Source organism: Erythrobacter sp. WG (assembly GCF_026586795.1).
Taxonomy (GTDB): domain Bacteria; phylum Pseudomonadota; class Alphaproteobacteria; order Sphingomonadales; family Sphingomonadaceae; genus Erythrobacter.
Map to the genome: position 1 here is coordinate 1 of NZ_JAPFGY010000014.1, position 57,671 is coordinate 57,671.

Genomic DNA, 57,671 nt, shown 5'->3' on the forward strand with positions numbered 1-57,671 from the left:
CTTCGCGGCCGGGAGCGCTGCGGCCGGGGCGGCGAAGCCCGCCAAGCTCGCGCCGCCGCTCACCCGGAAGCGCGCCACCAGCTCGCCGAGCCGCTGCGCCTCGGTCGACAGGCTGCGGGTCGCCGCCGTCGCCTCTTCGACCATCGCCGCGTTCTGCTGGGTCATCCGGTCGATCGTCCCGACCGCGACATTGACCTGCTCGAGATTGCTCGCCTGCGCTGCGGTGGTCTCGGCGATCGCCCCGACCTGCGCGGTCACCGACCCGACCTGGGCGACGATTTCCGCAAGCAACGTGCCGGTCTCCCCGACCAGGCTCACCCCGTCGCCGACGTGCGCTGTCGACTTGCCGATCAGCGCCTTGATGTCGCGCGCCGCATCGGCCGAGCGCTGGGCGAGCGCGCGGACCTCGTTGGCGACCACCGCAAAGCCCTTGCCCGCCTCGCCGGCGCGCGCCGCCTCGACCCCGGCGTTCAAGGCCAGGAGGTTGGTCTGGAAGGCGATCCCGTCGATCACGTCGATGATCTGGGTGATCTCGCGCGCCGATTGCTCGATCGCGCCCATCGCCTCGACCGCCTTGCCGACCACCGCCCCGCCTTCGGTGGCACGGGCATGGGTCTGGGCGATCGCGGCGCGCGCGGCGAGCGCGTTGTCGGCCGATTGCCGCGTGAGGTGGACCACCTCGCCGACCGAGGCGGCGGTCTCCTCGAGGCTCGCGGCCTGCTGTTCGTTGCGCAGCGCGAGGTCTTCCGAAGCCGCGCGGATCTCGTCCGAGCTGGTCTGCACTCCGCCCGCGGTCGCGCGGACCGCCTCGAGCATGGCCTCGAGCTTGGCGGTCGACTGGTTGAAGGCCTCCTGAAGCCGCAGGTGCTCGCCCGCGGGCATCCCGCTGATCCGATAGGTGAGATCGCCCTCGGCGAGCCGATCGAGCGCGCCGGCGAGCACTTCGACGACCCGGCCCGACTGATCGGCCTCGGCGTCCTTCACGCGCAGCGCATTGGTGCGGAAGGCGTCCATCGCCTTGGTCATGCGGCCCACGCAATCGGTGTGGTCGATGCGGCGGATCGGCGAGGTGAGGTCGCCCGCCGCAAGCCCTTCCATGCGCACGACAGTCTCGACGTAGGACCGGCAGACCAGTTCCTTGGCAAGGACCATCATCGCCGTCGCCGCTCCCAGCGTCATGACGGCGGCGATCATCGCGGTCGCCGGGCCGATCACCCCCCACAGCACCAGCGCGTTGCCGAGCAGGTTGACGAGGCCGAACAGCACGGTTGCCGCAATCAGAACGGTGAACTTGGTGCGGATCGGGGCGTGCTTGGTGAACCAGGTTAACATCGCAAAAATCCTCGGGAGACATGACCGACGGCGAAAGGGTAGAGGCGAGGGCTGAAGGCTGTTTTGCGCGGGCGTCTCGCAAATTCCCCTAGCCGCGCCGCGAGGCGATCAGGCCGCGCGCCGCTCTTGCGGGTGGGGGGCGGGAAGGGCGGGCGCGGCGTGCCACGCGCCGGGGGCAGGGCCGCCGCCGCCTGTCGCATCGCCGATGCGGAAGCCCGCAAAGGTCTGGGCGAGCTGGCGCGCCTCGTGGTTCAGGTTCTTGGTCGCCGCGTTGGTCTCCTCGACCATCGCGGCGTTCTGCTGGGTCATCCGGTCCATCGCCCCGATGGTTTCCGACACGCGGCGCAGCTGCACGCTCTGGTCGCTGACCGCCTCGGCGATGCGCGAGACCGCCTCGGTCACCTCGGCGACCCGGGCGTTGATCGTGGTCAGCGCGGTCCCGGTCTCGTTGACGAGGCCCACCCCGGTGGTGACGTGGATGCCGACCGCCTCGATCCGTTTCTTGATCTCGCTCGCCGCTTCGGTGGCGCGCATCGACAGGGCGCGCACCTCGGATGCGACCACCGAGAAGCCCTTGCCCGCCTCCCCGGCACGCGCGGCCTCGACCCCGGCGTTCAAGGCGAGGAGGTTGGTCTGGAAGGCGATGGTGTCGATCATCGCGGTGATCTCGGAAATCTCGACCGTCGCGGTCTCGATCTTGCCCATCGCCTGGATCGCGCGGGCGACCACCTCGCCGCCGCTCTCGGCCTCCTCGCGCGCGGTGCGCATCGCGCCGCTGACGCCGACCGCGAGGTTGGCATTCTCCTCGATGTTGGCCGACAGGCTCGCCATGGTGGTGGAGGAGAGCTGGAGCCGGCTCGCCTGCTCCTCGGACCGGCTGGCGAGATCGGTCATGGCGTGCTCGATCTCGCTCGAGGTCAGGTTGATCGCGCCGATGCTCTCGTTGACCGCGCCCATCGCCCCCGCGAGGCGTCCCAGCGCCTCGTTGAAGTTGGCGGCCAGCGTCTGGAAGGCGGGCGGCATGTCGGTGAGGCGCACGGTGAGGTCGGCATTGGCGAGCGCGGCGAGGTTGGCGCCGAGCCGGGCGACCGCCTCCTCGCGCTCGGCGACCGATTGCTGGCGCTCGCGCGCGGCGTCGCGGAAGACGAGCATCGCCTGCGCCATGTCGCCCAGTTCGTCGCTGCGGCCGGCGCCCGGGATGGGGGTCTCGTTGGCGCCGCGCGACAGCTCGGTCATGGCGCGGGTGAGCGCGACGATCGGCCCGGCGATCGAGCGGGTCAGCGCGCGGGCCAGCACCAGCGCGAGGCCGATGAGGAGCACCGCGCCGAGACCCAGGGCGATCCACGCCCACATGATCACTGCCGCCTGCCGCGCGCTCTGCTCGGCGATGGCGGCGTGCTGCGCATCGCGGATTTCGCGCAAGGGATTGACCGCGGCGCTGACCAGCACCTTCTTGCCTGCCGCGCGGATCGCCTCCTGCGCCGCGTCGCGCTGCCCCGCCTTGACGCGGGCGACATACTTGTCGCCCCAGTCGCGCCGCCACTTCAGGGTTTCTGCGCGGCTGGCGCGGACCTTCTCCGCAAGCGGCGAGCCGGCGAGCGCGCTTTCCAGTTCCGCCGAGGCCTTGTCGTAATCGTCACGGCCCTCATAGTAGGACTTGAGGTAGCTCGGATCGGCGGTGACCAGGAATCCGCGCAGCTGGCTGTTCTGGCGCAGCAGCGCCGTCTCCAAGGCGAGCACGTCGGCGAGGATTTCCTGGCTGGCGGTGTTCTTCGTGGTCACCGAGGAGATCATCGCAAGGCTTACCCCGCAGGCGATCATGACGGCGGCGGCGACGATGTTGAGTGTCATGAAGCCCAGAGCAAGGCGGCGGGGTATCTTCAGACGGTCAAGCACGGGTCGGTCCTCTCCTGGACAGGTCGGGCAAGCGGCTGGTCGAGCCGTTCGGAGCCTGCCGGATAGGCCCCGCGCTTTAACCCGGCGCGTTCCCGGCGCTCGGTAGTGCTACTATGGCGCGATCACCCGGGAACCGGCGCGGCCCTGCGCGGACGGCCTGCGCGCTTTCCCCTAGCTGCGGGTGGCAAGCTGTTGGGCCGCGCTGCCTATGGCCGCCGGCATGGCAGTTCCCGTTCCTTCCCGCACCGCCTGCGCGCCGCGATCCGTTCCGGCGGGCGGATTGCGTATCCAGCGCCAGCTCGGTCTCGAGGCCGTCAAGGCCGAGGCGCTCGGCAATCGCTTGGCCGCGCTGCTGATGCGCGTGCTGGCGCGGACCGTGCCGCGCGCCCCGGAGCTGGCGCGGCTGCTCGAGGCCTGGCCCGGCGATCTTGCCGCCGATGCGATGACCTTCCGCCTGTGCTCGGGGCTGCACGCACTCGCCCGCGGCGGGGGTGCGGCGGGGCTCGAGGTTCTCTACCGCGAGCGGGGCGAGGGCGCGGCGCTGCCCGATCCGGCCGCGCTCGAGAACGCGGTGCTCGCCGCGCTGTCGGATCACGCCGCGATGCTGGGCGCATGGATCGCGCATCCCACCCAGACCAACGAGGTCGCCCGCGTGGCCGGGCTGGTGGCGGTGCTGATGGCGCTCGATGCGCGCGCGGCGATGCCCTGCGAGGTGCTGGAGCTGGGCGCGAGCGCCGGGCTCAACCTCAACTTCCCGCACTACGCCTGCCGCATCGGGGCGCGCACCGTGCTGGCCGCGGACAGCCCGGTCATGCTCGCACCCGAGTGGCGCGGCGGCCTGCCGCCGGCCCACGAGGTGGCGGTGCGGCGCGCGATCGGGGTCGATCTCAACCCGCTCGACCCGGCGCGGCCCGGCGATTGCGCGCAGCTCGAGGCCTATGTCTGGCCGGGCGAGCCGGCGCGCAGCGCGCGGCTTGCCGCAGCCCTCGCGCTCGCCCGCCGGCATCCGCCCCGGGTCTGCGTCGGACAGGCGGGCGACTGGCTGACCCGCAGGCTCGCCGAGCCGCAGCCGGCCGGGGTGCGGCGGGTCGTGTTCCACTCGATGGTGCTGCAATATCTCGACCCCCTCGAACGGGCCGGGATCGCGGCGACGCTCGCCGCCGCCGGCAGCCGCGCGCGGCCCGAATGCCCGCTCGTCCACGTCGGCATGGAATGGCGCGCCGACCGGCAGGCGGTGGAGCTGATCGTCACGGTCTGGGACGGTGGCCCCGGCTCGGGCGAGGCGCGGCTCGCGGCGCATTGCCACCCCTATGGCGAATGGATCGACTGGCACGGCCTTGGCTGAGCCCTGCGGGTTCGCCCCTAGCGCTCAATCCCTAGGCCCCCCTTTCGCCTCCGCCAACCGGCCGGCCCCTATCCGGCAGGCCGCACACCAAGAAGCCGGACCGGACCGATGCCCCGGCGATGCGGGAGGAGCCAAGCCATGAAATTCAAGACCACGCTGCTGTTCTTTGCCGCCAGCGGCGCGATCGCCGCGCCTGCGCTCGCGGAGGACCGTGCGGCCGAGGACGCCGTGACCGAGGCGCCCGGCAAGACCGACGCCAAGCCTCCGGTCGAGATCTTCTCCACCGGCATGGCCAAGGGCCGCGACCGGCTCGACAGCGCCACCTCCACCAGCGCGCTGAAAGGCGACGACATCCAGCGCTTCGGCCCGCGCCCCCTGTCCGAGGTGCTGCGCACCATGGCCGGGATGCGCGTGGCGAGCGGCATCGGGGAAGGCAACAACAACTACACCGTGCGCGGCCTGCCGCTCGCCGCAGGGGGATCGAAATATATGCAGTTCCAAGAGGACGGCCTGCCGGTCCTCGAATTCGGCGACATCTTCAACGTCGCCACCGACGTCTATCTCAGAAACGATTTCACGGTAAGCGCGATCGAGACGATCCGCGGCGGATCGGCCTCGACCTTCGCCTCTAATTCGCCGGGGGGGATCGTCAACGTGATCTCGCGCACCGGCACCGAACAGGGCGGGCGCGCGCAGGTCACCCTCGGGCTCGGCTTCGACAGCAAGCGCCTCGATTTCGACTACGGGGCGAAGCTCGGCGAGAACACCCGCTTCTACATCGGCGGCTTCTACCGCGCGGGCGAAGGACCGCGGCGGATCGGCCTGACCGGCTGGCAGGGCGGGCAGATCAAGGCCAACATCACCCGCGAATTCGCCGGGGGCTACGTGCGTGCCTATCTCAAGTATCTCGACGACCGCTCGCCGACCTACGCGCCCTATTTCGTCAACATCACCGGCACCGACGCAAACCCGCGCTATCGCAGCTTCCCGGGCTTCGACCTGCGCTCGGACGCGGTGCTCTCGCCCAATCTCGGCCCGATCATCACGCTTGACGGCAACAACAACCCGGCCGCCTATTCGATCAACACCGGGCAGAGCGCGACCTCCAAATCCATCGGCATCGAAGCGCAGTTCGAGATCGGCGGCTGGACCGTCACCGAAAGGGCGCGCTACGCCAAGAACGGCGGCGATTTCAGCCGCACCTTCCCCAACCGCGCCGATACCGTGGCCGCCTTCGCCGCCTCGATCGGCGGGCCGGGCGCGACGGCGCGCTACGCCAGCGGTCCGAACACCGGCCAGCTGGTCCCCGCCGATGCCAACGGCAACGGCCTCCTCGCGCTTTACTTCACGTCCTACAATCAGGCCGCCGCGCTCGACAATTTCACCAACGACCTGCGCGCCAGCCGGGTGTGGGACGTGGGCGGGGGCAAGCTCACCACCACGGCGGGGCTCTACTACGCGGCGCAGGCCCTGTCATCGACCTGGCTGCACACATCGCAGGTCATCGATGCCGCCGGCGGGGGCCGGACCGCGATGGTCGACATCTTCAACGCCGCCGGCGTCGCCCAGACCCAGAACGGCTACTTCGCCTACGGACGCGGGGCGAGCAGCCTGTTCCGCCGCATCTTCGATGTCGATTACGATGTGCTCGCGCCCTACGGATCGATCAACTGGCACGTCGGCAAGCTCGCGATCGGCGGCAGCCTGCGCTACGACCGGGGCAGCGTCAGCGGCCAGCTGTTCGGTGCGGACCTCGGCGGCGGGCGCGTGGGCCTGGGCAGCTTCGACGTCAACCGCGACGGGGTGCTGGGCCCCGCGGAACGGCGGGTCGCCTCGATCCCGCTCGATCGCCCGGCGCCGGTCGACTACAAATATGGCTATCTCAACTATTCGGTCGGGGTGAACTACCGCGTCGCCGAGCCCTTTTCGGTCTTCGCCCGCTACAGCCTCGGCCACCGCGCGGCCGCCGATAAGGTGCTGTTCACCCCGGCGGTGAGCAGCGTCACCGGCCGGGTCCTCGATGCCGAGGACAAGGACGATACCGTTATCCAGGTCGAGGGCGGCTTCAAGTTCCGCAAGGACGGCATCACCATCAACGGCACGGTCTTTCATGTCGAGGCCGAGGATCAGAACGTGCTGAACGGCGCGGCGTCCTCGACCGACCGGACCTACAAGGCGGACGGGGTGGAGCTGGAAGGCACGATCACCCGCGGCGTCTTCAGCCTGATGGCGGCAGCGACCTGGACGAAGGCCGAAATCAGCGAGGACCGGGTCGGCGGGGTCTTCACCGGCAGCAACCCGCGCCACCAGCCCGATTGGGTGCTGGTCGCGGTGCCGCAGCTCGATTTCGGCAGCCTCGCGATGGGCGCGAACATCGTCACCATCACCGGCAGCTTCGCGCAGGATTCGAACCTGCTGCGGATGCCCGGCTTCACCCAGGTCGGCGCCTTCCTCGAATATGATCCCGCCAGCAACCTGCGGCTGACGGTGAGCGCGCAGAACCTGTTCGACACGCTCGGCATCTACGAGGTCAACCAGGCGAGCGTTCCGGCCAATGGCATCGGCTTTGCGCGCGCCGCCAACGGCCGGACGGTGCAGGCTTCGCTCGCGCTGTCGTTTTGATCTCCGGCGACAGGGCATGGGCAAGGGGACCGGCGCGCGCGCGCCGGTCCCTCTTTTCATGCGGCGGTGATCGCCCCGCCTGCCGGGGTCAGGCGGGTTGCGCGGTGCGGCAGGCGCTCAGGAACACGAGTTCGCGCAGCTGCGCATCCTCCGGCAGTTCGAGCCCGGAAAGATCGGCGATCCCGACGATCCGCTCGCGCGCGCCCGGCTCGGCCAGCGCGATGCGTTGGGTAAGGATGCGTTCGCGGGCGGCGAGCGAATAGAACGCCAGCACCACCGGCCGCATCGGGTCCTTGCGGTCCTCGTCGATGACCATCGCGATCCTGCCGCTTTCGAGCGTGACGAAGGAGCCGACCGGATAAAGGCCGATCGTCTCGATGAACATCCGTAGGATATCCTCGTCGAAGGCGCCCTTCTGGTCGCGCAGCGCCTCGACCGCGTGCGCCGGGTCGAGCGGCGCGCGGCCGGGCGTTCCCGCCAGCAGGAATTCGAAACTGTCGCAGATCGCCGCCATGCGTGCGATCATCGGGATGTCGTCCCCGGCGCGGCGCTGGGGGTAGCCCAGGCCGTCGATGCGCTCGTGATGGAACAGGCACGCATCGAGCACCGCACGCGGCAGGGTGTCGTCGTTCTGGAGCGCGCGGTAGCCGAGCAGCACGTGGCTTTGCCAGATCCGTTCATCGCGGGCGCGGTTCTCGCCGGCAAGGACCGGGTCGGCCTGCGGCAGGTAGTTGACCCCGATATCGAGCAGCAGCCCGGCGAGCCCGCATTCGCGCATCTCCTGCCCGGTGAGCTTCATGCGTCCCGCAAGCGCGATCATCAGCGCGCTGACCGACAGGGCGCGGCGGAACACCGCCTCGTTCTTGAGCTTGCAGCGCATCAGCCCGCTGAAGGCCTGCGGGTTGCGGCGCACCGAGGCGAGGATGTCGCCGACCACCGGTTCCACCTTGCGAATGTCGAGCGCCTTGCCGAGCCGCGCGTCGAGCTGGAGCCGGCCGAGCCGTTCGCGCCCCTGTTCGGCGATGCCGGCGGCGCGTTCGACCTCCTCGGCGAAGCTTGCCGGACGCGGCTCGGCAAGCTGGGCGACAGTGCGCCGCTTGATCGCGCCGATCCGCGCGGCTGCGGTGGAGGCGGGTGGCGCCGTGATGGCGGGCATGGGCGCGGGCGCGGTGCGCGCTGCGGCGAGATCGCGTCCCTTGCTGGTGTCGATCACCACGCCGCGCACCCGGCTGGCCCTGATCGCGGCCAGGCGGCTTTCGTCGGCGACCAGGAACTTCGCCTTCCAGAAGGGATGGTCGAACCAGTTGCCCTCGAAGCGGTGGACGAACATCCCGACCTCAAGGTCTTCGACGGGGATCTGTTTCAACATGATCTGGCCAGCTCCCGTTGTCCCCGCACGATGCTAGGCCTTCATCCCTAGTATCGGGCGCGCGGTCGGCTCCGGAACATCACGTAGGTGGGCGGCGCGAGGGCCTCACGGCGGCAGCGGCGCGACTATGCGCAAGCCCCTAGCGCCCACGCGCCGATTTGTTCGCCGCTGGCGCGCTACCCCGCTCGCCAGGCGCGCCGGTTCCCGGGTGCCCGTCCAATCGATGAGGCTGAGTGACGATGGCGAACGTACGAGTGCTGGTGGTCGACGATTCCGCGGCGATGCGCGCGCTGTTCTGCGACATTCTCGACAACGCCAAGGGTGTCGCGGTGTGCGGCACGGCCAAGAACGCCGAGGAGGCGCGTGCGCAGCTTGAGACGCTCAAGCCCGATGTGCTCACCCTCGATGTCGAGATGCCCGGCATGAGCGGGATGGAGTTTCTCGAGGAGATCATGGCGACCCGGCCCATGCCGGTCATCATGCTGTCCTCGATAACCCAGGCCGGCACCGGCACCGCGCGGCGCGCGCTTGAGCTGGGCGCGGTGCACTGCTTCCCCAAGCCGCTCCACACCTCGCGCGAGGAATTCGACGCGACGGTGCGCACGCTGGGCGACATCGTGCTGAAGGCGGCGGCGGGCGAATTGCAGCCCGGCGGGGTCGGGGCGGAGGCGGACGCGGCGGGCGGCGCGAAGTATCGCAGCGACGGGCGGATCGTCGCGCTCGCCTGCGGGGCGGCGGGGATCGAGACCGCGCGCCAGGTGCTCGCCGCCTATGACGCCGCCTGCCCGCCGACGGTGGTGCTGTTCGATGCCGATCAGGCCACGGTCGAGAACGCGATGCGGGCGATGCGCCATTCGCTGCCCTGCCAGCTCGAGGATGCGGTGGACGGCGTCAGCCTCGAGATCGGCAAGGTGTGGCTGGCGCACAACCCCACCCGCCACGTCATCGTCGAGGCCGGCGAGCCGCCGCGCCTGCGGCTTGTCGAGCGCGATCCCGTCAACGGCTGCCGCCCGTCCGCGGACCTGCTGTTCGGCAGCCTCGCGCGCACCGGCCTGCCGGCGCTCGGCGGGCTGCTGACGGGCGGCGGGACCGACGGGGTGCGCGGGCTCGGCATCCTTGCCGAGACCAAGGGCAAGGTGTTCGTCCAGCGTCCCGCCGACTACGCCCCGCGCGACCGCTACGATGCGGTGCGCGGGCAGGGGCTGGAGCTTGCCGATCTGCGGCAGGAGGCGATCCCCGACTGGATCCTGGAACAGACCAACGCGGAAGGCTGAACCCCCAGCGTCCGGCCGATCCGCCGGGCGAGCCTGCAAGATCGTGAAGATGTGTCCCGATGGCGACAGTGCGGGCAAAGTCGCGTCATCATCGAACTGCAATATTCGGGTCAACAAGCCGTAACAGATCGCCCCTAGCCGCCGGCCACACACAAAAGCCAATAAGGGGGCTACCTTGTCTTACTCGGAAACCGCTGGCTTGCGCCTGTCGCGCAAGGCCTTGATGCTTGCTGCCGTCGCCGCGATCCCGCACGCCGCCTTCGCAGCGGAAACCGCCGCCCCGCTCGCCGAGGCCGCCGCGACGGCGGATGCGGAGGCCGACGCGGACGCGGATGCAGCGCTCGAGGCGGAGCAGGGGCCCGAAATCGTCGTCGACGGCAAGCGCCCGATCGCCGAATCCGAAGCCGAGGCGCTGCGCGTCCAGCGCCTGTCCGACAACCTCGTGACCGTCGCCTCGGCGGACTCGGTGGGCCGCCTGCCCGACCAGAACATCGCCCAGGCCACCAGCCGCCTGCCCGGTCTCGCGGTCGAGCGCGACCAGGGCCAGGCGCGCTACATCTCGGTGCGCGGCGCGCCCAATTACTGGACCACGCTCTCCTTCGACGGGATCAACGTCGTCAGCCCCGAAGGCCGCGACGCGCGCTTCGATTCGGTGCCCTCGGCGATTGCCAAGATGATCGTCGTCTCCAAGGCGATCACCCCCGACATGCCGGGCGAGACCGTGGCCGGCAACGTCAACATCGTCACCCGCTCGGCCTTCGACTATCCGGGGCTGAAGGTGCTCGGCAAGGCGGGCTTCGGCAAGGCCGAACTCGGCAACCGCAACGAATATGAAGGCAGCCTCGTCCTCGCCGACCGTTTCGATGCGGGCAGCGCGGGCGAGATCGGCGTGCTGCTGTCGGGCAGCTATTTCGAACGCAACATGATCACCGACAATTTCGAGACCGACTTCCGCGTTCCCGTGCGGGGCGACGGCACGCGCATCGACCAGCGCCCCGGTTTCCAGAGCCGCTTCTGGCCGCGCGAGACCGAGAACAAGCTCTACCGCCTGACCCGCAAGAACTGGTCGGTCTCGGGCCGTCTCGACTGGCGACCCAACCCCGACAACGAGATCTCGCTGCGTTCGGTCTACACGATCTTCACTGACGACGAGGCGCGCGACAACTACATCTTCGACCTCGACGACCGGCAGGGCGACCTTGTCACCAGCACGGCGGCCTGCCCCACGCTCACCAACCCGACGCCGACCACCTCCGGCTATGCCGACACTTGCACCGGCAGCACCCCGCTGACCGGCACCGTCTACGGCATCGACATCAACCAGCGCTCGACGCTGCGTGCCTTCCGCCAGTCGATCTTCACCAACACCATCGAAGGCAAGCACACCTTCGGCGACAGCGGCGTGCGGTTCGAATGGCTGGGCAACTACACCCGCTCCAAGGACGACCGCTCGGTGGTCGGCGAGGCGCGCTGGGACAGCCCGGGCACGCGCACCCTGCGCCCGACGGTCGCCTACGACTTCACCGATCCGCAACTCGCCCGCGTCCGGCTGTTCACCACCACCCAGCTGGCGAGCCCGACCCGCTTCCAGGCCGGCACCCCGGTGACCGCGATCGACACCTTCACCAAGCCGCTCTCCTCGCTGCGCGTGGGCGATCTCGTCGACACCACCGAGGCCTACACCGCCCGCGCGATCCTCGCCTATGACACCGCGTTCCTCGGCGGCGATGCGACCTTCAAGGCGGGCTTCCAGTTCGACCAGCGCACCAAGGAATCGATCAACAACGAGATCGTGCTGAACACGCCGGCGCAATTCGCGGCGGTCAACCTGTCGACCGACTACAACCAGTTCGCGATCGACCTGCCGTTCCAGGGCAAGATCCCGCTCGGCTACACCTTCCGCTACTTCGACACCGCCCGGATGCGCGCGGCCACCGATGCCGCGCGCGCCAATTTCCCCTTCGTGCGTGTCAACGGCGGGCGCGACGACTTCGAAGTGCGCGAGACCATCTACGCGGGCTTCGTGATGGGCACGCTGCGCTGGGACTGGGGCAGCATCCTCGGCGGCGTGCGCGTCGAGCGGGTCGAGAATACCGGCACCGCGCTCGGCACGGTGGGAACCACCTTGCGGCCGATCGAGGCGGAAAACGCCAAGACGCTGTTCTTCCCGAGCCTCCACGTCAACTACAACGTCTCGGACAACGGCAAGCTGCGCCTCGGCTACACCACCGGCGCGGCGCGCGCGGATTATGACCAGCTGCGCCCCAACGTCACGATCGACGATTCCAACCGCACCATTTCGGGCGGCAACCCGGGCGTGCGGCCGGAGCGTTCGTGGGGCCTCGATGCCTATCTCGAATGGTACGTGGTGCCGCAGGGCTACCTGATGATCGGCGCCTACTACCGCAAGGTCCGCGACGTGCTCTACACCGAGCGGCGCAGCTTCAACTCCGATGCGCTGAACTTCGGCGGGGTCGACCGTTCGGACTACCAGTTCAGCGGCATCGCCAATGCCGGGCGTGGCCGCATCGTCGGGCTCGAGATGGCTGCCCAGCTCCAGCTCGAGCCGTGGACCGAGGATCTCGGCCTGCCCGCGTGGATGGGCGGCTTCGGGATCAGCGCTAACCTGACGCTGAACGAAAGCGAGGCGACCAAGCCGGCCGTGCTCAGCACCATCGCCACCGCGCCGAACGTTTTCCCGACGGTGCCCGCGCGCCAGGTCCGCCTGCCGGGCACCTCGGACTATGTCTACAACATCGGCGCCTATTACGAGAAATACGGCTTCTCGGCCCGCCTCCAGTACCAGAAGCGCAGCCTCTGGCTCGATGGCATCGCCAACGACGAGTTCGACGCGGGCGACACCTACTGGGCGGCCGACGACGAGCTCGATTTCTCGATGCGCTATGCGATCACGCCCAATGTCGAGGTCTATTTCGACGCCTCGAACCTGCTCGACCAGCCGGGCCGCCGCTTCTCCGAGCCCGGGAACCTCTTGAGCGCGCAGGGCGTGGCGACGCCGTTCCAGGACAACCTGACGATCGAGTGGGAGCGGTTCGGCCGCCGTTACACCGGGGGCGTGCGCGTCAGCTTCTGATTGCGGTGCGGTTCCGAGATCTGACGCAAGAACCGGCGGGGGCAGCGGTGCGCCCGCCGGTTTTGTGCCGCTGCTATTCGATCCGCGCGCGGAAGCGGATCGTGAAGCTGGGCTGCGCGGTCCCGCTGGTCGCTGCGGCCATCGTGCCGGTGGGTGCGATGCGGATGCCCGTGACCTGCCCGTCGAAGGTGCCGGTCGGGGTGTAGGTGAAATTGGTGGTGCCGCCGGGGGCTTGCGAGAAGGTCACGTTCGAACTGGCGAAGCTCAGCCCGCTTGCCGTGGCGCCGTTGGTGAAGGTCACCGGCGTGGTCACCGCATAGGCCATCTCCGCCGGCATGATGTCGACCACCACGACCGAGCTCGCATCGACGGCGCCTGCACCGACGTTGCGCACGGTGATGGCGTATTCCACCACTGCGCCGGGGATCAGCTTGGGATTGACCGTGCCGTTGACCGGGTCCGAGATCACCGCGCTGGTCTTCTCGATCTCCAGCAGCGCCATTGATCGGCGGGTGTTGGTGATGGTGCAGGTGATCTGATCGCCCGGGCGCAGGGTGATCGCGCCGCCGACCGTCGTCGGCAGGGGGGTGGTCGATCCCACCGTGGCATTGCTGCACGAAAGCGCAGCGGTGTAGTTGCCGAGCACAGTGGTGCCGGCTGCGACCTCGTCGACGGTGTAGCCCTGCGATGCGTTGACCAGCGTCAAGGTGGTGTCGCCGGTGCCGGAATTGATCGTTCCGCCCGAGCCGATGGTGGTCGAGGAGGCGATCACCGAGGCGCCGCTCATGATCCGCACCGTGAACTGGTCGGTGCCGAACCGCCGCCCGCCCGAGCCCAGGAGCTTCCTCACTCTGAGGCGCGGCGGCGCGCCGAGCGAGAAGGTGCATACGAGGCTCTCGCCGAACTCAAGCTGGCCGATGTTGAGGTTGGTGGTGGCGGTGTTGGTGGGCAGGGCAGGGCGCGTGGTGCCCGAGGTGTTGGTGCAGCCCAGGATCGAGGCATAGGCCGTCAGCGGATTGGCGCTCCCTCCCGTCATTGCGACCCGGAGCGTGATCGGGATCCCGGCAGCCATGTTGAGCGGGGCGGTGGAAAACGGCCCGGTGCCGGTGCCGCTGGTCGTCCCGCTGCTGACGGTCGCGCCAGTTCCGGTCGAGGCGATCTGGAAGGTGAACTGGTCGGCGGTGCTGAGCCGCGTGCCGAGGATCTGGGTCTGCAGCCGGATCGTCGCGAAGCGGATCGCGAACATCACCCCCTGAAGCCCGCCCGACTGGGTTTGCACCGTCACGCTGGTCGGGCTGTTGCTGCCGACGATATAGGCGCCGACCGTGCCGGGCGCGCCGGTGATGGTGACATTGCTGGTGCCCACGCCGCTGATCGGCGGCATGGTCGAACCCGAAATCGGCGGCACCGAATCGAGCAGCTGCCACGCGCCGCCATTGGTGGTGAAGCGCAGCGCCTCGCCATCGTTCGAGCTTTCGGCATCGGCGACCACGAAGGAATAGACCGTGACGCCGCCGCCCGCAGGCGGGGTGACGGCGATGTTGGTGATCGCGATCGTGCTGGTGCCGGACTGCGCGGAATAGAGCACCGGGCGGCCGGGAATGTTGAGGAAGGCCGAATTGCCCACCGCCGCGCCGACCCATGAAGGCGCGTCATCGGCAACATAGGCAGGATTGGTTCCCGTGACCCGCGCATTGAAGGTCAGGGTCGAACCGTCGGGGAGGGTGAAACTGAGGTTCTGCCCCGAAGCGCTGCGCGCGGTGGCATCGTTGTAATTGGCAAGGTTGAGCCAGCAATAGGTCTGCCAGCTTGCGGGCGCGGTGCCCTGATTGCCGGCGGGCGCGCAGTTCTGCGCCTGTGCCCCGGCACTCCACATCATCCCGCAGATCATCAGCAGCATCGCCATCAGGCGACGCAAGGAGGATCCTGTCCCGAACATTCCGGCGGGATAGCCGATCATGGTAAACAGCCGGTTAGCCAACCCCTTGCACGCTGCCTGGGCCATCGTCACCGCCCCAGCCCGAGGAAGCCGAAGGTGTCGGCATCGATCTTCACCCTGACCGCGGCGAAGACGCCCTTGTCGGTGTTGCGCGCGGCGCCGAAATCGCGGTCGCGGAAGCCTTCGATGTTGTAGCCGACGGTGAGCAGCACGCCCTTGGCCGCGACCACGCCGAGCGTCGGGCCATAGGCGAAGCGGGTCTCGCCGTCGGTGACGTTGGCGCGCACCGTTGCGCTCGCGCCCAGTTCGAACCGCTCGCCGATCCCGATCCGCCCGTCGGCGCCGACCAGCACCGAGCTTGCCTCGAAGTCCTCGCCCTCGAAGCGGTCGAGGCTGTAGCGCCCGCCGACGAACAGGGCGAGCTCATGGCGGCGCACTTCGGCACCGTCATCGTCAGCCCCGCGCGGGGAGAAATTGGCCGAGAGGCTGGCGACGAGCCGGCGCGAGGAGGCGTTGCCGTCGACGATCAGCGCGGTGCGCCCGGCGCCCTCGGCCTCGCCCGCCACCGCGCCGGTGACGCGGTCGCTGCGGAATTCGAGCCGGCCAAGCATCGCGAGCGGGCTGGCGTCGGGACGGTGCGCGAAGGCGAGGCTCGCGTCCATGATCTCGGTCGTCGCGCCGCCGGCGCTCGTCGCGCGGGTCCAGGTCGCGCCCGAGCCGACCAGGCTGCCTTCGCCAAGCTGGCGGATCGCGCCGAAGGTGACGCCCGTCCGGTCCGCGCTCTCGCCGTCGCGCAGCTCGCCGCGCAGGGCGAGGCTCCAGCGATCACGGCGCCAGGCCGCGCCGAGCGTTGCGGCGGTGAAATCCTCGAATTGCAGGCCGCCGGTCAGCTGCCCGCCGCTCGCCGGGGGCTGGGCGGGGTTGACGATGCCGCCCGCGCCCGGATTGCCGCCGATGGTGCGGTTGCCGTCGAGCGTCGCATCAATGGTCAGCGCCTTGGTCACCTGCAGCGTCTGGGCGATGCCGAAGGCGGCGAAGGTGCGGGTGCCGCTCTCTCCGATCCCGTCCTGGCCGAGGCTGGTGGCAAGCTTGCCCCCCTGCCACGGCACGACCTCGATCCCGCCGCGCAGCTGGCGCGCCTTGATCGTCTCGCCCTCGGACACCTCGTAGGTCGCGGCGAGCCGGACATCCTGGGTCAGCGCGTAGCGCACGCCCACCCGGTGGCGTGCCGGCAGGTCGAGGCTCTCCGCCTTGCCGAGCGCAACGGACGTGCCAGCCGACACCTCGAGCCGGTTGTCGAACAGCCGCTGGGTCGCCCCGGCCTCGAGCACGGTCGAGGAGGCGCTGCCGCCGTTCGCCAGCCGGTCGTCGAAATGCACGAGGCCGAGGCGCAGGTCGGTGTTCTTGCGGGTCAGCACGAACTGGCCCTGCGCCGCGCGGCGGCGCGCGGTGTCGGTGAGGCTCTCGTCCTGCCAGAGGCTGCCGACGAAGCTCAGCTGCTCGCTGAACAGGATGCGCCCGTCGGCGCCGATCTTGCGGCGGCCCTGCTCGGCGGCGTTCTGCTGGCCGATGCCGTAAGCGGCATCGACCTGGCGGGCATAGGCGATGAGATCGAGCTTGCCGGTCTGGTGCTGGGCTTCGACCAGCCAGCCCGTCGATTGTTCGCCCTCGCGGCGGCTCATGCCGAACTCGGCGCGGATTTCGGTGTTGTCGCCGATCCTGGCGAGCAGGTCGACCGCGCCCAGGTCGGTGCGCAGCGCCTCGCCCCGCTGATCCTCGAGCCCGGCGTCGGAGATCGCGGTCGCGCCGATCCGCAGGCGCCCGTCGGCGGTGGTCCAGTCGGCGCGCACCCCGGCGTTCAGCTCGGGCTCGCCGTTGTCGTCGGCCTCGAACTCGATGACGATGACCTGCGGGTTCAGGTTCTCGTCGCGGCTCAGCACGGGCGCGGCGAAGCGGATCGTGCCCGACAGCAGGTCGATGTCGTAATCGGTGAAGCGCACCAGTTCGCGCACCGAGACGATCAGTTCCGAACGGAAGCGGTCGCGCACCTCGATCGTCACGCGCTCGGAATTGGGCAGGATGCGGCGGCTGGCGAGGGTGTAGGGGCCGGTGATGCCCTGGCCCTGGATCTCCTGCCGGCGGAAGCGGCTGGAAATCCGCGCGGCAAAGCCCTGCGCCCGCAAGCCGCCCAGCCGTGCCTCGCCCTTCACCCCGGTCGCGGTGCGGTTGTAATTGGCGAGCCGGGTCTGATTGAAGGCGGTCTGGAAGTCGCCGTAGAGCGCGTAGAAGGTCGCCGTCTCGATCCGCACGTAGAGCTTGTCGCGGCTGGCGGCGTCGAACTGGCGGGCCGAGGCGTCGCCGAACACGGTGTAATAGGCCTGCGGATCGATCGCGCCGAGCACGTTGGTGTCGCTGCGCTGCTTCGCGCTGTCATAGGCGAGGGTGAGCAGGTATTTGCCGAGCACGCGGCCCTTGGCATAGAGCGCGACGCGCGCGTCGTCGCCCAGATCGCTGTCGAACTGGCCGGCGCGTTCCATGTTCTTCGCCACCGAACGCGCCCCGATGGTGCCTTCGCCGAGGCCGATGATGGTCCATTCCACCGCGCCCGGCTCGATCCACGCCTCGAGCTCCTGGCGGCGGGTGATCTCGCCGTCGTCGAAGGTGAAGCCCAGACGCAGCGCGCCGCTGACGAAGGTCGGGGCGAGCTCGATGCGGGCGATCCCCTCGCTGCCCTCGACGGTCCAGCGCGCGGCCATGGGCGCCATGCCGGTCAATTGATTGAGCTGCTGGCGGTCGATCTGCTCGGCGCTCTGGTAGGGCGCGTTGAGGGTGAAGCTGCCCGAGATGCCTTCGCGCAAGGGGCGGCCGTTGCGGTCGAGCACGCGGATCGCCAGCACCGGGCGGGTGCGGCCGTCGGCAACGAGGGTGGACTGAGCGGGCAGGAACTCGACCTTGGCGGGCGCGCGGGTGAAGAACACCTCGCGGGTGAAGGTCTTGGAGACCTCGCCGAAGGAGTTAAGGATCCGCGCCTCGAGCACGGTCTTGTCGGTGAGCAGCGGCACGGCGCGCCAGGTGCTGACGGAGAACACCCCGTCGGGGTTCTGAATTCCGTCGAAGGCGTTCGGGTTCACCGGCTTGCCGTCGACGAACAGCTGCACGCTCTGCCCGCCGCGATGGCGCACGGCGACCCGGATCGCGGGCGCGCGCGGGTTGGCATCGACGGCGGGGGCGATGAAGCCGTCCTCGCCATCGCCGAGCGCGACGAAATCGGTCACGGCAGGGGCGGGGGTGTTGGTGGGCGCCTTGGGCGCCTGCGCTGCGGGCGCAGCCTGCTCCCCGGCCGGCGCCTGAGCGGACGCGGGGGCGGACTTGGCCGGCGCGGGTTTGGCGGGCACGGCGCCCTGCGGCAGGACCGCGTGGAAATCGGCCACCACCAGGCTTCCGCCCTGGCCGATCGCGAAGCGCGAAGAGCTGCTTCCGGCGTTGCGGGTCGAACGCGAGCAGTCGACCAACCGCGCGCCGTCGGGCAGGGTCATGCGGGCGACCTGCACCACGTGGGTGCCGGGCACCACCCCCTCGAAGTGGTAGCGTCCGTCGGCATCAGTGACCGCGAAGCTGCCGTCCTCGAGCATCACCCGGACATTGCCGAGGCCGACGCGCTCCTTCTCGGGCAGGCGGCAGTCGCCCACCGTGACCCGGCCGATGATGGTCATCCGGTCGCCAATCCCGTCGCGTTCGATGTCGAGCGGAACGCTGGTGCGGGAGGTGCGGCCGAATGCGTCGCGGGCGAGGGCCTCGTTGAGGACGCGGCCCGAGGGGGCATCCGGGCGCACGCTCATCGCATAGGTGACGCGCACGCTGGCGGCGGCGGGGATATCGCCGAGCTTAAGGCTGAATTGGCGACCATCTGGTACAAAAGTAACCGCATCGGTTACTCTGCGGCCGTCGACGCGGATCGAATCCGGACGCACCCGGAGCCAGCGCGACGGGGTGTCCACCAGCGTCACCGCGCGGCGCAACCGCGCCGGATCGTCGTTGCGCACGATAATCGTGTAGAAAACGAGATCGCCCGGGCCAGCCCGGGTGCGCGAGGCGCTCTTGCTGATCGCGAGGTTCTGGCCGGGGTAATCCACCGGAATATCGACCTCGAAAGGTGTGGGATCGTCGAGCACGAAGACGTCGCCGAAGGATCCTTCGCGGATCACGTATTCCCTGCCGTCGGGCCTTCGCGCCTGCGCGATCACTGCGCGCGGCGCCTGGGAAGGGGCGGTGAAGGGCGCGGGCGGTTCGACCTGCAACCGGAAGCGGCCCTGGGTGGTGAGCGGGAACCAGAATTCGCCCGGTCCCATCGGCATCGTGCGCCCTGCCGCGTCGGTGATTGCCTGGCCGGTGACGACGCTCGACGGCCAGCGGGTCACGCCGTCCTCGGCAAAGACGGTCGCGGGCGCGCCGGTGTCGGCGCTGACCAGCGAAACGCGCGCTCCGTCCACGGGCGCGCCGGTTTCGCTGTCGAATACGACGCCGAACGGGTCGACGAGCACGGTGACGTCGGCGGTGACCATCACATCTTCGCTGCCCGGCCGCATGGCGGCGACGGTGATGCGCGAATCCGGGCCGACGCTGAGCCGGCAGTCCTCCTGCACGAGGGCCGGCGGAATGCGCATGGTGTCGATCACGCCGGCAAAGACGCCGCTGTCGGCCGCGGTCTCGAACACGGTGAGGGTTTCGCGGTCGCCTTCCTCGCTGGTCAGCACGACGGTGAGCGTTTCGATGGCCGCCGGATCGCGGTTCGCGCTGGCGGCGGACACCTCGAAGAACAGCGGTTCGCCCCCCCGCAGCTGCTCGGCCGGGGTGACGTTGACGGTGGAGACCGCAGCGACCGCCTGTCCGCGCGGGGCGAGGCTGGCGATGGCAGTGCTGCGCAGAAGCTGGATCGGTCCGGGCGCCACACCGCATTGCGGGGCGCGATAGACGATCTGCGAGCCGGACCCGTTGCCCCGGCGGTAAACCTTGATCGCGGGGGGGGCGACCGGGAGGGCGAGGACGTCGAAGATGACGGGGTTGCTCGAAACCCGCCGCGGCCCTCCGTCGGCATCCCAGCTGGCCTCGGCGATGTTGGTGACGGTGCGTATCGCAGGCCCGTCACCGGCCTGTGCGAAAGCCCCCTCCGCGGGCGCGCTGACACACAGCACTGCTGCGAGCAGTGCCGTGGCAAGGCGCCTCATGGAGGGGGCTACACGCAAGACCCTGTTTTCCAGATCAGTGCCTTAGCGGATCACGACCCGGAAGTAGGCGGAACGGGTCTGGCCCGCCGCCACGTCGGAGAGCGAGCCGGTGATGCGGTCGCGCCCGCCGGTGCCGCCGCCGGCCGCGAAGGTGCCGCCGGCGGTGCCGTTGGTGCAGGCCGCGTCCCCGTTCAGCAGGATCCCGAAGGCCGAAAGGTAGGTGACATCCGCCGGCAGGTCGTCGAGGATGGCGACGTTGGTGGCGGTGGCGGCGCCGGCGGCGTTGGCGACGGTGATGCAGTATTCGATCGTCGCGCCCGGGATCGCCTTGCGCCCGGCGCCCGTGCCGTTGACGGGATCGCTGATGATGCGGCTGGTCTTGGTGACGGTCAGGCTCGCGCCCGAGACCGTGTAGCGCCCCTGCGCCGAGAAGGCGCCGTCGTTCGCCGCATCGCTCACGCCCGCGCCGTCGAACAGCACGGTGTCGACCCCGGCGGTGTTGGCCCCGGCGGTTGCCTGGAGCCGAGCGCCGAGCGTGCCGGCGGTGCCCGCAGCGTGGGCCGCAGCGGTCAGCGCGACATCGAAGGTGTCGGCGTTGCGCGCGTTGATGCCGATGTCGGAGACGACCAGCACCGCCACCGTCGCGTCCTCGGCGACTTCGTCGAGGAAGGTGATCGGCCCGGCGGTCAGTTCGGCTGCATCGAGCTGGCGGTTGCCGTTGGTGTCGCGGAACACGCGGAAGTTGCCGATGTTGGCGGCGTTGCCGGTGCGCAGCGCGACCGTCAGGTTGAGGTCGGCGATGCTGTTCGAGGTGTTGGTCACGTCGAAGGCGAGCACGCGGTTGGTCTGGTTGGGCGCGACGGTGGTGTTGCCGACGCTGGTGACCGTAAGGTTGACGCGCTGGTCGACAGTGAAGGTGTCGCTCGCGGTCGCTGCGGACTGCGCCACACCGCTGACGTTGTAGTTGACGGTGACGGTGTTCTGGATGGTGTTGCCTGCCCTGGTCCCTGCGGCCATGGCAGGCGTGCTGGACATCGCGACGAGCGCAAGCGCGCTCACCGCCCCCAGCAGCTGCTTGGAGGTTCTCATTGGTCTGGTCCTGAGTGTGTGTCCCGCGTCAGGACTGCCGCCCGCGGGACGTGGCGGTTATCTTCCGCTTTCGATCAGCGGATGATGGCTGGATAGGTGACCCTGCCCGAGGCGCCCGGCGCGATCGTCGCGATCGTCCAGCGCACGTGGGTGACGTCGTCGTGGGTTGCGGGACGCATCGTGCCGTCCGGATTGGCGACGCTGAGCTTGGCGAGCACGCCCCAGGTCTTGCCGGCATCGACCGACACCTCGAGCGCGGGATCGGCATCGGGAGCGAGCCGCACGGCGCTGGGCAGCGGATTGGTGACCACGAAGTTCTTGACCGGCTGGGTGCCGTTGTTGGCATAGTCGGTGCCGAACATCAGCCGGTCGCCCGGCACGATGGTGTCCGGATCGGCGAGTTCGGTGCGCTGCTTGCCGTCCTTGTCGGTGACGGTCTTCACCACCTTGACGTCGCCCTTGAGGACGATCGGGCTGGGCGCGCCTTGCGCGGCAAGCGGCAGGACAGGTCCGGCGAGCGCCATGGCAGCAGCCAGGGCGAACATCATTTTGGGAAGCGATTTCATGATCTTTGCCCCTGTTTATCTGGTCTGTTCTGGTTCGATCAGTCGATGACGACGTTGAAGGAGACCGACCGGCGCGCACCTGCGGGCGCCGTGCCGAGATTTACAGTGACGCCGGACCCGCCCGAGACGGCGCCAGCATCGGCATCGGCCGCATCGCTGAGGGGATTGCCGTCGAGCCGGAGGCTGCCGGGGGCGTAGGTGGTGCCGGTCGGGATCGGGTCGGTGACGGTGAGGTTGCGGACCTCGCCGCTGCCGTCGACGCGGGCTTCGATGGTGAAGGTCGCGACCGTGCCCTTGACCGCGGAGGTGCCGCCGAAGGGATCGCGCAGGGTCACCGACTTGACGAGCTGCACCGTGGCCACGGCCGTGGTGAGCGCGCCGCGCGCCGTCGCCAGCGCGCTGGTCATCCCCGCGATCGCGTCGCCGCCGCCGGCACCGGCCTGGGCGAAGACCGTGCCCGGGGCGCCGCTGCCGGTGACGGCCTCGGCGGCAAGCGCGACGTCGCTGCGCTGCCCGTTGGCGACGGTCTGCGGCACGGTGACGAGCACGAAGACGGTGAGGCGCGCGTCGGGATCGAGCACCGGGGTGGTCTGCGGCGCGGTCAGGATCTGGTCGACGCCCTCGTCATAGACGCCGTTGTTGTTGCTATCGATGGCGATGCCGCGCACCGTGGTGTCGAAATTGTTGCCCGAGACCGAAGGATTGGCGGTCAGGCGGAAGGCTTCGGGGCCGTTGCCCTGGTTGGTGACCTCGAAGGTCAGCACCGCATTGCCCGGCGGCGCTGTCACCGGGCCGGAATCGCGCGAGGTCACGGTCACGTCGAGCAGCTCGTCGACGCGCACCGTCACCGTGTTCGAGGTGACGTTGCGGGAGCCGCCGGCCTCGTCGAAGCTGGCGTTGGCGGTGTTCTGGATCAGGGTCCCCGCGGTGACGCCGCCTGCCGCAGCCGGAGCCGATGCAAGGGCAAGGCCGCCGACGAAGGCGGGAGCGAGGATCGTGCTGAACGATGCGTAAAGGCGTGCGTGTGTTTTCATGCTCAGGAGATATACGCAGGAATGGTTAGCATTCGGTTAGCCACATCCTTTGACCGTATGTCTGCCTCGCTTCAGGGACGGACCGAGTGCCACCGGACCGTTGCCAGCGCGCGGGGTTGGCGGCAGGAGAGCGGGCGATGAACCCGATCTACCGCGACATGGGCACCACCATCTTCGAGGCAACCTCGGCCCGTGCGCGGGCGCGGGGAGCGATCAACCTGGGGCAGGGCTTTCCCGACGGACCGCGCGCCGAGGCGGTGATCGCGGCGGCGGCGGCGGCCTTGCAGGAACGCTCCAACCAGTATCCGCCGATGGCCGGCCTGCCCGAACTGCGCGCGGCGGTGGCCGCGTGGTATGGGCGGCATCAGGGCCTTGCGCTCGCGCCGGAGGAGGTGACGGTCACATCGGGCGCGACCGAGGCGCTGGCGGCGGCCCTGCTGGCGCTGGTCTGCCCCGGCGACGAGGTCATCATCTTCGAGCCCGCCTATGACGCCTACCGGCCGCTGATCGAACGCACTGGCGGAGTGGTGAAGCCCGTTGCCCTGACGCTGCCCGAGGGGAGGATCGATCGCACCGCGCTGGCAGCGGCGCTCGGCCCGCGCACCCGGCTGCTGCTGCTCAACGATCCGCTCAATCCGCTCGGCACGCGGCTGCCCGAAAGCGATCTTGCGCATCTCGCCGAAGCCTGCACCGCGCACGATCTCACCGCGATCTGCGACGAGGTGTGGGAGGCGCTGGTCTATGACGGCGCGCGACACCGCTCGCTGATGGACTTCCCCGGGATGCGCGAGCGGACCGTGAAGATCGGGTCTGCGGGCAAGATCTTCGGCCTCACCGGCTGGAAGGTCGGCTGGATGTGCGCGGCCGCCCCGCTTGCGCAAGGGCTGGCGCGCGCGCACCAGTTCCTGACCTTCACCACCCCGCCGAACCTGCAATGGGCGGTCGCCGAGGGGCTCGTGCGCGAGGACGGCTTCGTCGCCGAGGCGCGCGCCCAGCACCAGGCGGCACGCGATCACCTGCGGGCGGGCCTTGCGGCGCTCGGCTTGGTGACCCTGCCGGCGGCGGCCACCTATTTCGTCACGCTCGACCTTGCGGCCTCCGGCGTGGCCCTGTCGGATCGGGAGTTCTGCGCGACGCTGATCGACGAGGCGGGGGTGGCGGCGATCCCGGTGTCGGCCTTCTGCGCCGCGCCGGGGCCTGGCCACCTCGTGCGCTTCTGCTTCGCCAAGGAGCGCGCGGTGCTCGACGAGGCGCTCGCGCGGCTTGCGGCGTGGCGCGCTGCGTTCGGCAGGTCGGAGCCCTGATCGCGCGCGGCATAGCTTTTTGTTGGGACGCCGATGGCGCTTTGCATGGCGACGAGAGCGAAGCCGTCCTTAGCCTGCGCACCCTATGGGGTATAGTCTGGCGACATCCGGAAACACCCGCGGCATCGTGCTGCGTGAGACCTTGATTTCGACGCTGCCGAATGCCGTCGTCTCGGCGGGCTTCGTGTGGCTGCTGTTCGGCGGCCAGTCCCGCATCCCACTATGGGGGATGGATGGGCTGGCCTTCGATCTGGTGCCGACGACCTTCATGCTCACGCTGATGACGACGATCGCGCTCACCTTGCTGCTGCGCAAGCGCCGCCGTGAGGGCGCGCTTGCGGATGGCGGGCCGCTGGTCGCACCGCTTCCGGTGCCGCGTCACCCTGTGCTGCGCGGGATCGTGTTCGGTGCGGCGCTGCTGATCCTGTTCGTGCCTGTCAGCGTCCTCGTCCTCGCCGCCGTCTGGCAAGGCGACTGGCCGTTTGCGCAGGTCCTGGCATTCAAGATCGCCTACGGGGTCGTGGTGGGCTGGGTGGCGACGCCGCTGGTCGTGCTCGCTGTGCTGCGAGAGCGGGCGCGGTAGCGACCGCGCGCCGCCCTGCCGCACGCTTCAGAAAACCCGGACCTCGCCGGCGGCGTTGTCGACGAGAATGTTGCAGGCGAGATATTCGACATCGGGCGCGTGCCCGGTCTTGGCTTTGATCATCGCGCTCGCGCGCGCGAAGAAGGCTTCGGCCGCTTCCCGGTCGGTCCACAGGTAGATGCTGGTGCCGGTGCCCGCATCGGCATCGATGTGGATCGCCTTGCGGATCAGCGCCGGGGCGGCGGCCTGGTAGATCGGCAGCGTCTTCTCAATCTCGGCCATTGCCTCGGCTTGCGTTTCTCCGGGCGGAAGGCGGAAGCGCACTATCGTCGAGATCATCTTGCATCCTCGCTGTTCATGACGTCGCGCGATCCTGCGCCCGGACGCTTCGGCCGGGGAAGGGCAATTCTCCTGCGTGCCCCATAACTCCGGTGACGGGCCGCCGCCTTGCCGCGGAAGGGCAAGGGCAAGCGACCATGAAGCCTATTCATGGCTCTTGCGGCATTATTGATTGGCGGTGGGCTTCAAGCTTGGGGGAACCTTGGTGTCCGGTCACCCGACCGCCGCCTCGCCGGCGCGCGTCGGGATCGCGACCGGCAAGGCAACTTCGGGGGATACACGGATGCTGCGCACCTCACTTTTCGTCACCAGCCTGATGGTCGGCACCTCCGCCTTCGCCCAGCAGGCGCCCGACCAGGCGCCGGAGGCCGACACGGCCAGTGCGCAGGGCAACGAGATCATCGTCACCGCCCAGAAGCGCGACCAGCGCCTGATCGACGTCCCGATCTCGATCATCGCCAAGAAAGGCGCCGAGCTTCAGAATGCCGGCCTCAACGACTTCAACGATATCGCAGCGCGCGTCCCCAACCTGTTCATCAACGACACGCCCGCCAACAAGCAGATCGTCATCCGCGGCATCGGCACCACCGGCAACAGCTTCTCCTTCGAGCAATCGGTCGCGCTTTTCGTCGACGGCATCTACGGCGGGCGCAACCGCCAGTACAACCAGCCCTTCCTCGATATCGAGCGGCTCGAGGTGCTGCGCGGGCCGCAGGGCGCGCTGTTCGGCCGCAACACCGGGGCAGGCGCGATCGCGATCACCACCGCGCGCCCCTCGCAGGAGGTGCTGGTCGATGCCTTCGCCGAATACGAGTTCCGCACCAACAGCGCCAATGCGACGGCGGTCGTCAACGGACCGATCACCGACACCCTGTCGATCCGCATCGCCGCCCGTTACGCCGAGGACAATGGCTGGCTGCGCAACACCAGGCTGAACCGGGTCGAGCCGCAGACCGACCAGTTCGTCGGGCGCGTGTCGCTGCTGTGGCAGCCGCGCGACAATGTCGATATCTTCGGCAAGCTTGAATATTCGCGGGTCGACCTTACCGGCTCGCCCTTCGAGTTTGTCGCCGGCGGCCAGCGTCCCGACTACCGCAAGGACACCGACGACGCCTTCATCCCCGAGGGCGACAACGCCGAGGCGCTGAACGGCGTCCTGCAAATCGACGTCGGGCTCGGCAATCACACGCTGACCGCGATCACCGGCTATTCGGGCTACGACTTCGCGCAGGCCTTCAACATTCAGGGGCGCACGCCGACCCGGCTGGTGTCGGACAATGCCGAGACGTTCAACCAGTGGTCGCAGGAGATCAGGCTGCTGTCGCCCACCACGGGCGCCTTCGACTACGTGGTCGGCGCCTATTTCGAATGGAGCGAATCTCTCGTCAGGCGCGGCCAGACGTTCGATCTACCCGCCCCGCGCGTGCCCGACCGGATCATCCGCCGCCGCTTCGACCAGGAAACCACCGTGCTGTCCGCCTTCGCGCAGGCCAATTGGCGCTTCGCGGAGCAGTTCTCGCTCGGCGCCGGGCTGCGCTGGACGCGGATCGACAAGACCGGCGAGGTCGAGGGGACCACCACCAACTTCCTCCCCGGACCGCCCACCACCCCCAACCAGGTGATTCCGCTCAACCTGCTGAGGGGCGAAATCGACGAGAGCACCTTCGCGCCCTCGGCAGTGCTCAACTGGACGCCGAGCCGCGACGTGACCGCCTATGTCCGCTATGCGCGCGGCGAGAAAGGCGGGGCCTTCTCCGAATTCCAGAACGTGACGCCGCGCACCTTCTTCCTGCGGCCGGAAACCTCGGACCTGTTCGAAGTCGGCCTCAAGACGCAGTTCCCCGAGATCAGGGGCTTCTTCAACGTCATCGCCTACACCACCGATTACAAGGACCTGCAACGCTCCGCGCTCGACATCAACACCGCCGAGTTCATCACCTCCAATGCCGCGGGCGCCCGCACGCGGGGGGTCGAGATCGAAGGCGGCTTCTCTCCCGCCGAGGGCCTCACCCTGTCGGCAGCGGTCGCCTATCTCGATGCGAAGTACACCAGCTTCCGCAACGGGCCCTGCGCGGCCAGCAATCCGGCCTTCAACGCGCCCGGCTGCGTCGAGGATCGCAGCGGCTCGCGGCTCGAGAACGCGCCCGAGTGGAGCGGCAACATCGCCGTCGATTTCGACCGGCCGGTGACCGAGCGGCTGCGGGCCTTCGCCAATGCCACGCTGAACTTCCAGTCGGACGTCAACTACCGCGAGTTCGCCAATCCGCTCGAGGTGCAGCCGGCCTTCTCCAAGACCGACATCCGCGCCGGCCTCGGCAGCGTGGGACGGGGATGGGAGGTGGCGCTGCTGGTGCGCAATCTCTTCGAGGAACGCACCTCCGCGCTGATCTTCCCGACCTTCCCGGTGGGCCTCGGACCCAACGACCGCGTCCACGTCCCCGATCCGCTGCGCAGCTTCACCCTTCAGGCAAGGGTTGCCTTCTAGGCGCTGCGCAGCCGCGCCGTATGCGCGGCGGGCCTTTCGTCCGACGCCCGATAAGGGCTCTTGAAGTTGACCCTGCGTCAACCGCTACACCGGGGGCATGAATGATTCGTTCCCCATCGATGAAGTCGTCCGCCGGACGGGCCTGACCTCGCGCGCCTTGCGGTTCTACGAGGCGCGCGGGCTCATCACGCCGCTGCGCACAGGGGCGGGGCGGCGCTGGTTCGGGCCCGAGGAGCTCGAACGGATCCAGCGCATCGTCGCCCTGAAGAAGGCAGGGCTGAGCCTCGGCGACATCAAGCGCCTTTTCGATCGCAAGCCGATCGACCTGGCCGCCCTGCTGGGTGCGCAGCGCAGGCGCCTCGCCGAACAGGCCGAGGAGATCGCCGATGCCATCGGCCTCATCGATACCGCATTGTCCCGCATCGGCCGAGGCGAGCCGCTCGATGCCGCGACGCTCTGCTCGCTCATTCGTGACGGAGAGAAACTCATGACCGACCAGACCAGGGCCTGGCAGGAGGTGGCGGACCAATACTACACCCCCGAAGAGCAGGCCGAATGGCGCGAGCGCATGGCCGATGCGCCCGAGTTCAGCCAGGAGGCCTATCTGGAACATTGGCGCGAACTCAGCGCCCGGATCGAGGCGGCGCTGCCCCTCGAGCCGGACAGCGAGGCCGCGCTCGGCTTCGTGCGTGAGTGGTTCGCGCTGCTCGAACCCTTCAGCCGCAACGCCACCCCCGCGATGTGGGAAGGCACCGGCCGGATGTATGCGGACATGGCCCGCTGGGAAGGCAAGGTCGATCCGGGTTTCAGCAGCCGGGTGTGGGAGTTCATCACGGCCGCGACCCGGGCCGCGATGGTGCGGGGCGAGGACATCGGGCCCTTGCCGGCATGGTTTGCGGGCCCCGCCAGGCAGGAGGGCTGAGCGATGCGCAAGGCATGGAAACGGGCCGCCATTGCACTTGGCCTCGGCGCGGCTCTGCTGACCGCCGGCGGGGCGTGGCTTGCCGCGCAGCCCTGGGGGCCGCCCATCGAACTCGTCGACCCCGGCGCGGGCGGCACCGCGATCCGCCTGCCGGAACTGGTCGGCAATTTCTACCCCGGCTCGGGCGAGGGCAGGCGTCCTGCCATCCTGCTGCTCGGCGGTTCGGAAGGCGGCCTCGGCGCTGCGGTCGACGGGCAGGCGCGCCTGCTGGCGAGGGAGGGCTTCACGGTGCTGGCGCTGGCCTATTACCGCCTGCCCGGCCAGCCGCAGCGCTTCGAGCTGGTCCCGCTGGAAACCTTCACCCGCGCGCTCGACTGGCTGAAGACCCGGGACGAGGTCGATCCGGCGCGGCTCGCGATCATGGGCACCTCCAAAGGGGCCGAGGCTGCACTCCTGGTGGCGAGCCGCCGGGGCGATCTGCGCGCCATCGTCGCCGCCGTGCCCTCGCAGGTGGCCTGGCAGGGCTTCGACTGGAGCTTTGCCCCCGTCAACGCTTCGAGCTGGAGCGAGAGCGGCAAGCCCGTTCCCTACCTGCCGATCAGGACAGTGGAATGGAACGGCGACATCTACGGCCCGTCGCTGGCCGAGGCGGCACAGCACCCCGAGGCAGCCATACCGGTCGAACGGATCGCCGCCCCGGTGCTGCTGCTGTGCGGCGAGGACGACAAGCTGTGGCCCTCCTGCCCCATGGCACGCGCGATCAAGGCGCGCCGGGACGAGGCTGCGAGCCAACTGGCGACGACCTTGCTCGCTTATCCCGATGCCGGTCATTTCGGGGTGGGGCCGCAACTGCCCGCCGGTCAGGACGTGCCGACGATGATCACGATGTTCGGCGGCACCAAGGAAGGCAACGTCGCAGCCCGCGCCGATGGCTGGCCGCGCACCATCGCCTTCCTGAAACAGGCGCTGGCCCCTCGCACGATCAAGGAGAAGCGGTGATGACGATCAACCCATGGGCAATGCTGCTGGGCGCCATCGCGCTCGAGGTGGCCTCGACCAGCCTGCTCAATGCCTCGCAGGGCATGACCCGCTGGGGTTATGGCGTGGCGGCGATGGCGGGGTACGGTATGTGCTTCTGGCTGCTAGCCTTCGCCATGACCCGCATTCCGATGGGGGTCGCCTATGCAGTCTGGTCGGGGGTCGGGATCGTTGCCATCGCGGCGATCGGCTGGATCGTGTTTCGCCAAAGCCTGACCTTGGCGCAGGCCGGTTTCATGGCACTCATCCTGATTGGCGCCATCGGCCTCAATTTGACAGTCCGCGTGGCGGCCTGAGGCTCCATCCGTGAAAGGCCTTGGGCGCTTTGGGAGAAAAGTGGTCGGGGAGACAGGATTCGAACCTGCGACATCTTGCTCCCAAAGCAAGCGCGCTACCGGACTGCGCCACTCCCCGGACCGAGGGCCGCCTTAGGTTTGCAGCCGTGGCGGCGCAAGCCCCGAAACTGCCTGCTGCTGCGGCGCGCCGTCAGATATCCGGCATCGCCGCGATGACCCGGTCGGGCGTCATGGGGTAGGCGAAGACCCGTGCGCCGCAGGCGTCGTAGATCGCATTGGCGATCGCGCCTGCTCCGCCGCACAGGCCGAGCTCGCCCACGCCCTTGGCCTGGATCGGGCTGGCCGCCGCGTCGCGCTCTTCCAGCAGCAGCACTTCGAGAGCAGGGACGTCGCGGTGGACCGGCACGTGGTATTCGGCAAGATCGCAATTGGCGAGATGGCCGTCGACGGGATCGAACATCAGGCTTTCGGTGAGCGCATTGCCGATGCACCAGGTCATGCCGCCGAGGCACTGCGAGCGGGCGGTGCGTGCGCTCAGCACTCGGCCGATGCCGAAGGCTCCGGTCATGCGCCGCACGCGGGTCTCGCCGGTCCAGCGATTGACCGCGACCTCGGCGAAGAAGGCGCCGAAGCTCGAGACGGTGGCGTCCTCGATGGACGAGCCGGGCTCGAAGTGCCCGATGCAATCGAGCGGCTCGCCCCCGAGGATGTCGGCAAGCGCCGTCTCCCCGCCGTCCCAGCGCGCTAAGCCGTCCTTGAGGGTGAGGTCGTCCGTGCCGATGTCGAGCCGCCGGGCGATATCCTTGCGCAGGCCCTCGCAGGCGAGGAACACCGCCGATCCGCACGACGGTGCGCCCCAGCTTCCCCCCGAGCCCGAGCCCGGCGGGAAGTCGGTGTCGCCGAGGCGCACATCGATGTCGTCTGGCATCAGCCCCAGCATCTCGCCCGCAATCTGGCCGAGGATCGTGTAGGTGCCGGTGCCGATGTCGGTCATGTCAGTCTCGACCAGCGCGGTGCGGTCGGGGCGCAGGGTGACGCGGGCCTTGGCCTCGACGACGGCGTGGACCCGCGCGGCGCTCGCCACGCCCGTGCCGATCCACCATTCGCCTTCGCGGGTGTGGCGGGGCGCGCGCGGGCGCGGCTCCCAGCCGAACGCCTTGGCGCCTTCCTCCAGGCACTCGGCGAGCTTGCGCGAGCTGAAAGGGGTGCCCTTGGCGGGATGCGCGTCGGGGAGGTTGCGCAGGCGCAGCGCGATGGGGTCCATGCCGAGCTTTTCGGCAAGGATGTCCATCGCCTGCTCGACGGTCTGGACCCCCACTGCCTCGCCCGGCGCGCGCACCGATCCGGCGGTCATGCGGTGGATGCGCGCGAGGTCCAGCTTCAGAAGGCGATTGTCGCCGCCGTAGAGGAACTGGCTCGATTGCAGCACCGGCTCGGCGAAGTCCTCGCCGGGGAGGTTGGAGACCAGCGCCTCGTGGCCGAAGCCGGTGAGCCTACCCTCTGCATCCGCGGCGAGGCGGATGCGCTGGCGGGTTTCGGAGCGGCGCATGATCGTCTGGAAGACCTGCTGGCGGCTCATCACCACCCGCACCGGACGCCCCAGCTGCATGGCGGCAAGCGAGGCGGCGACCACCTCCTGGCTGATCCCCAGCTTCGAGCCGAACCCGCCGCCGACATAGGGCGAGACGAGGCGCACCTGCTCCTCCTCGAGCTTCAGCGAATCCGCCAGTTCCGCGCGGTTGTACTTGAGCATCTGGAGCGAGGCGTGGACTGTGAGCGTCCTGCCGTCCCACTGCGCGAGCGCCGCGTGCGGCTCCATCGCGGCGGAGGCATGGCCTTCGGTGGTGATGGTGACGTCCACCGTGTGCGCGGCCTCGGCCATCGCGTGGGCGAGATCGCCCTTGCGGGTGCTCTCGTCCTTCTCGGTCTCGGCGGCTTCGGGATCGAGCGGGGCGTCCCCGGTGCCGTGCCAGTCGAGAGCGAGGCGCTTGGCCGCGTCGCGCGCCTGTTCGAAGGTCTCGGCCACCACCAGCGCGACCGGCTGGCCCCAGTAGCAGACCTCGCGCGCGGGCTGGAACGGGGCCTCGCCCGCCGTGCCCTGCGCCGGGCGGCCGGTCATGCGTTTGTCGGAGATCACCGCGCGGACGCCGGGCATTCCCAGCACCGAAGCCTCGTTGATCGACGCGATCTCGCCGCGCACCACGGGCGCGGTGACGAGCACGCCCTCGAGCATCCCGTCCGCCCGGTATTCGGCAGCGTAGATGGCGGTGCCGGTGACCTTTATCAGCCCCTCGGGCCGGGGCAGGTCGGCGCCGATGACGCCCTGCGCCATGGTGTCGAGCACATTGCGCGTGTCGGGCTTGTCCTGCTTCAGATGCACGCTCATGGCTCCACTCCGGTCGCTTCGCAAAGCACCGCGGCGAGCGTCCGGCGCGCCAGCGGGATCTTGAAATCGTTCTCGCCGTAGCCGCGCGCGTCCTCGAGCAGCAGGTCGGCGGCCTTGTCGAACAGTGCGAGCGAGGGTTCGCTCCCGACCAGCAGCTCGGCAAGGCGCGGATCGTGCCACGGCTTGTGCGCAAGGCCCCCGAAAGCGAGGTCGGCGCGGGTGAAGCGGTTCTCCTCGATGCCGATCACCGCTGCGACGGAGACCAGCGCGAAGGCATAGGAGGAGCGCTCGCGCACCTTGCGGTAGAGCTGGATGCCGCCGACGGGCGCGGGGAGGGTGACAGCGGTGATGACCTCGCCAGCGTCGAGCACGTTGTCGCGCCACGGTGTGTCGCCCGGCAGGCGGTGGAAGTCGCGCAACCGCACCGAGCGGCTGCGGCGCTCGCCGCTGATCTCCACGCGCGCATCGAGCGCCGCGAGCGCCACCGCCATGTCGCCGGGATAGGTCGCGATGCACTGGTCGCTCGTGCCGAGCACCGCGTGAAGGCGCGCGATACCCTTGATCGCGCCGCAGCCCGAGCCCGGCTCGCGCTTGTTGCAGGGCTGGTCGATGTTGGTGAAGTTGTAGCAGCGGGTGCGCTGGCACAGGTTGCCCGCGGTGGTCGCCTTGTTGCGCAGCTGCTGGGTTGCGCCGGCCAGGATCGCGCGGGCGAGCACCGGGTAGTCGCGCCGCACCCGCGGATCGACGGCGGTGGCGGTGTTGGTGGCCAGCGCGCCGATCCTGAGGCCATCTCCCTCCTCGGCAATGGTGCCGAGCGACAGGCGGCCGATGTCCACCAATGTTTGCGGCGTCTCCACCTGAAGCTTCATCAGGTCGATGAGATTGGTGCCCCCGGCGAGCAGGCGGGTGCCGTCCTCCCCCACGAGTTGCGCCGCGTGTTCGAACCGCTCGGCCCGCTGATAGTCGAACGGCCTCATGCCTCCGCTCCCGCCACGTCGCGGATCGCCGCGACGATGTTGGGATAGGCCCCGCAGCGGCACAGGTTGCCGCTCATCCGCTCGCGGATCTCCGCGTCGGTGAGAGCGGGGGCGGCATCGAGGTCCTCGGTCGCGTCGCTCGGCCAGCCGGCGGCGATCTCCTGGAGCATCGCGGTCGCCGAGCAGATCTGCCCCGGCGTGCAATAGCCGCACTGGAAGCCGTCATGCGCGACGAAGGCCGCCTGCATCGCCCCCGGCGCGGCGAGGGTGCCGAGACCCTCGATGGTGGTCACCTCGTCGCCCTCGTGGGTCACCGCTAGCGACAGGCAGGAATTGATCCGCACCCCGCCCACCAGCACCGTGCAAGCCCCGCACTGGCCATGGTCGCAGCCCTTCTTGGTGCCCGTCAGCCCAGCCTCGCGGCGGAGAAAATCGAGCAGGCTCGTCCGCGGGTCGGCGGGCAGCGGGTAGTCCTGTCCGTTGATCGAAATGGCCATCGTGTCTCGTCCTCGTGCAGGAAGCGTGCGCTGCCGGGACGCTGACGAGCATCTTCTTCTTCAGCCCTAACATCGATCACGTTCTGGCGGAGCGCAAGGCGGTTTTGCGCCGCTCGGCGCCAGCTGGCGGCCGGGAGGCACATCGTGCCGCCCGCCGCGCTCGCCCGCCCTCCGGTGGGCCCGGCAGGAAAACCTCCCGGCCACACGGGTGCCTTGGAAAATCAACGTGTTAGGCCGAACTGCGTTGCCCTAAGTGTCACATCCTTGTGTCACGTGCAAGCCCTCTTCCTGAGAGCAGGTAATCACTCGCTAGTATGACCCGTTGTGCCGGTATTCGCCAAAGTGCGGGCGCTCGTCCAAGAGGAACAACTGGTAGCTTGGCGGTCGGTGCAACCGGTTGCATGGGATTTTCGCATGAGCAGCTTTCCAGCTCTCTCCGTTCCGTTTGACGATAACGCTACCTATCGGTTTCAGGCGCTAACTTGTTCCGGTTCTCGCCCTCGCTGCTGGCACCTGCATCGCAAAGAGACCGAGTGGCTTTAGGCGCCGGTGGCGGAGACGGAGGGATACTGGCCCTCAATGAAGAGATTGAACAAAATCATATACTTATTTTTCAAGCTGATGCCGAGTTTGTAGCATCGTTTGTAGCAGAAGATTTTGCGCGTCATGGTGGGTAAACGGCGATCTTCGACCCAGACCCAGTCGTTCCTGATCAGAGCAGTGAACGTCTGTTTCCGCCGAAAGCCGCCTTGCGGCTTTCGGGCTTCACCCTCGGCCCCGCTGATGACTGCAACTGGGTGGGAAGGCGAATGGCCGCTTTGAGGTGACAGAACACGATAGCTGACGTTGATCGGAGCCAAGTAATGCGTCGCCTCCCGACCCGGTCGTTCGGTGCAACAAGGGTGGACGTCCGCTTCTGAAAAAATCCGCCGATCGGATACCCCGTAGCTGCTTGTCAGCATTGCTCTCTCATCCCACGCTATAGGAGCTATCTACGCGTTCCCGAAACTTGAGGTAACGGTCAAAGCAACACGATTTGCCGCTGCCCCCCGGTAATTGGTTAGCTTAATCGGATCGGCCAAAAGCATAGGACGTAAAACCGTGCCTAGCATTGTAGATCGAGCTTCAGTATTGGAAGCCAGTGCCAAATTCTATGGGAAGGATTTATGATGAAACTTGTCTCGCTCATGGTCCTGTTCATGTTTGGTGCTGCCCCGGTTTTGGCTGAGGACGCGGCTGGGAAGCCGTCGACCGATCCCAACCCCCACGTGCGGATCGAAGGCGACACCTTGATCTACATCGGCGGGATCAACGCAAATGGGTTGCAGGCGCTGAGTGATGCGGTCCGCACATTGCCGCGCGGGCAAGTCACCAAGATGCTTGTCAACTCCGGGGGCGGTGACACAAAGGCTGGCATCTTCATCGGTTCGATCATTGCCGACCTGAAGCCCCACCTGACCATCGAGACAGGCTGTTTTTCATCCTGCGCGAACTTCATCGCGCCGGCCGCTGCCAGCATCACCATTCGCCAGGACGCCTTTCTGGGATGGCATGGCAATGATCGGGGCTTTGCCATTGTCGCAGCCGAAAAGGGTGTGACTTTGCGTGACCACCTGCGCGAGATGGTCTCCCCGCAAGCCAGGGATGCCGTTGGCCCGGACGGCAAGGCTGCCGACATCGAGGCCTTTCTCGATGAGGCCGTGCCCGCAACCGAAGCGCTGATTGCAGAGGAGGCTGCGCTCTACGAGCGGATCGGGCTGGCGAGCGACACCTTCGCGGTTTGCGGCGTAGGCCCCCGCTTTGACGGTCGATTGACCGGGGACCAGCTTGGCTGGGGTTTCTCGCTTGAAGACATGGCGCAGCTCGGCTTGCCGCCGGTGCAATACGAAGGTGCCGGACGCTACGAGGACAGCGCGGCTTTCAAGCGCTGGCTGATCTTGTTGACCCCCGAGGATTGCCAAGGTTGAACAGGCCGCATTGTGGTTCTGTTCCCCCTGATCAGCGGTGCATCGCGGCGCGACTCGACCGCGATTTGCGCAGATTATTGGGTGTATCCCCAAAGCATTTCTTTACCCAGCGGCCGAAGGTGGAAACGTCGCCGAAGCCCAATCTTTGCGCCGCTTCAGCCAGCGAAATCGACGGATCGGCAATAACAGCGATAGCCCTTGCCTTGCGCTCGTCTTCGACCAGTCTGTGAAAGCTCATGTCGTTCCGGGCCAACTGGCGTACCACCGAGCGAATGGAGATACCCAGATGCGCCGCTACCTGCTTGATACGTGGCACGCGCTGTTCGTTCTGGAGCATGTCGACGATAAAACCTCGCACTTTGTGAATTATTTCCGGATCGCCTGTGTCGTATTCAATCTCCAGCATCTTTGCCTGAGCCATCGACCACATCAGCGGGTCATGGTACGGATTGGCCACTAGGCTCCAATGCTTCGGCCATCGCAGAGTTTCCATCTCCTTGGCTGGTTCGATCCGGCACCGGAATCGCGCAAGCAGCGACTGTGCCTTGGGAACATCGTGCAACTGTGTCGCCAGCGCCATCTCGGCCGGGTTCCCGGCCTCGATGCTTTCGACCGCGCGGTAGACCAGTGCGATCGCGCCGATGGCGACAAACCGGAAAAGCGGCCCCATCGACCAGGCTGGCTCGAAAGTGATCTGCGAGGTCTCTTCCTCTTCGTGGTAGTGGACGATCAGGAAAGGATTTTGCGCCACCATTGCCCGCACCAGCACTTGCATCACAAGGCCCAGATTGGGCGCATGGAGCAGCGCCAGCACCCAAGTGGTGCCTAACACCGGGCGCTGCGAAAACAGCAAGCGTTCAACCAGCGCGAAGCTATCATCGCGGTCGATCACATTTCCGACGAAAATGAGGGCATCGGCCAGAGAAATTTTCGCAGGCAGTGAGCCCGTTTCGGTTAGTGACGTCCCCTCGAATAGCTCGTCGGGCCAGCCGAGCCATTGCCCGAAGTGCATCAAGGGTGCCGCCAGGACGAGCTTCGCGGCCTTGTCGCCAAGCTTGCTTATGGCAAACTCAGCGTCGGCTCGCCCAGTCCGGTCCATGCCGAATGTCTTCTCGGAAGGAGGTTGGAATAACCTCCGGTCCCCTTGGTCAAGCATAACGATGATCACCCCAGTGCCCTGCCGAGGCGGCCGGACCGCAAGAAACCACAAGGATACATGCACCGACGTCGCTTGCACAGTGATCGGATTGGCGCGATTTGCCAAAAGCTTGGCAGCGAATGACGATAGCCACTCCTAAGGCTCTGGCGCAAAGTGCAGGTAAGAGGGAGCGGGGGCCCCTGTTTGTCGGCAGGGCCGACTGGCGATGGCCTTTTTCTCCGCTTGCGATCGGGGGATCAGGCTATGGGTACAATGATAAGAATTCTGGCTGCGGCAGCGGTGGCGGCTCTGGTCGCTGGCTGCAACGGTGCGGCGACCGGCGCGCCAGATGCGACTGCAACTGATGGCGCAAGTGCCTTTACTTGGCCCGCCAGCCTGACCGTGGTCGGCGATGGTTTCCCCACTGCGGGCGCTTCATGCCGCCGGATCGGCGAGTCCGCAGCTACGATTGACATGCTCGATGACAGCGCGGCTTTGGTCGGCTGCCCTTCGCGCGAGGATGCGGACAAACTGGGCGGCCGATTCCTCGGCACGGTCGACGGGGTGTTTCTGGTTTCGGTTCCTAGTAATCCCGCAGCCGCTCCTGCCGACGGCGATGCGCTGGTCGCGGGCACCGGTTACAATGCGACCGCGCAGATTTCCTGCTCCGGTTACAAGGGCGCGGCGGCTGGCATGTGCGATGCGGGCGTGATCCGCAGCGGCGAGACCGGGGGGATTACCGTCGAGGTGAAACTCGCCGACGGGACCCAACGCGTCATCTTCTTCAATCCCGATGGCAGTTTCCTGTCATTCTCGACCGCCGAGGCCGATGGCACCGCTGCGATGGCGATCAGTTCACAAAAGAAGGGCGACATCACCACCGCCAAGATCGGCACGGAGACTTACGAAATACCCGATGCTTTCGTGATGGGCGGATGAGCGGGGCGGGGATGCGCAGCTCATGGACACGCGGATAGATCCCAATGGATTTCATGAGGCTCTTCAAGTCGCTCGAGGAGTTGCTTTACGAGGTGATCGTCATGCTGGTCTTCTTCCCGAAGACCTTGTGGCTCACCTTGCGCTATCCTCAGCGGATGATGGACTATGCCGATACCGAACTCGGCGATGTCCTGTCAGAGCAGTACAACGACACGCTCAGCCCGCCGCTGTTCCTGATGCTCTGCGTGACGCTGAGCTATCTGGCGGAACGGGCGGTGCCGGGTTCGCTCGACACTTCGGTCTTGCCGTCGTTCCTGCGCGATTCGCAGAATTTGCTGGCCTTCCGGGTGCTGATCTTCAGCCTGTTCCCGCTGGCTTTCTCGCTGCGACTGCTGCGCGGGCTCAGCCAGCCGCTCGACCGCGACACGCTGCGCGCCCCGTTCTTCTCTCAGTGCTTTGTCGCCGCGCCGGTGTCGATGATCGTCGGGTTGGCGCAGGCGCTGCGCCATCTGCCGCTCGCCTATGCCGACCTGATCTCGAGCGTGCTGCTGCTATCGGGGATCGGATGGTATCTGCGCCAGCAGGCGTGGTGGCTGCGCACCAAGCTGGGCCTGCCGATGTGGCGGTGCTGGGCCGCGACGCTGGCGATGACGCTGGTCACCGCCATCGTATTCGTTGTGATCGCGCTGGCGATCATCGCAGTGAACCCGTGAGCCCTGTTGCTGGTCCGCAGCGAAAGGCCGCGCGGCAACTGGCGCGCCGAACCGCCAGCATTGTCCACGCGCATCGCAAGGTTGTCACCCGCAGACAATCACCGGGGAATTCGAGGAGGAAGACAACATGAAGCCAACTGCAACACGGATGACCGCCCTGCTGGCGGCCAGCGCGATGATGGTTCAGGCCGTGCCAGCGATGGCAAACACACCCGGTTCGGTGCGCGATCTGGTCGGCACCAAGGCCGCCGGCGGCGAGAACGAGCTGGAAGATCGCGGTTACCACTACGTCACCGGCTCCACCAAGAACAACCGCAAGTTCAACTACTACTGGAACGGGCGTAGCAAGGAATGCTTGCGTGTGGTGACCTATGATGGTCGCTTCGAGACGATCACCACCACCAGCGCTTCGGACTGCAACCAGAAGGGCGGCAGCGGCGACAAGACTGCGGCGATCGCGATCGGCGCAGCGGCGATCCTCGGCATTGCTGCACTCGCCAGCAAGTCGCACCACCGCGACGACAAATATCAGGACGAGCGCAGCACGGCAGAATTCGAGCGCGGCTACCGCGACGGTCTCTATAACCACGCCTATCACAATTACAGCCGCACCGACGCCTACAGCCACGGCTTCGAGGAGGGCGTTCGCGAGCGCGGCCATGAATCGAGCTATCGGCCGGGCAACCATGGCAGCCACGGCGGGTACGCGGGCTACGTGAACGTCAACGATGTATATGGGCGCGAGCGTCAGTCGGCGATCAGTGAACTCATCCAGCGCGGCTTCAACGTGCGGGATAACAAGAAGACCGACGACGGCCGTTACATCACCATGTGGCGTGCGGAATCGAACCAGTGCGTGATCCTGCATTCGCAGAATGGTTCGGTCGTATCGGTCGAGAGCGTCTCGGCCCGCACCTGCAGCTACTAAGCGCATCTGTCCGGCTCCCGGGCGCAATGCCCCGGGGGCCGGACCTTATCATCGGGGGGAGTCTGACAGGATGATCATGCGTATAGGCCCGATGGCGGCGGCAGGATTGGCCGCGCTGCTCACCCTTCCTGCCCCGCTTGTGGCGCAGAGCGAGGTCGGCAGCGGCCCGTGGACGATTGCCAACGGCAACCCCGATATCGAGCTTCACGTTCCGCGCGAGATCGCGCAGACCTATGATCGCGGCACTCGCAGCAAGGACGGCGCGCCCGGGCCGAACTACTGGCAGAACCATGCGCGCCATACGATGAAGCTCACCATCTCCCCGCCCGACCGGCGCATCGTCGGCGAGCAGGAGGTCGTCTACACCAACAACAGCCCCGATGCGCTGCCGATGCTCGTGTTCCGGCTCTACCTCAATTCGCACCAGCCCGAGGCGATGCGCGAGCGTCCCTATCCGGCCGGCTTTCTCAGCAGCGGCGTCAGCGTCGAGGACTTCGCGATCAACGGCAAACCAGCGCTGTGGAACGATCCCAAGAGCCCGGTGGCAGCCTTTAACACGCCCGGCAGCACCACTCATATCGTGATGCTTGAACAGCCGTTGGCGCCGGGCGCGAGCGTCACTATCACGATGCGCTGGTCTTATGACATCACCGCCGATCACGGCTGGAAAGAAGGCGCGATCGACGAGAGCACCTATTTCCTCGCCTATTTCTTCCCGCGCCTGAGCAACTATTCCGATCACAGCGGCTGGGATCTCGCTCCCTTCACCACGGGGCGCGAATTCAACAATGATTTTGCCGATTTCGACGTGTCGGTGGATGCGCCGCGCGACTTTGTGGTGTGGGCGACCGGCGAACTGGGCAATCCTGACGCGGTGTTGCAACCCGCCATCGCCGCCAGGCTCAAGGCCAGCCGCACCAGCGATGAGGTGGTGACGCTGGCCGAGCCAGAAGACATGGCGGCCGGACGCATCACCGCCCGCGCAGAGCGGCTGCAATGGCGCTGGCAGGCCAAAAGCGTCCCGGATTTCGCCATCGCCATATCGAACCACTATCGCTGGCAGGCGTCGAGCGTGGTTGTCGATCCGGCTACCGGGCGGCGCACCGCGGTCGAGGCGGCCTATGCGCCCTCGGCGACCGATTTCACCAACAGCGTCGAGGAAGCGCGCGAGACGCTGGCCTTCGGTTCGACCGAATGGCCCGGCGTGCCCTATCCCTATCCCAAGACCACCATCGTCCTCGGCAGCGCGGACGAGGAATATCCGATGATGGTCAATGACAGTTCCAACCTCGGCAGCACGCCGCCCGCAGGCGTTTCGGTCGACCAGTTCACCGCCTTTGTTGGCGCGCACGAGATCCTGCATTCGTGGTTCCCGTTCTTCATGGGTATCAACGAAAAGCGCTATCCCTTCATGGACGAAGGCTGGACCACCACCTTCGAATATCTGCGCAACCGCAAGGTTCTGGGAGGCGAGACGGCCGACGCGCTGTACAAGGATTTCCGCGTGACCCGGCCGGGCTGGCCTGCGCCGACTTCGGGCAACGAAATCCCGATCATCACCCCGCATGATTCACTTTACGGGATGAGCCCGGTGTTCGGGTTCAACCAGTATGGCAAGGCCTCGCTCGGTTTCCTCGCGCTCAAGGATTTGATGGGCGACGACGCCTTCAAGAAGGGCCTGCACCTGTTCATGACCCGCTGGGCCGGCAAGCGCCCGCTGCCGTGGGACATGTTCGCCAGCTTCAACGCGGCCACGGAGCGCGACCATGACTGGTTCTTCGCCAACTGGTTTTTTGGCTACAATTACATGGATATCGCCATTGCAGGGGTGACGAGCGGGGCCGATGACCACACCGTCACCGTGCGCAACCCCGGCGGCATGGCGCTGCCGTTCGATGTCGTGCTAGCCTATGCCGACGGCTCGACCGAGCGGGTGCATCGCACCCCCTACGTCTGGCGCGACACCCCGCGCGAAGCCGAAGTGCAGGTGGCCGGCGGCAAGGCGCTGCAAAGCGTGACCCTCGACACCGGCCTGTTCGTCGATTTCGTCCCGGCCGACAACACATGGAAGGCGGCGCAATGAAACCTAATTGGACAAGGCGCGCCCTGCTTTCGCTGCTCGGCACGCTGATGATGTGCCTTGCAGCGACCGCGCAACCGGCGCTGGCCAAGGCTCTGCCGGACTACAAGGCCGAGGCGGCGATGATGCCCATCGGCACCGATCCCGAACGGCCCGAGGCCGAGATCTTCCACATCGCCTACACGCTCAAGGGTGCCGATCCGTCCACGCGGCCCGTCACCTTCGTCTTCAACGGCGGGCCGGGCGGGGCAAGCATCTATCTCCACCTCTCCGCCATCGGCCCGATGACCGTGGCGACGGCGGGCGACGGGAGCTTCCCATCCTCGCCCGCGCGCCTCACCGCCAATCCGGACAGCTGGATCCACTTCACCGACCTAGTGTTCATCGATCCGGTCGGCACCGGCTACAGCCGCACCCTGCCCGGCCCCGACGGCGCGCTGCGCGATCCCAAGCCCTATTACTCGGTTGGGGGTGATCTTGATTCCATCGCGCTGTTCATCCGCCAGTGGCTGACGAAGCACCAGCGGTGGGGCTCGCCCAAGGCGATTGCAGGCGAGAGCTATGGCGGCCAGCGGGTCGCTGCGCTGACCCGGCTGCTGGCCGAACAATATGCGATCAACCTGAACCGCGCGATCCTGATCTCGCCCGCGCTCAATGTCGAACTCACCGACACGCGCTATTCGGTGATCCAGCCGATGACGCTGCTCCCGACGCAGGCCGCGATTGCGTCTTTCCACGGGCTGAACACCATCGGCAGCGGTCCGGAGGCGATGAAGCGGATCGAGGATTATGCCATCGGCGAATATTCGCAGGGGCTTGAGACACTCGGCCGCATGACCCCGGAGCAGCAGCAGGCCTTCTACGCCAAGGTTGCCGGCACCATCGGGATCGAGCCCGGCGTGGTCGCCCGCCATCGCGGCAAGCTGTCGCAAAGCGTCTTCGCCGTCAGCCTTCTCGCATCAAGGGGCAAGGTGCTCGACACCTATGACGGAACCCAGGCGAGCGACAATCCGACCCCGGAAAGCGAGGAACTGGGAGTGATGGACCGATCGCTCACCATCCTCAGCGGCGCGCTGCTGCCGCCCTTCATGGACTATGTCGCCAAGGACTTGGGCTATGTCACCGAGCGGCCCTACATCCCGCTGAGCTTCGAGGTTAACATGGCGTGGGACCGCGTGTCCCCGCTCGGCAGCCCCGACGATCTTGCAGTGGCGCTGGCGCAGAACCACGATCTGAAGGTGCTCGTGTTGCACGGCTATCACGACCTCGTGACCAACTATTTCCTCACCCGCTACGTGCTCGAACAATCCGTGCTCGGGCCGGATGCGCGCAAGCGATTGTTCTTCGGCAATTATGACGGCGGGCACATGTTCTACCTGCGCAGCGCCAGCCGCGCGGAGTTCACGAAGGACGTGCGCGGGTTCTTCGAGGGGAGCGAGAACGTGCTGACCTCATCGGCAGCGTCGGGGAATTGAAGGCAATCTGCCTGGGGCAGAAGGGGGATTGATGAACGAAGCGACAGTCACGGCACCGCGGTTGATAGTGGAACGCAAGGCCGCGGATTTTCCGTTCTATGCGGACCGGCCGCCCACCATTTCGGGAGCCGGCTGGCTCATGATCATGGCGGCCACGGTCATCGGATTTGCCGCGCTCGGCACTCCGATGCCGTTCGAGGACAATATCCTGACCGGCTGGATCAGGGGCGCGATCTTCGTCGGCCTGCCACTGCTGGCGTTGGCGCTTGCGGCACCCGGGCGCTGGCAGGCGATTTTCCGGCGCGTGGGCTTTGGCGACGTGCTGCTGATGTTCGGCATTGCCATCTTCAACATCATCGTGACCTTGGCAGTGGGCGCCCTGCTCAAGACCTATGGCACTGTTTCCGCCAATGCCGGGGTTGCCGACGCAGCCAGCCTTGAAGGCGTGCGGCTGGTGAGCTTCTTCGCCAAGGTCGGCCTGCAGATGCTCGGCGAGGAGCTGATCACGATCCTGCCATTTCTGGCCCTGCTGACGTGGCTGCACAGCAAGGCAGGCATGGGCCGCAATGGTGCGGTGCTGGCAGCCTGGCTGCTTTCGGCGATCATCTTCGGCCTGCTGCATCTGCCGACCTATAATTGGAACATCGCGCAGTGTGTGTTGGTGATCGGCAGCGCCCGGCTGGTGCTGACCCTGGCCTATGTCTGGACCAAGAACATCTGGGTCAGCACCGGAGCGCATGTCATCAACGACTGGACGCTGATTGCATCGACCGTTTTTCTGGCGCCGCTGGCTGCGGCGGCCTGACCTTTTTCAACCAGGAGGAAACCAAGCCTATGAATACTTACCATGTGATGGGAGCGAGCATCGGCCTCGCGCTGGCCGCGGTCGGCGCCACCGCGGCGGGCGCACAGCGTTATGACGATCACGAATATGGCAACGATCACAACAGCCTGACGCTGGTCTGCTGGGGCGAAGGGCGCCGGCCCAGCACCAATGTCGCAGGCGGCTATGCGTGGGACAGCAACCGCCACAAATTCGTGCCGCATACCTATCTCAACAACACCACCCAGGAGTTCGATTCCGAAGTCCAGGTCGAACTGCATGACGACTGGGGCCGTATCCATCTGACCGGCAAGCTGGTTCCTGCGATCCACAGCGGCGGCAACAACGGCTGGTGGGAGCTTGAAAATGTCCACGTCGGTCCGGACACCATCACCGCGCGCTACCGCCTTAACGGGCTCAACAAGCCTCGCATCGAGATCGACCGGCGTTCCGGCCGCATCAAGATCATGGGAGCGACGACGTTCCGCGGAGAATGCGAGCAAGGAAACTGGGGCGAACGAGGCAACCGCTTCTGATGAGCCAGTTGGGCTGCGCGGGACAGGAGAGGCACAGCTCCCGCGCAGCTTGTCCGACTTGGCTGAAGCTCGGTGATATCGAAGATGGACCGTCAATTTGCCCGATGAACCCTAGCATTTGCAATGCTGAGTTTTTTCCTAAGTGCCTTCGCCTTAAAGCAGCGCGACGATATCAGCTTAAGCCATCGTCAATCCCGGAATCTGCCATCCAACAAGCGGCGCAATCGCTCCCGCAGCTCGCGTCAAGCGGGTCGATCGCCGTGTGTTGGGTCGTGGCATCGAACCTGCCGATTTGCCCATCGCGCTCGAATGGCGGCTACGTAACAATTTTAGCTGTTCCGGGGCCCATGAACACTTGGCAGCTTTCAGGAAGTCGCAGGTCGCAACCAAAGGTCTGATATGGGGTCGATTTCTGAATGTCGGCTGCTGGCGAGAAACGCGCAGAAGCTGACTGGCAGGTTCCGTCACCATAAGCCGAACAGCAGGAAGCTGCCTTCGTGGAGAAAAATCTGCCGTTCGGCAATCGACCCCAATCCGGCCATTGCGGACTGGAATGCCTGCAATGGTTATGTAATCTGATACCTCGTCAGGAAGGGAAGCGAAGAACGCCCCACCAATTCGAACGTCAGATTCCGCGGCATCGGTCGCGTGCTTGCCGATGCCATCAGACCGTTTCCTGCCATTTGCGTTCGGCCTTGCGCCCGGTCAGTCCTGCGGCATCATAAGCAGCGTCGAACTCGTCCGACACCCAAATTCCGCTGCTCAAATGCTTGTCTACCCACAGATGCGCGCCCCCGATCTGCAAGCGGTTGAAGACCAGCCGTGTAGGCTGGGTGGTGTCGTATCCAGCGGGAATTTCGTCAGGCCGATCGCGCAACCAGTCTTGAATTGGCCGCCAAAGCCTTCCACGCAGAAGCAAAAACCCCTGCACGCGCTCGCGATCGATCGTATCGAGGCGGTTGCAGACATTTAGGAACCAGCGGTCTTCCAAGAGATCTCCGTCGATGTCGTAAAAGGTGACCGGGAAAAACTGATGCACCCCCGGCTCAAGTTGCTCGATCAAGTCCTTGGCTCGCGCGGACAGGCTGGTCATCGGCCCACCATTGAAGTCGGCCATGGGCTGCTTCTTGCGGTCTTTCCAGCGAACACGCTTCGGCAAGTGAGTGGGATCCATAGCCCGACCGCTTTTCATCACGGGCGGTTTGCCCCCTTGATCGGGCGTATCGTCGATCAGCCGCACCTGTGTCATGTCGCCATCGAGCACATCGTATTCGACAGAGTAACCTTGGGTTGGCTTTACGTTCAGACCATACACCATCACGCCGTCCTTTGCGCATAGCCGCGCATTCTAGAGTCTGGTTCGTTTGAAGGTAAAGCATTCGATTGCGTATGGTTCTGTTCTATCTGGCCTGTCGAAAGCCGCCATTCACCTAACCACCCAGATTCGGCCATAAGCCGGGCCCGCGCGCGATACCAAAAGCGGCGTGGCGGCTTTGCCCCGGTCCCGAAAAATTGCTGCCCTTCAGCAGCCGACCCCGTTTGCGACGTTATCGCCGCTCATGGGGAGCAATGTGGCTCAGCCCTCCACGATCCGGCATTTTGCAAGACGAAGGTCGACGTTGATCCCGGTATCCAGCAGAGCCGCGACCAGCTCCTCGCTCATGAACAATCGGCTGCGGATCTTTTGCTCGATCCACACAGCTCCCCCCGCCCGCGCAGCCGCGGAAAGAGCGATGTCACCATCGGCGATCTTGAACGGGACTTCGTAGATTTCCTGTCCAGTCTCGGGCACCTTCAGGCGCAACTGCACGTTGCGGCTCCGCTCAGGCAGGAACGTGTCCTTCGGTCCGCCGTAGTTGATGTAGAAATAGGGGTCCGGCCACGGCGTCTCCAGATCGGCCTTGAACAGCGGCACAGGCACCAGCTCGCCCTCGCCGAGATCAAACTGGCGCAGAACGTCCGCGACCTTCCCGTTGACCGTCAGGAACGGCCCCGCCCACAGAAAGTCGCCGGTCTTTGCAAAGGCTTCCTCTTCCCAAACGGCCACCGCTTCTGGGAACTGGTCGCGTGAAAGTTTGAACCCGCGTGCTGAGAGCTGATACGGCTCTTGCGCAGATGTTGGCGTGGGCGGAATTTCCCATGCAGCGGGCTCCCAAGGCTCGCAAAAAAACTTTGTCCTCAGCCCCTGCCGCTCGCCGATTGCGTGATTCTGGAAAATGCCGCTGATGTAAGCCCCGCCTGCCAATGCGCATCCCCTCTCAGTCTTACGCGTTCTTATCGTTGCTGGCTGGAGGTGGTGCAACCTGTCGTTTGCGATCCCCCCAGGAAGAAGGGGGGCAAAAGCCGCCCTTCCGGAATCCACCCATCAGCGGCCATGAGCAAGGTCGAGGGGCTATCCCGAAAGCTGCATGGCGGCTCTCGGCGGAACGAGACATTCAACTCGGCGGCCGGGAGTGACCGGGTCTGGATCGGCAGCCGACACTTCTCAACTCGGGCCAGTAACAGCGGCTATGCCCCGGTTCTGAAAAATGCGGCCTTTCAGCAAGCGACCCCAATCCTGCCATCGTGGTGTTATCGGGTTACCTTTTTCCGGAATGGGTCAGAACCGCGCCGAAATGCCTGCATAGACCTGCAAGTCCGGCGTCGCCTGATTGAGGCCGAAGTTACCCCCGATGTCGATTTGCAGGTTGTTCTTCAACAGATGGCTCATTGCCGCATCGGCAGAATACTGCTGCACCGTCCCTGACGGATCCCAGTTCTGCGCAGTCCACAGCTCGGCTGCGATGGTCGTGCGGGAGCCGAACGTATAGGCGAGGTTGACCAGACCTTGAAACTCGAGGTGGCGATCCTCGGGCTCCAGACTGTCGGCGAGCAACGCGAATTGCGGCACCAAAGTCAGTGTCGCAGCCCCGACGGGAACCTGCACAGATGTCATGAGGCCGCCCTCCCATTCGCCATTGCCGATCCCGCGCTCGGCGGTCGGCACCTTGACGAAGGGGACAATCGCAATCTGCACGCGGTCGCCGGGATCGGTCAGGCGCTGTTTGAAGCGCACAGTCAGATCACCCACGCCGCGCTGTGTAATGGTCTGCCCGGCAATGCGGCTGCGCACTTCGACCTGCGGGGCGAAGTTGAACTGGATGTCGCTGCTGTCCGTCAGCCCGAATTTCACGGTCGGGTTGGTGTAGAGCAGAACATCGCTGCGCTGCCCTCCCGTATCGGACCGCGTCCAGAAAATCGCATCGCTTTCCACCTGGATCATCCCCTTGGGGACGGTGCAGGTCGCGGTGCCCTTGGTGGGGCGATCCGTGCAGATCGGCGCAGGTTCCTCAATCGGGCCGGCGGGGGCATCTTGTGCGGACAGAGGTGCAGCGGCAAACGTCAGAGCGCAGGCCGCAGCGGCAGGGGAAAACCGGAAACGCATTGTGGAAGCTCCTCATTGCGGCCCGTGCGCCGCTCGATGGCCGCGCTTTTCGTTCCGAGGCGCCTTAAATCGCCATGCGGAATGCCGCGGCAATGCGTGAAATTTGCGTGAAACCTCGCTTCATCACCCATCCGGCGAGGCTCGATTTCACGCAGATTTAATGCGCGAGAGCCCTTTCCCCCGGCGAGATTTCACGCTGCCTTGCGCCATCAGCCCTTTTGCGAATGCGAAAGGAGCCTTCATGACCTTCGATCTTCTGCTGGCGGCACTGGTGGCGCTGGGCCTGCTTGTTTACCTCGGCATAGTGCTGCTGCGGCCGGAGCGTTTTTGATGGCTGCCGCTGGCATGTTTGACCGCGCGCTGCTGGCTCCTGCCGCGCGCGATGCTCTCGTCAAACTCGATCCGCGCACCCTGTCGCGCAATCCGGTGATGTTCACCACGGCGGTTGTTGCAGCGGCGGCGACGCTGATCCTGTTCTACCATCTGTCGATGGGCACCGGCGATGCGCTGTTCGAAGGCCAGCTGGTGTTGTGGCTGTGGGTGACGGTGCTGTTCGGGAATTTCGCCGAGGCGCTCGCGGAAGGTCGCGGCAAGGCACAGGCCGCGAGCCTCAGGGCGACCAAGGATCAGCTGACTGCCTGCCGGATCGGGCGGGACGGGCTGCTGGACCAGGTGCCCGCCACGCAGCTGAAGCGCGGCGATGTGGTGCTGGTGGTCGCGGGCCAGCAGATTCCCGCCGATGGGGAGGTCGTCGCGGGGGTCGCATCGGTCAACGAGGCGGCTATTACCGGTGAAAGCGCGCCCGTGATCCGCGAGGCGGGCGGAGATCGCTCTGCCGTCACGGCGGGGACTACTGTGCTGTCCGACGAAATCCGGGTGAAGGTGACGGCTGAACCGGGCAGCGGCTTTCTTGATCGGATGATCGCGCTGGTCGAGGGCGCGAGCCGCCAGAAGACGCCCAATGAAATCGCGCTCACCATCCTGCTAACTGGCCTCACGCTGGTGTTCCTGATCGCGGTCGGGACGCTGCCCTTTTTTGCCGCCTATGCCGGGGGGAGCATTCCCATCCCGGTGCTGATCGCGCTGTTCGTGGCGCTGATCCCGACCACAATTTCCGGGCTGCTGTCCGCCATCGGCATCGCAGGCATGGACCGGCTCATTCGCTTCAACGTGCTCGCCAAATCGGGCCGCGCGGTGGAGGCCGCGGGCGATGTCGGGACGCTGCTGCTCGACAAGACGGGAACGATCACCATCGGCGACCGGCAGGCGAGCGAGTTTGTGGCGCTGGCCGGGGTTACACAGGCCGATCTGATCTCCGCCGCCCGTCTCGCCAGCCTGGCCGACGAGACGCCTGAGGGCCGCTCGATCGTCGTGCTGGCAGGCGAAGGCGAACCGCTTGCGCCTGACGCTGAGGTGGTGGGCTTCACCGCTCAGACCCGGGTGAGCGGCATCGACCAGCAAGGTCGCAGCATCCGAAAGGGTGCGGTCGATGCCGTTCTGAGGCTCGGGGACTTCCCCGAACCCGCCATCGCCGAACTGCGCCGGATCACCGACAAGATCGCGCAGGCCGGGGGCACGCCGCTGGCGGTGACCGAGAACGGAAGGTTGCTCGGCGCGGTCCACCTCAAGGACATCGTCAAGGCCGGTATCCGCGAACGCTTCGTCGAACTCAGGCGCATGGGCATCCGCACGGTGATGATTACAGGCGACAACCCGCTCACCGCCGCTGCCATCGCCGCCGAGGCCGGGGTCGATGATTTCCTCGCCGAAGCAACACCCGAGGACAAGCTCGCTTACATCCGCAAGGAACAGGCGGAGGGCAAGCTCGTCGCCATGTGCGGCGACGGCACCAATGATGCGCCTGCGCTCGCCCAGTCCGATGTCGGGGTCGCCATGAACACCGGCACCCAGGCCGCACGCGAGGCGGGCAACATGGTCGATCTCGACAGCGATCCGACCAAGCTGATCGAGGTGGTCGGTATCGGCAAGCAATTGCTGATGACGCGCGGGGCGCTCACCACCTTCTCGATCGCCAACGACGTGGCGAAGTATTTCGCGATCCTGCCAGCGATCTTCGTGGTGCTCTATCCCGGGCTCGGCGCGCTCAATGTGATGGGGCTGGCGAGTCCCAACAGCGCGATCTTGTCCGCGATCATCTTCAACGCGGTGATCATCCCGCTGCTGGTGCCGCTCGCTCTGAAGGGCGTGGCCTATCGCCCCATGCCAGCAGCCAGCCAGCTGCTGCGCAACCTGGCGATCTACGGCGGCGGCGGGGTGATCGCGCCCTTCGTCGGCATCAAGCTCATAGACCTCGCTGTCGCCGGCCTCGGCCTCGCCTGAGCCGCAAAGGAACCTGACATGCTTGCAAGCATCCTCACAATTGTTCTCATCGTCGGCGGCACTGTGCTGCTGTCCTGGCCGCTGGGCCGATACATGGCGGCCCTGTTTTCGGGCCGGTTTAAGGGCGCCGACCGGCTGTTCGCGGCCGCCACGGGCGGCACGGGCGAACAGGACTGGAAGCAGTATTCGTTCGCGCTGATCGCCTTCAACGTGATGATGTTTGGCTTTGTCTTCCTGCTGCTCGCAACCCAGCATCTGCTGCCCTTGAACCCCGACGGCCAGGGCGCGTCCAGCCTCGACCTCGTGTTCAACACAGCGGCAAGCTTTACCACCAACACTAACCTTCAGCATTATTCCGGCGAGAGCACCTGGAGCTACCTTGCCCAGCTCGGCGGGCTGATGTGGCTGCAATTCGTGTCGGCGGCGACCGGGATTGCCGCCCTGGCTGCGCTCGCGCGCGGGATTGGTGGGCAGGCCAGCATGGGCAACTTCTTTCTCGATGTGCAGCGGGCAAGCTTCTGCGTGCTGCTGCCGCTGGCGATGCTACTGGCGAGCGGCATTGCGCTGGCGGGCGTGCCAATGACGCTGGAGGGCGCGGCCGCCGTCACGACACTGGAAGGCGCGACCCAGACCATCGCCCGCGGGCCAGCCGCGGCTTTCGTCGCGATCAAGCAATTGGGCACCAATGGCGGCGGGTTCTTTGGTCCGAACTCCACCCATCCGCTTGAAAACCCCACCTTCTGGTCGAACGCGCTGGAAATGATCGCGATCATTCTGATCCCGATGGCCTGCGTGTGGATGTTTGGGCGCATCATCGGCCGCCCCAAGCACGCTGCCGTGATCTTCGGTGTCATGGCCGCGCTGTTGGCGATCAAGCTGACCGCCGCGGTCACCTTCGAAACCGCACCGACGCAGGCTTTCGCCGACCTCGCCGTGACGCAAGATGTTGGCAATCTCGAAGGAAAGGAACTGCGCCTGGGAGCTACCACTGGACCGCTGTGGGCGGTGCTGACCACCGCCACCAGTAATGGTTCGGTCGGCGCGATGCACGACAGCCTCAATCCGCTGACCGGGTTGGTGCCGATGGCCGGAATGTGGCTCAACGAGACCTTCGGCGGCGTGGGCGTCGGCATGATCAACATGTTCCTCTACATCGCGCTCGCCGTGTTCGTGGCGGGTATGATGGTGGGGCGCACGCCCGAATATCTGGGCCACCGCATTGAAGGCCGCGAGATGCGGCTCGTAGTGCTGGCGCTGATCGCGCACCCGCTGCTGATCCTCGGCGGCACGGCGCTGTTTGCTGCGACCCCGTGGGGGTTGGACACGCTGGGCAACACCGGCGCGCACGGCTTCTCCGAGATCCTCTACGAGTTCAGCTCCGCCGCCGCCAACAATGGTTCTGGCTTCGAGGGGCTGGGCGACAACGCACCTGCGTGGAACATCGCTACTGGCCTCGTCATGCTGATCGGGCGCTTCCTGCCGATTATCGTCCCGCTCGCCATTGCCGGAGCGCTGATGTCCAAGCGCCGCAGCGCCGAGAACGCGGGCACCCTCAGCGTCGAGGGGCCGACCTTCGGGGTGATGCTGTTCATAGTCATCCTGATCTTCGGCGCGCTCACCTTCTTCCCCGCTGCTGCACTCGGCCCGATCGCCGAGCACACCGCCCTGATGCGCTAAGGAGCACCGACCGATGCAATATCTTCTCCCTTCGCTGCGCCTGTGGCTGGTGACCTTTCTCGTCTGCGTGATCGGCTACACCGCACTGGTGCTGGGCTTTGCGCAGGCCGTTGTCCCGTTTCAGGCGAATGGCTCGATCATCGTAGCCGATGGCCGCGCGGTCGGCAGCCAGCTTATCGCGCAGGACTTCACCGGCCCCCGCTATTTCTGGCCGCGTCCCTCGGCAGTGGATTACAACGGTATGGGCGCTGGCGGCAGCAACAAGTCGCCGACCAGTCCCGGGCTGACGGAGCGCGCCGAACAGACCGTCGCCCGCTACGGCGCGACGGCGGATAATCCGATCCCAGCCGATCTCGTTGCGGCATCGGGCGGCGGCCTCGATCCGCATATCAGCCTCGCGGGCGCGCTCTATCAGGCAGGCCGCGTTGCCACCGCGCGTGGACTGCCGGCGGCCGAGGTCAAGCGTCTGATCGAAGCCAAAGCTATCAGCGCCGCTGGCTCCTTTGCGCCCGAGCGGATCATCAACGTCCTCGAACTCAATCTGGCGCTCGACCAACTGGCGCAGTAGGCGGGAGAGATGGACGAGCCGCGCCCCGCCAATGATGCCGAGCGTTTCCTGCGCCTTGCACAGCGTGAGGAGCGGGGGCGGCTGACGGTCTATCTCGGCGCGGCACCTGGGGTCGGCAAGACATATCGGATGCTTCAGGATGCCGCCCGGCGACAGGCGGAGGGCCTCGATGTGCTGGTTGGCGTTGCCGAGACGCACGGGCGCAGCGATACTGCGGTGCAGCTCGAACCCTTCGAAGTGCTTCCGCGCCGGGCCATTGCCTATCAGGGCCATACGCTCGATGAATTCGACATCGACGCTGCGCTGGAACGGCACCCCGGGCTGATCCTCGTCGACGAACTTGCCCACACCAACGCGCCCGGCAGCCGCCATCCGAAACGCTGGCAGGATGTGGCCGAATTGCTGGTGTCGGGGATCGACGTTGCCACCACGCTCAACATCCAGCACATCGAGAGCCTCAACGATCTTGTCGCCGGATTCACCCATGTGCGGGTGCGCGAGACAGTGCCCGACAGCATTCTCGATTCCGCCGAAGTCATCGTTGTCGATCTCCCGCCCGAGGCGCTGATCGAGCGGCTGCGGGCGGGCAAGGTCTACCTTGCCGATACTGCCGGGCAGGCGCTCACGAACTTCTTCACGCCCGCCAAACTCGCCGCACTGCGGGAATTGGCTTTGCGCTATGCCGCGGGATCGGTGGACCGGCGCCTGACCGATCAGCTGGCGCTCGCCGGGGACGATGGCGATTATGCCGTAGGCGAGCGTATTCTGGTGGCGGTCAGCCCGGGCAAAGGTGGCGCACAGGTGATCCGCCACGCCAAACGCCTTGCCGATCTTGCCTATGCCCCGTGGACGGCGGTGGTGGTCGAGAGTGGCGGTGCGCGCGGGGTTGTCGGGGAACAGCGCGAGCAGCTCGCCGAGAACCTGGCACTGGCATCGTCATTGGGTGCGGCGTTGATGACAGTGGCTGCAACCGATGTCGCGCAGGCGCTGGTCGATCAGGCGCGTGAGCTTCGGGCCAGCCAGATCGTGATCGGCAAGAGCCGCCGCAGCCGTTGGTTCGAATGGCGGCACGGTTCCATCGCGCAGGACGTGATCCGCAACGCGCGGGGGATCGCGGTTCAGGTCGTCCCGCTGGAAGACGCCGATGAGCGTCCAGCGACCAGAGGTGATTACAGCCCCTGGCGCGCGCCCTTGTCGGCACTGGCCATCGTCGCGGCGACTGTCGGCCCGGTGTTCGCAGCGCAAGACTGGCTGCCGCGCGGGGCCCTCGATATGTTGCTGTTGGTGCCGGTGATTGTCGCCGCGAGCTTGCTGCGAACCTATGCCGGGCTTTGGGCGGCAGGGTTTGCGGCGCTGGCCTACAACTACTTCTTCACCGAGCCGCGCTTCACGCTGCTGATGAATGATCCTGCCGATGTCATCACCTTTTCCGTGCTGGCGCTTGTCGCCGGTGTGATCGGCGCGCTGGCGGGCAAGGTGCGCCGTCAGGCGGAAACCAGTGCGGGAGTTGCCCGGCTGAACGCTTCGCTTGCGCGCTTTGCCGGGTTGCTGGGCGGGCTGTCGGATCGGGAAAGCACCGCAGCAGTCGCCTGCCGTGAGATCGGCGCACTACTGGATGTCGAGGCGATCATCGTCAACTTCGAAGGCGACCGGCTGACTGTGCGCGGCAATCCGGCCCATACCGCGCTCGACCTTGTCGACGAGGCAGCAGCGCGCTGGACGCTGGAGCGCGGTGAGGTGACGGGGCGCGATACCGGCACGCTCAATGCCTCGGACTGGCAGTTCCACCCGCTCCAGACTGCGCTCGGGATCATGGGGGCGCTCGGGGTTGCACGCCCCGAACAGGGTAGGATCATCCGCGCCGACGATGCGACGCTGCTTGCCTCGCTGATTGACCAGACCGCACTGGCGCATGAACGTCTGGTGCTGGAGGACGAAGCCCGGCAGGTCGGCACCTTGCGCGAACGGGACCGCCTGCGCGGCGCTTTGCTGGGCAGCATCGCCCACGACCTGCGCACCCCGCTCACCTCGGTCATCGCAGCCGCCGAAGCGATCCCTGCGGAGGGGGCCTATGCCGACGAAGTGCTGATCGCGCGCGGCGAAGCACGCCGCTTGCAGCGCTTCCTCGGCGATCTGCTGGAGGCCTCGCGTATTGAGGATGGCGGCGTGAAGCCGCGCATCGAGAGTATCGATCTTACCGATGTGATCCACGCCGTACTGCGCGATCTGCGTCAGAACCGCGAAGGCGGCAGGGTCGTGACCCGCATCGCCGATGACTGTCCGCTGATCTCCAGCGATCCGGTGCTGCTCCGCCATGCGCTGATCAATCTGGTCGACAATGCGCTGAAGTTCTCGCCCGAGACCAGCGTGGTCGAGATCGTGCTGGAGTATGAGAGCAGCCATGTGGTGTGCCGGGTCCGCGACCGCGGGCCGGGCCTGCCCGCGCAGCAGGATGGGCTGTTCGAACGCTTCGAGCGGCTCGAGGGCAGCGACCGGGTGGGCGGAACGGGCCTTGGGCTGTGGATCGCCAAGAACCTCGTCGAGGCGGTCGGCGGTGTGATATCGGCCACCAACCGACCCGAAGGCGGGGCTGAATTTGCGATCAGCCTTCCGGCCTCAATCCCGCGAGACGAACCTGATGATGCGTAAGGACGTGCTGATCATCGACGACGAACCCGCCATCCGGCGGCTGCTGATCGGCGCGCTTGACCGGGCCAGGATCGCCCACGTCGAAGCCGCGACCGCTGCCGAAGCCCTTCGCATCGCCGGTGCCGCACCGCCGCCGCTGGTCGCCCTGCTCGATCTGGGCCTGCCTGATCGCGACGGGCTGGAGGTGGTGCCGCAACTTGCCGCGCTCGGTCTTTCGGTCATCGTCCTCACTGCCCGCGACGCGACCGAGGAGAAGGTCGCCGCGCTCGACCTTGGCGCCGACGACTTCGTGACCAAGCCCTTCGACAGCGAGGAGCTGCTGGCCCGCATCCGTTCCGCGATGCGGCGCAAGGCAGGCCCACTGGCGAACGCGTCGCGCCGCGAGTTTGCAGGCGGCCGTATCGACCGTTCCACACACGTGGTCGAGATACGCGGCGTGCGTGTCGATCTGACCCCGCGCGAGTTCAACCTGCTGTGGTCCCTCGCCGATCACCCCGGGCGGGTGATGACGCACGAAAGCCTGCTGGAAGAGGTCTGGGGACCGGCTCACCGACAAGACTTGGATTACTTGCGCGTTGCCGTGCGCGCGCTTCGGCGTAAGCTGGAAGACGATCCCAGCAAGCCCCGCCTGGTGATCAACGAACCGGGTGTGGGCTACCGTTTGGCCGAGTGAACAGTGGTCAAGTCGAAAGCGGCCCTTCAGGTTTCCACCCACTTGTTGCCGGTTCAGTGATCGTCGAACCTCGACAAAAGCGGCCATCGGGGCTTGCCCGACGGCCGCCAGCAATGTCAGATCTCGATGCGCTCCGCTAGGATCAGAGCATCCTCCACGTCGACCCCAAGATACCGGACCGTGTTCTCGATCTTGGAGTGGCCGAGCAAAATCTGCACCGCACGAAGGTTTCCGGTTGTCCGGTAGATCATGGCCGCTTTGGTGCGTCGCATAGAATGGGTGCCGTAATCTTCACGCCGCAACCCAACCGCGGTCACCCACTCATCGACGAGGCGAGCATACTGCCGCGTGCTCATCGGTTGGCCGGAGAGAATCCTGCTTGGGAACACGAAATCATCGATGGTGCCACCCCGCCGCAGAAGCCATGTTGCGAGACTCGTGCGGGCGTCTGCGGTGATTTCAAACTGCACAGGTCGCCCGGTTTTTCGCTGGATGATCATTGCGCGGTCGCGAACTTCAGATCCGGCCACGAGGTCGCCGATCTTGAGCTTCACCAGATCGCAGCCCCGCAACTTGCTGTCGATCGCCACGTCGAACAGGGCCCTGTCTCGGAGCCGTTCCTCGCGGTCGAGGAAGAAACGGATCGCCCAAACTTGCTTTTGGGTGAGCGGCCGCTTGGTGCCGACGGTTCTGCCAGCATTCCACGAAACCCGATTTTGCATGGCCGGGTCGAGGTGAGAGTAGGTCATCATCTTTCTCCATGGCCTTGATTGGCCAAGGAGAAAGAACGAGTGTCGGTTCTGCGATGTCGCCATTGCCCTGCATAGGTAGCATGAGAACGGTCTCCGACGCCTCAGACATTCACACGCAAAGCGGCAGCTTTCGGCATAAGCCGCCATCTGGCCACGCCGGTGCGAACGACGGCTTCGTCCCACATATGGCCGCATCCGGACCCGCTGATGGTTGAGCCTATGGACCCGTCAATCGGCCTCACGCTGAAAGCTAGAGGCGGATCCATCGGTCGTCGATCTCGCGAATTTTGCCTGCGCCATAAGGCGGGGGAAGCGCCCGCAAAGGCACGCCAGGCAAGGGCATCCGCACGACTTCCTCGGGGAAAACAGTCTCGCCTCGCAACGAAATCACCCTGCCCCAGTCATCAATCGGGAAGCATTGAAGCTCGTCGTCGCCGACTACGGCAGCGACCACGATTGCATCCCCGACGTGCAGTATGGGCTGCATGTCCGGAAGCGAGTGCCGGTAGCCGAGAAAGATCAGTCGATCTCCGGCGCGGTAGCGCATGTTCCCCCCTTTTGTGGTGGGACGATCCTACCTGCGTCAAGAGGCCTGTCAAGACGTAAGTCATTGGATCCATTACATATGTAGGCCACACGCCGATCAGTTCGGGTTTTGGGGGCCTCGGCATGTTGCAACCGGTTGCACCTCAGCCGCGTCTTTCCCAGGATCGTCTTCGGAGCCATTGTGGTCGACCCGTCAGCCGAGCTACCTTGTTATCCTCTTCGCTCGCCAGTTCTCGGTTACGCGCTTCGACCTCATGAGGTCGCTGGGCGGAGAAACCCGCCAACATTGCGCGACGGACCTCAGCAAAACGTGTCGTTAACCCGAACCTGCGCCCTCGGCGTTCCTCCTTCTGTTGGATTTGCCAGCGGACAACCACCCCCTTGCGTTCCAATCGTCCAATTGCCGCTGAGATGCCGGGAAAGCGCTCCTCGTCGGCGAAGACGCCCCCGGTCATGATCAGTTCGCGGACCAAGGGTGCAAACAAGCTTGGCTTCCTGTCCGTTGCGGAACTGAGGTGACGAATGAACTCAGGTATATCGCCGATGTCGACCTCCGGGGGGATGGCAGCGGCCATCTTGAGTGCGGACCATGGAAGGCGGGCAGCGGCATTGTCGGACAGACGGAGAAGCAAGGAAGCAAGTCGATCGGAAGAAGTGCTGCACCCCCTCAGGTGATTGCCGAAGTGTTTGCGGTAACGCACCTCGAACCTGATGCGGCGGTTGGTCTTCGCATAGATGGATAAGTCCACGTTTTGAGTTCCGGTGAGCGGGATCACCAGATGAGGAAAGCTGTCATGCTGCAACACGGCGAAGCTGGTCGGCACTGGCCTT

44 protein-coding genes and 1 tRNA gene (1 of these 45 running past the window's edge) are annotated in these 57,671 nt (G+C 66.6%); 24 read left to right on the plus strand and 21 right to left on the minus strand.

Annotated elements, in window-relative coordinates; genetic code table 11:
* Together OPU67_RS08775 and OPU67_RS08780 are read right to left on the minus strand one after the other, a co-directional pair.
* On the minus strand, window positions 1-1,332 hold a 1,332-nt coding region (locus OPU67_RS08775; protein WP_267619157.1), incomplete at its 3' end, for a methyl-accepting chemotaxis protein.
* A 108-nt stretch (window positions 1,333-1,440) separates the two neighbouring features.
* A complete protein-coding gene (locus OPU67_RS08780; protein ID WP_267619158.1) occupies window positions 1,441-3,228 on the minus strand; it encodes a methyl-accepting chemotaxis protein in 1,788 nt (595 codons plus the stop codon).
* A gap of 220 nt (window positions 3,229-3,448) precedes the next feature.
* Here OPU67_RS08780 and OPU67_RS08785 point away from each other — a divergent pair, with 220 nt between their 5' ends.
* Both OPU67_RS08785 and OPU67_RS08790 read left to right on the plus strand, forming a co-directional pair.
* On the plus strand, window positions 3,449-4,573 hold the full coding sequence (locus OPU67_RS08785) for a DUF2332 family protein (RefSeq protein ID WP_267619159.1): 1,125 nt from the start codon (window positions 3,449-3,451) through the stop codon (window positions 4,571-4,573).
* Window positions 4,574-4,711: 138 nt separating this feature from the next.
* Complete coding sequence (locus OPU67_RS08790) at window positions 4,712-7,195, plus strand: TonB-dependent receptor domain-containing protein (protein WP_267619160.1); 2,484 nt, start codon at window positions 4,712-4,714, stop codon at window positions 7,193-7,195.
* Window positions 7,196-7,283: 88 nt separating this feature from the next.
* Here the strand turns inward: OPU67_RS08790 and OPU67_RS08795 are convergent, their stop codons facing one another.
* The gene (locus tag OPU67_RS08795) at window positions 7,284-8,564 is read right to left on the minus strand and encodes an HD-GYP domain-containing protein (protein WP_267619161.1); all 1,281 of its coding nucleotides are present in this window, start codon (window positions 8,562-8,564) and stop codon (window positions 7,284-7,286) included.
* A gap of 239 nt (window positions 8,565-8,803) precedes the next feature.
* Between OPU67_RS08795 and OPU67_RS08800 the strand changes: the two genes are divergently transcribed.
* A complete protein-coding gene (locus OPU67_RS08800; RefSeq protein WP_267619162.1) occupies window positions 8,804-9,838 on the plus strand; it encodes a response regulator in 1,035 nt (344 codons plus the stop codon).
* A 223-nt stretch (window positions 9,839-10,061) separates the two neighbouring features.
* Window positions 10,062-12,932 (plus strand): TonB-dependent receptor, encoded by a 2,871-nt coding sequence (locus OPU67_RS08805; RefSeq protein WP_267619163.1) that lies wholly within the window; start codon window positions 10,062-10,064, stop codon window positions 12,930-12,932.
* A gap of 73 nt (window positions 12,933-13,005) precedes the next feature.
* Here the strand turns inward: OPU67_RS08805 and OPU67_RS08810 are convergent, their stop codons facing one another.
* The 5 genes from OPU67_RS08810 to OPU67_RS08830 form a co-directional block, all read right to left on the minus strand.
* A complete protein-coding gene (locus OPU67_RS08810) occupies window positions 13,006-14,892 on the minus strand; it encodes a CshA/CshB family fibrillar adhesin-related protein (RefSeq protein WP_267619164.1) in 1,887 nt (628 codons plus the stop codon).
* 47 nt (window positions 14,893-14,939) lie between these two features.
* Window positions 14,940-20,096: a hypothetical protein gene (locus OPU67_RS08815; protein ID WP_267619165.1), complete on the minus strand. Its 5,157-nt coding sequence runs from the start codon at window positions 20,094-20,096 to the stop codon at window positions 14,940-14,942.
* Between the two features lie 42 nt (window positions 20,097-20,138).
* Complete coding sequence (locus tag OPU67_RS08820; RefSeq protein WP_420708985.1) at window positions 20,139-20,831, minus strand: hypothetical protein; 693 nt, start codon at window positions 20,829-20,831, stop codon at window positions 20,139-20,141.
* A 428-nt stretch (window positions 20,832-21,259) separates the two neighbouring features.
* Window positions 21,260-21,751 (minus strand): hypothetical protein, encoded by a 492-nt coding sequence (locus OPU67_RS08825; RefSeq protein WP_267619167.1) that lies wholly within the window; start codon window positions 21,749-21,751, stop codon window positions 21,260-21,262.
* A 38-nt stretch (window positions 21,752-21,789) separates the two neighbouring features.
* Window positions 21,790-22,785, minus strand: a complete 996-nt coding sequence (locus OPU67_RS08830; RefSeq protein WP_267619168.1) for a hypothetical protein — start codon at window positions 22,783-22,785, stop codon at window positions 21,790-21,792.
* 137 nt (window positions 22,786-22,922) lie between these two features.
* Here OPU67_RS08830 and OPU67_RS08835 point away from each other — a divergent pair, with 137 nt between their 5' ends.
* Together OPU67_RS08835 and OPU67_RS08840 are read left to right on the plus strand one after the other, a co-directional pair.
* On the plus strand, window positions 22,923-24,089 hold the full coding sequence (locus tag OPU67_RS08835) for an aminotransferase (protein WP_267619169.1): 1,167 nt from the start codon (window positions 22,923-22,925) through the stop codon (window positions 24,087-24,089).
* Between the two features lie 127 nt (window positions 24,090-24,216).
* The gene (locus OPU67_RS08840; protein WP_267619170.1) at window positions 24,217-24,672 is read left to right on the plus strand and encodes a hypothetical protein; all 456 of its coding nucleotides are present in this window, start codon (window positions 24,217-24,219) and stop codon (window positions 24,670-24,672) included.
* 27 nt (window positions 24,673-24,699) lie between these two features.
* On the opposite strand, the gene OPU67_RS08845 is transcribed toward OPU67_RS08840, so the two are convergent.
* The gene (locus tag OPU67_RS08845) at window positions 24,700-25,011 is read right to left on the minus strand and encodes a hypothetical protein (protein ID WP_267619171.1); all 312 of its coding nucleotides are present in this window, start codon (window positions 25,009-25,011) and stop codon (window positions 24,700-24,702) included.
* Between the two features lie 283 nt (window positions 25,012-25,294).
* Between OPU67_RS08845 and OPU67_RS08850 the strand changes: the two genes are divergently transcribed.
* From OPU67_RS08850 to OPU67_RS08865, 4 genes are all read left to right on the plus strand, one after another.
* Window positions 25,295-27,496 (plus strand): TonB-dependent receptor, encoded by a 2,202-nt coding sequence (locus OPU67_RS08850; protein ID WP_267619172.1) that lies wholly within the window; start codon window positions 25,295-25,297, stop codon window positions 27,494-27,496.
* Between the two features lie 97 nt (window positions 27,497-27,593).
* The gene (locus tag OPU67_RS08855; protein ID WP_267619173.1) at window positions 27,594-28,418 is read left to right on the plus strand and encodes a MerR family transcriptional regulator; all 825 of its coding nucleotides are present in this window, start codon (window positions 27,594-27,596) and stop codon (window positions 28,416-28,418) included.
* Between the two features lie 3 nt (window positions 28,419-28,421).
* A complete protein-coding gene (locus OPU67_RS08860) occupies window positions 28,422-29,417 on the plus strand; it encodes an acyl-CoA thioester hydrolase/BAAT C-terminal domain-containing protein (RefSeq protein ID WP_267619174.1) in 996 nt (331 codons plus the stop codon).
* A complete protein-coding gene (locus OPU67_RS08865) occupies window positions 29,417-29,752 on the plus strand; it encodes a DMT family transporter (RefSeq protein WP_267619227.1) in 336 nt (111 codons plus the stop codon). The genes OPU67_RS08860 and OPU67_RS08865 overlap by 1 nt, the downstream gene beginning before the upstream one ends.
* 41 nt (window positions 29,753-29,793) lie before the next feature.
* Here OPU67_RS08865 and OPU67_RS08870 read toward each other — a convergent pair.
* The 5 genes from OPU67_RS08870 to OPU67_RS08890 form a co-directional block, all read right to left on the minus strand.
* A tRNA-Pro gene (locus OPU67_RS08870) sits at window positions 29,794-29,870 on the minus strand.
* A 72-nt stretch (window positions 29,871-29,942) separates the two neighbouring features.
* On the minus strand, window positions 29,943-32,138 hold the full coding sequence (locus OPU67_RS08875; RefSeq protein ID WP_267619175.1) for a xanthine dehydrogenase family protein molybdopterin-binding subunit: 2,196 nt from the start codon (window positions 32,136-32,138) through the stop codon (window positions 29,943-29,945).
* A complete protein-coding gene (locus tag OPU67_RS08880) occupies window positions 32,135-33,115 on the minus strand; it encodes an FAD binding domain-containing protein (protein WP_267619176.1) in 981 nt (326 codons plus the stop codon). Before OPU67_RS08880 ends, OPU67_RS08875 begins: the two co-directional genes overlap by 4 nt.
* Window positions 33,112-33,612: a 2Fe-2S iron-sulfur cluster-binding protein gene (locus tag OPU67_RS08885; RefSeq protein ID WP_267619177.1), complete on the minus strand. Its 501-nt coding sequence runs from the start codon at window positions 33,610-33,612 to the stop codon at window positions 33,112-33,114. The genes OPU67_RS08880 and OPU67_RS08885 overlap by 4 nt, the downstream gene beginning before the upstream one ends.
* Before the next feature lie 539 nt (window positions 33,613-34,151).
* Complete coding sequence (locus tag OPU67_RS08890; RefSeq protein ID WP_267619178.1) at window positions 34,152-34,472, minus strand: hypothetical protein; 321 nt, start codon at window positions 34,470-34,472, stop codon at window positions 34,152-34,154.
* 306 nt (window positions 34,473-34,778) lie between these two features.
* Here OPU67_RS08890 and OPU67_RS08895 point away from each other — a divergent pair, with 306 nt between their 5' ends.
* On the plus strand, window positions 34,779-35,579 hold the full coding sequence (locus tag OPU67_RS08895; protein ID WP_267619179.1) for a hypothetical protein: 801 nt from the start codon (window positions 34,779-34,781) through the stop codon (window positions 35,577-35,579).
* A gap of 31 nt (window positions 35,580-35,610) precedes the next feature.
* Here the strand turns inward: OPU67_RS08895 and OPU67_RS08900 are convergent, their stop codons facing one another.
* Window positions 35,611-36,747, minus strand: a complete 1,137-nt coding sequence (locus OPU67_RS08900; protein WP_267619180.1) for a helix-turn-helix transcriptional regulator — start codon at window positions 36,745-36,747, stop codon at window positions 35,611-35,613.
* Between the two features lie 234 nt (window positions 36,748-36,981).
* Here OPU67_RS08900 and OPU67_RS08905 point away from each other — a divergent pair, with 234 nt between their 5' ends.
* From OPU67_RS08905 to OPU67_RS08935, 7 genes are all read left to right on the plus strand, one after another.
* The gene (locus OPU67_RS08905) at window positions 36,982-37,656 is read left to right on the plus strand and encodes a hypothetical protein (protein WP_267619181.1); all 675 of its coding nucleotides are present in this window, start codon (window positions 36,982-36,984) and stop codon (window positions 37,654-37,656) included.
* A 44-nt stretch (window positions 37,657-37,700) separates the two neighbouring features.
* Window positions 37,701-38,369, plus strand: a complete 669-nt coding sequence (locus tag OPU67_RS08910) for a hypothetical protein (protein ID WP_267619182.1) — start codon at window positions 37,701-37,703, stop codon at window positions 38,367-38,369.
* Window positions 38,370-38,568: 199 nt separating this feature from the next.
* The gene (locus OPU67_RS08915; protein WP_267619183.1) at window positions 38,569-39,297 is read left to right on the plus strand and encodes a hypothetical protein; all 729 of its coding nucleotides are present in this window, start codon (window positions 38,569-38,571) and stop codon (window positions 39,295-39,297) included.
* Between the two features lie 70 nt (window positions 39,298-39,367).
* Window positions 39,368-41,380, plus strand: coding sequence for a M1 family metallopeptidase (locus OPU67_RS08920; RefSeq protein ID WP_267619184.1), 2,013 nt, complete (start codon window positions 39,368-39,370; stop codon window positions 41,378-41,380).
* Entirely contained in the window at window positions 41,377-42,852 is a 1,476-nt protein-coding gene (locus OPU67_RS08925) for a S10 family peptidase (protein ID WP_267619185.1), read from the plus strand. Before OPU67_RS08920 ends, OPU67_RS08925 begins: the two co-directional genes overlap by 4 nt.
* Window positions 42,853-42,883: 31 nt before the next feature.
* On the plus strand, window positions 42,884-43,657 hold the full coding sequence (locus tag OPU67_RS08930) for a CPBP family intramembrane glutamic endopeptidase (protein ID WP_267619186.1): 774 nt from the start codon (window positions 42,884-42,886) through the stop codon (window positions 43,655-43,657).
* A gap of 29 nt (window positions 43,658-43,686) precedes the next feature.
* The gene (locus tag OPU67_RS08935) at window positions 43,687-44,211 is read left to right on the plus strand and encodes a hypothetical protein (RefSeq protein WP_267619187.1); all 525 of its coding nucleotides are present in this window, start codon (window positions 43,687-43,689) and stop codon (window positions 44,209-44,211) included.
* A gap of 664 nt (window positions 44,212-44,875) precedes the next feature.
* Here OPU67_RS08935 and OPU67_RS08940 read toward each other — a convergent pair.
* From OPU67_RS08940 to OPU67_RS08950, 3 genes are all read right to left on the minus strand, one after another.
* Window positions 44,876-45,529 (minus strand): imm11 family protein, encoded by a 654-nt coding sequence (locus tag OPU67_RS08940; protein ID WP_267619188.1) that lies wholly within the window; start codon window positions 45,527-45,529, stop codon window positions 44,876-44,878.
* Window positions 45,530-45,787: 258 nt separating this feature from the next.
* Entirely contained in the window at window positions 45,788-46,456 is a 669-nt protein-coding gene (locus OPU67_RS08945; RefSeq protein WP_267619189.1) for a hypothetical protein, read from the minus strand.
* Window positions 46,457-46,810: 354 nt separating this feature from the next.
* The gene (locus OPU67_RS08950; protein WP_267619190.1) at window positions 46,811-47,635 is read right to left on the minus strand and encodes a transporter; all 825 of its coding nucleotides are present in this window, start codon (window positions 47,633-47,635) and stop codon (window positions 46,811-46,813) included.
* A 241-nt stretch (window positions 47,636-47,876) separates the two neighbouring features.
* On the opposite strand from OPU67_RS08950, the gene OPU67_RS08955 reads away from it, so the two are divergent.
* Genes OPU67_RS08955 through OPU67_RS08980 form a run of 6 tightly spaced genes read left to right on the plus strand, consistent with a single transcriptional unit; the run spans window position 47,877 to window position 55,542 of the window.
* Entirely contained in the window at window positions 47,877-47,966 is a 90-nt protein-coding gene (locus OPU67_RS08955; RefSeq protein WP_267619191.1) for a potassium-transporting ATPase subunit F, read from the plus strand.
* Window positions 47,966-49,975 (plus strand): potassium-transporting ATPase subunit KdpB, encoded by a 2,010-nt coding sequence (kdpB, locus tag OPU67_RS08960; protein WP_267619192.1) that lies wholly within the window; start codon window positions 47,966-47,968, stop codon window positions 49,973-49,975. Before OPU67_RS08955 ends, kdpB begins: the two co-directional genes overlap by 1 nt.
* Before the next feature lie 18 nt (window positions 49,976-49,993).
* Window positions 49,994-51,652 (plus strand): potassium-transporting ATPase subunit KdpA, encoded by a 1,659-nt coding sequence (gene kdpA, locus OPU67_RS08965; RefSeq protein ID WP_267619193.1) that lies wholly within the window; start codon window positions 49,994-49,996, stop codon window positions 51,650-51,652.
* 13 nt (window positions 51,653-51,665) lie between these two features.
* A complete protein-coding gene (gene kdpC / locus OPU67_RS08970) occupies window positions 51,666-52,220 on the plus strand; it encodes a potassium-transporting ATPase subunit KdpC (protein ID WP_267619194.1) in 555 nt (184 codons plus the stop codon).
* Window positions 52,221-52,229: 9 nt separating this feature from the next.
* Window positions 52,230-54,869 (plus strand): sensor histidine kinase, encoded by a 2,640-nt coding sequence (locus OPU67_RS08975; protein WP_267619195.1) that lies wholly within the window; start codon window positions 52,230-52,232, stop codon window positions 54,867-54,869.
* A complete protein-coding gene (locus tag OPU67_RS08980; RefSeq protein ID WP_267619228.1) occupies window positions 54,862-55,542 on the plus strand; it encodes a response regulator transcription factor in 681 nt (226 codons plus the stop codon). The genes OPU67_RS08975 and OPU67_RS08980 overlap by 8 nt, the downstream gene beginning before the upstream one ends.
* Window positions 55,543-55,658: 116 nt before the next feature.
* Here OPU67_RS08980 and OPU67_RS08985 read toward each other — a convergent pair whose 3' ends face one another.
* The 3 genes from OPU67_RS08985 to OPU67_RS08995 all read right to left on the minus strand — a co-directional run.
* Window positions 55,659-56,291, minus strand: a complete 633-nt coding sequence (locus OPU67_RS08985) for a tyrosine-type recombinase/integrase (protein WP_267619229.1) — start codon at window positions 56,289-56,291, stop codon at window positions 55,659-55,661.
* Window positions 56,292-56,544: 253 nt separating this feature from the next.
* Window positions 56,545-56,841 (minus strand): hypothetical protein, encoded by a 297-nt coding sequence (locus tag OPU67_RS08990; protein ID WP_267619196.1) that lies wholly within the window; start codon window positions 56,839-56,841, stop codon window positions 56,545-56,547.
* A gap of 142 nt (window positions 56,842-56,983) precedes the next feature.
* Window positions 56,984-57,671 carry the 3' portion of a hypothetical protein gene (locus OPU67_RS08995; protein WP_267619197.1) on the minus strand. It continues 569 nt past the right edge of the window, so only the last 688 of its 1,257 coding nucleotides appear in the window; its start codon lies beyond the right edge, outside the window; the stop codon is at window positions 56,984-56,986.

Excerpts from the sequence above, each read along its gene's own strand:
- OPU67_RS08785 (WP_267619159.1), top strand. The coding sequence starts at position 3,449 with ATGGCAGTTCCCGTTCCTTCCCGCACCGCCTGCGCGCCGCGATCCGTT.
- OPU67_RS08790 (WP_267619160.1), top strand. The coding sequence starts at position 4,712 with ATGAAATTCAAGACCACGCTGCTGTTCTTTGCCGCCAGCGGCGCGATC.
- OPU67_RS08795 (WP_267619161.1), bottom strand. The coding sequence starts at position 8,564 with ATGTTGAAACAGATCCCCGTCGAAGACCTTGAGGTCGGGATGTTCGTC.
- OPU67_RS08800 (WP_267619162.1), top strand. The coding sequence starts at position 8,804 with ATGGCGAACGTACGAGTGCTGGTGGTCGACGATTCCGCGGCGATGCGC.
- OPU67_RS08805 (WP_267619163.1), top strand. The coding sequence starts at position 10,062 with ATGCTTGCTGCCGTCGCCGCGATCCCGCACGCCGCCTTCGCAGCGGAA.
- OPU67_RS08810 (WP_267619164.1), bottom strand. The coding sequence starts at position 14,892 with ATGATCGGCTATCCCGCCGGAATGTTCGGGACAGGATCCTCCTTGCGT.
- OPU67_RS08815 (WP_267619165.1), bottom strand. The coding sequence starts at position 20,096 with ATGAGGCGCCTTGCCACGGCACTGCTCGCAGCAGTGCTGTGTGTCAGC.
- OPU67_RS08825 (WP_267619167.1), bottom strand. The coding sequence starts at position 21,751 with ATGAAATCGCTTCCCAAAATGATGTTCGCCCTGGCTGCTGCCATGGCG.
- OPU67_RS08830 (WP_267619168.1), bottom strand. The coding sequence starts at position 22,785 with ATGAAAACACACGCACGCCTTTACGCATCGTTCAGCACGATCCTCGCT.
- OPU67_RS08835 (WP_267619169.1), top strand. The coding sequence starts at position 22,923 with ATGAACCCGATCTACCGCGACATGGGCACCACCATCTTCGAGGCAACC.
- OPU67_RS08845 (WP_267619171.1), bottom strand. The coding sequence starts at position 25,011 with ATGATCTCGACGATAGTGCGCTTCCGCCTTCCGCCCGGAGAAACGCAA.
- OPU67_RS08850 (WP_267619172.1), top strand. The coding sequence starts at position 25,295 with ATGCTGCGCACCTCACTTTTCGTCACCAGCCTGATGGTCGGCACCTCC.
- OPU67_RS08855 (WP_267619173.1), top strand. The coding sequence starts at position 27,594 with ATGAATGATTCGTTCCCCATCGATGAAGTCGTCCGCCGGACGGGCCTG.
- OPU67_RS08860 (WP_267619174.1), top strand. The coding sequence starts at position 28,422 with ATGCGCAAGGCATGGAAACGGGCCGCCATTGCACTTGGCCTCGGCGCG.
- OPU67_RS08865 (WP_267619227.1), top strand. The coding sequence starts at position 29,417 with ATGACGATCAACCCATGGGCAATGCTGCTGGGCGCCATCGCGCTCGAG.
- OPU67_RS08875 (WP_267619175.1), bottom strand. The coding sequence starts at position 32,138 with ATGAGCGTGCATCTGAAGCAGGACAAGCCCGACACGCGCAATGTGCTC.
- OPU67_RS08880 (WP_267619176.1), bottom strand. The coding sequence starts at position 33,115 with ATGAGGCCGTTCGACTATCAGCGGGCCGAGCGGTTCGAACACGCGGCG.
- OPU67_RS08885 (WP_267619177.1), bottom strand. The coding sequence starts at position 33,612 with ATGGCCATTTCGATCAACGGACAGGACTACCCGCTGCCCGCCGACCCG.
- OPU67_RS08895 (WP_267619179.1), top strand. The coding sequence starts at position 34,779 with ATGATGAAACTTGTCTCGCTCATGGTCCTGTTCATGTTTGGTGCTGCC.
- OPU67_RS08905 (WP_267619181.1), top strand. The coding sequence starts at position 36,982 with ATGGGTACAATGATAAGAATTCTGGCTGCGGCAGCGGTGGCGGCTCTG.
- OPU67_RS08910 (WP_267619182.1), top strand. The coding sequence starts at position 37,701 with ATGGATTTCATGAGGCTCTTCAAGTCGCTCGAGGAGTTGCTTTACGAG.
- OPU67_RS08915 (WP_267619183.1), top strand. The coding sequence starts at position 38,569 with ATGGCAAACACACCCGGTTCGGTGCGCGATCTGGTCGGCACCAAGGCC.
- OPU67_RS08920 (WP_267619184.1), top strand. The coding sequence starts at position 39,368 with ATGATCATGCGTATAGGCCCGATGGCGGCGGCAGGATTGGCCGCGCTG.
- OPU67_RS08925 (WP_267619185.1), top strand. The coding sequence starts at position 41,377 with ATGAAACCTAATTGGACAAGGCGCGCCCTGCTTTCGCTGCTCGGCACG.
- OPU67_RS08930 (WP_267619186.1), top strand. The coding sequence starts at position 42,884 with ATGAACGAAGCGACAGTCACGGCACCGCGGTTGATAGTGGAACGCAAG.
- OPU67_RS08935 (WP_267619187.1), top strand. The coding sequence starts at position 43,687 with ATGAATACTTACCATGTGATGGGAGCGAGCATCGGCCTCGCGCTGGCC.
- OPU67_RS08940 (WP_267619188.1), bottom strand. The coding sequence starts at position 45,529 with ATGGTGTATGGTCTGAACGTAAAGCCAACCCAAGGTTACTCTGTCGAA.
- OPU67_RS08950 (WP_267619190.1), bottom strand. The coding sequence starts at position 47,635 with ATGCGTTTCCGGTTTTCCCCTGCCGCTGCGGCCTGCGCTCTGACGTTT.
- OPU67_RS08955 (WP_267619191.1), top strand. The coding sequence starts at position 47,877 with ATGACCTTCGATCTTCTGCTGGCGGCACTGGTGGCGCTGGGCCTGCTT.
- kdpB (WP_267619192.1), top strand. The coding sequence starts at position 47,966 with ATGGCTGCCGCTGGCATGTTTGACCGCGCGCTGCTGGCTCCTGCCGCG.
- kdpA (WP_267619193.1), top strand. The coding sequence starts at position 49,994 with ATGCTTGCAAGCATCCTCACAATTGTTCTCATCGTCGGCGGCACTGTG.
- kdpC (WP_267619194.1), top strand. The coding sequence starts at position 51,666 with ATGCAATATCTTCTCCCTTCGCTGCGCCTGTGGCTGGTGACCTTTCTC.
- OPU67_RS08975 (WP_267619195.1), top strand. The coding sequence starts at position 52,230 with ATGGACGAGCCGCGCCCCGCCAATGATGCCGAGCGTTTCCTGCGCCTT.
- OPU67_RS08980 (WP_267619228.1), top strand. The coding sequence starts at position 54,862 with ATGCGTAAGGACGTGCTGATCATCGACGACGAACCCGCCATCCGGCGG.
- OPU67_RS08985 (WP_267619229.1), bottom strand. The coding sequence starts at position 56,291 with ATGACCTACTCTCACCTCGACCCGGCCATGCAAAATCGGGTTTCGTGG.
- OPU67_RS08990 (WP_267619196.1), bottom strand. The coding sequence starts at position 56,841 with ATGCGCTACCGCGCCGGAGATCGACTGATCTTTCTCGGCTACCGGCAC.